Consider the following 57671-nt stretch of genomic DNA (forward strand, 5'->3'; position numbering starts at 1 on the left):
CGTTCCCCCCCCCCCCCCCCCCCCCCCCCCCCCCCCCCCCCCCCCCCCCCCCCCCCCCCCCCCCCCCCCCCCCCCCCCCCCCCCGGGACAGTTGTCCACAAGGGACGATGTGCTAACGCAGGGCCCACTGCTGGTTCGTTCCGCCGTGACACGACCAGAGTTGGATCACTGTGCCGTTCGCGGTCCCGTTTCCACTGGCGTCCAGGCACAGTCCGGATTGCCCGCCGGTGATGGTGCCGTCGGCGTTGACGTTCCACTGCTGGTTGACCCCGCCGTGACAGTCCCAGATGATCGCCGCGGTGCCGTTGACGGTTCCCTGTCCCGACGCGTCGAGACACTTGTTGCCGTATACCATCAACTGCTTCGCGGAGGTGTAGGTCCATCTCTGGTTGGCGGCACCGGTGCAATCCTGCAGCTGCGTCCTGGCACCGTTGGCCGTGCTTCCGCCACTGACCTCGACGCAGCGGCCCGACTGTCCACCCACGATCGTGCCTGCCTGCGGCTCGCCGCCGCCCCGTGGGCCGGCGTTCGCCATCACGGCCTGTGCGCCGGACGGCCAGTTTCCATTGGTCACGGTGACGTTGCCGGACACGACGTTGCCGCGGTCGCCGTTCGACACGTTGGTGCTGCCGTTGCTCGACCAGTTGTCGGTGACGGTCCAGTTGCCCATGTTCTCGCCGCCCCAGTAGTTGGCGGTGGCCCAGGTTCCCGTGGCGGAGAAGACGTTGTTCGTCGCGGTGTAGTACCGGGAGCCTTCGTCGAAGTAGATGCCGAAGTAGCCGTTGGTCCGCTGGCAGTGGTTGCCGCTGATCGTCGCGTTCGGGTTCCACCCCAGGGTGTAGATGCAGCCACCGTCGTTCATTTGCTGCATGACGTCGTGGATGTAGTTGCCGACGAGCCGGTTGCCGGACGCGGTGGTCGGCGTCGAGTAGCGCGGCTGGTAGTCGTACAGGCCGCGGTTGGCGTAATGGTTGCTGCCGCCCGCGTCGTTGCTGCCCCAGCCGTATCCGATCGACATACCGGAGTACGGCATGTTGTAGACCTCGTTGTGGGACACGTCGGTGGTCGTGGCGTAGGTGGTCAGTACCGAGACGTTGCCCCGGTACTCCAGGCCGAGGTCGTGGACGCGGTTGTCGCTGATGGTGATGTTCCGGTTGACCATCCGCTGATCGCCGGGATGGTGCGCGTCGGCCCGGACGCCACCGACCACGAAGCCGCCGGCGGAGTTTCGGGCGATCTCCGATCCGGTGACCTTGATGTCGCTCGCGCCGAGACCCACTCCGCTGGTGTGAGCGTTCGCGTCGTTGCCGATGCCGATGGCCGTCTGTCCCAGGTTGACGAACGCGGAGCCGTTGAAGGTGATGCCGCGGGCGGCGGACACCTGCACGGCGGCGGGCATCTGGTTCCAGTGCGGCCGGGCCGCCTCGAACTGACGGCAACCGTTCTGGCAGGACGTCAGCCGGTCGGCAGGCCAGTTCCAATTGCCCGCGAGGTAGGCGCCGGTCTGCTGGTCCGCGTATCCCTGGTTGCTGCTGGGACCGAGCCAGCTCGTCCCGGTGAACGTGATGCCGCTGAAGGTGATGTCGTGCGCGGGCGCGTCATAGGTGCCCCCGACGTTCACCAGCGACTGCAACACCGGCAGTTCCACGCTGACGTTGCTCATGTTCTGTCCGGGCAGCGGGGTGTAGTACAGCGTGCCGGTCCCTGGGTTGACGTACCACTCGCCGGGGGAGTCGAGGAATTCGTACGCGTTGGCCAGATAGAACGGCCCGGCCCGGTGCGGGGCCGCGATCGTGTCGTACCCGAAGGTGTTGTTGTTCCACGCGGGCTGCTGCATCGTGATGGCGTTGCCGCTGATGCTCTGCACCGGCGAGTACCGGTCGGTGAACGAGTTGACGCTCTCCACCTCGACCCGGTTCTGGCCGGCCAGTCCGTTCAGGTAGCCCAGCGCGGAGCTGGAGAAGGTCATGCCCGTGCTGGTGAAAGTGAACAAGGACCGGTTCACCTGGGTACGCGCGCGGGTGGCGATCGCGCCGTCGACATACAACTGCCGGGTATCGGTACCGGCACCGACGTTCGCACGCCAGATGTTCTTCCCCGCGTCGGCGATCGACCAGCCGGTGACCGCGCGGGCGCCGCTGAGCACGGGACGGGCGGACGAGGCCGCCCGCCACACGACCCGGTGACCGTTGTTGCCGGAGTCCGCCGCGGTCAGCCGCAGCGGCTCGGAAAGGCGGTACACCCCGCCTGCCAGCTCCACGACGATGTCACCGGACATCGCGCCGGTGAGCGACCGCACCGCGGCCTGGGCGGCGGGCAACGAGCATGGAGCGGTGGCGGAGCAACTGGCGCCCGTGCCGGACGGGGACGCGTGAAGAGTGGTCGTAGCGGCGAAAGCGGAAGGGACCGGGGCCACCACGAACATCGCGGCGGTCAAGGCCGCGGTCGCCACGGATACGGACACCGGTCTCCGTGACGGGGAGGAAGAGGACGCGAACACAGGATCTCCTTCAAAGCCGGATCGGCCCCCACACCCGGTGAGAGGTGAGGGCGCCGACCCGGCTGGGGTAGGACTGCGTCAGATGATCAGCGTTGCAGGGTCAGCACGCCCGGCCGGTAGGGCAGGAGGCCGTAGTCACCGCCGGAGTTGGGGTCACGTCCCTGGTAGAGGAACTGCAGGTTGCAGGCATCGATGGTCTTGGTCTGGTCGGCGGTGCTGCGGATCAGGTCGCCGTGGCTGATGTCGTTGGTCCAGGTGGCGCCGCTGTTGGCCTTGCCGGCGAACGGGTTGCTCTCCGTGGCGGCCTGCGGGGTCCAGGTACCGCCCAGGCTGCTGGACGTGAACGACCGGAAGAAGCGTCCGTTGCGTCCCATCGCCTCGACGATCATGAGATATTGGTTCTGGCCCTTGACCTTGTAGACCTCGACAGCTTCGAAGAGGTTGGCCTGGGTGTCGCTCATGATCGTCGTGTAGGACGAACCGAAGTTGCCAGGGAAGTTCCCGAGGGGCATGGAGGAACGGTAGATCTTGCCGTTGTCGCCGGCGAAGAACAGGTACATGTTCGTGTCGTCGGCGATGAGTGTCTGGTCGATGGGTCCGGTGCCGGAGCCGGAGATGCTCGCGGTGGAGAGCGTCTGCTGGGCCGACCACCCGTTCGGATTGGTGGGGTCGGTCGACGTCTTGTAGCTGAAAGCGGTCCCACCCCACTGGTAGGCGAGTACCCAGATGTTCTTCGGGGCGAAGTACAACAGCGTGGGTGCGACGGTGCCGGAGTTCATCGCGTTCTGGCCGGCCGAGGCCATGTCGGACCAGTTCGTGAAGGTCGTGAAGTTCATCGAGCCCCAGCTCGTCCCGGTGTCGTGCGTCGTCCCGTAGACCAGGTGCTTGCCGTTGTAGGGGACGCTGGTGAAGTCCTTGAGTGAGACCCACCCCGGCCTCGGGTTCGCCAGCGCTCCGGTCGACGACCAGCGGTACGTCGACGGAAGAGCGCACCCGCTGGGTGTGTCGCCCAGGCGGACGAGTTGCCACTGCTGGTTGGATCTGTTCTGGTCGCCGTACTGGACGGCGGCCGCTCCGTCCGCGGTCGACGAGCCGGTCACCTCCACGGCTTTGCCGCTGTTGCGGTTGATCAGCTTGACGTAACCGCCGTCGGAGTCGGCGAGGCGGAATTGCTGGTTGGTTCCGTTGAGGTCGCTCCACTGCTGGACTTTCCCGCCATCGGCGGTCGAGAAGTTGTCGACGTCGAGCACCTTGCCGGAGTTCTTCGACTTCACCCGGTAGTAGCCGCCGCCGGAATCCACGAACTGCCACTGCTGGTTGGCTCCGTCGTGGCGAGACCACTGTTGGACCGCCGCGCCGTCGGCGGTGGAAACGCCGGCCACGTCCAGCGCTTTGCCACTGTTTCGGTTGACCAGGACGTACCACGCGTTCGGGTCGACGGTCGCCGCCGACGCGGTGGTGGCGTTGAACGCGACCGCCGCGGAAGCCGCGAGGACGGTCGTGAGCAGGGTGATCAGCGTGCGCGCCCCACGGCCGCGCCGGACGCGATCCCTACGGCGGGGTGCCGCCCGGAGCGGCACGGTCGGTGGGGCTTGACCCATCGAATTCATGGTGATTCTCCTTCGGTGTCAAGGCATGGCGAGTTCGAAGCAGTGCACCGTCACCACTGGATCGGCGCGCCTCAGCGAAGTCCCGCCATGGCAAGGGGTTGGTGAAGTTCGCGGCGGCCACAAGTCCGCCGTGTGACGGCATGTCTTGGCTCGGCAAGGAGAAATGATCAGGGTGAGCAGGCCGGGTCGCCTGGACTGTCCTTAATGGACGGATCGGCGGTGTCCCCGAGCGTGGTCATCGGATTCGTTCGCATCGAAGCCCCTAGCGTCATCGTTGACGGCCGGTCGGGGCTGCGGCAGCTCGACCGGGTGGGATTGAAAACTGGGCGCGACTTGACTTCGGGCAAATGTAGCGCCGGTGACATGGCCAGTCAACGAGATAAGTGAGCGCTAACAGTCATCGCCGTCGGTTGTACGAACTTCAAGATCGTTGCTGTGCCTCGAAAATCGCGGCCGACGAGATCAACTGGGGCGGCAGTCGCTACGCTCGGTCCCGTACCTTTTGTGAACGTGAACAGTGTAATTTTCAATGGCGCGACCTCGTTGTCCGAGGCCTGTCGCACCTATCGTGCGGCAGTCCGGTGAACGTGGGGCGCGGTGCTGGACCGGACGATCAGTTCGGTCGGCACACTGATGGCGCCCGCCGTACCCGCGTCGGTGATCTCGGCGAGCAGTGCGGCCACCGCCCGCTTTCCGACCTCGTCGAACGACTGCCGGACAGTGGTGAGCGGTGGCCAGAAGTGCGCGGCCTCATCCATGTCGTCGAAGCCGACCACACTCACGTCGCGGGGGACCGAGCGGCCCATCTCGTGCAGCGCCCGCAGCAGGCCGAGCGCCATCTGGTCGTTGGCGGCGAAGACGGCCGTGACCTCCGGATCGCCCGCCAGCTGGACGCCGTGTTCATAGCCGGACCGCGACGACCAGTCACCGATGAGCGGCGGCGGCACCTCCCGGCCGTACTCGTCGAGCGTCTCCTGCCACGACTTCCGGCGTTGTTCGGCGGCGTAGGACTCGGGTGGCCCGCCGACGTGCCAGACGGTCTCGTGCCCGAGGTCGAGCAGATGCCGGGTCGCGGCGATGGCGCCGGAAGCCTGGTCGAAGTCGACGACCGGATGGTCGCGGCGCCCGCCCGCGTCGATGACGACGACGGGGAGCCCGTGGGGCAGCTCGATCTCGCTCTGGTCCAGTTCGTGCTGTTCGATGAGGATGATGACGCCGTCGACGGCCTGTTCGTTCAGCCTGCTGAAAGCGCCCGACACCTCGCCTTGGGACGGTCTGGTCACCGGCATGAGGACGATCGAGAAGCCCTCGTCGGCAGCGGCGGTCGCGACGGCGTCGAGGGTGCGGCTGTTGCCGAAGGTCGACAACGCCGAGATGATGACGCCGATGCTGCGGAACCGGCCGTTGCGCAGCGCGCGGGCGGCACTGTTGGGGCGGTAGCCCACGCGCCGCATCGCCGCGAGCACGCGTTCACGGGTCGCCTCGTCGACGTTCGACTTGCCGTTCGCGACCCGGGAGACGGTCTGGCCGGACACTCCGGCCTCTCTGGCGACGTCGGCCATCGACGGTCCGCGTCCGGCCACAGTGGTCTCCTCGGGAGGGGTTCTGGACATGTTTACGTCAACACGATAGCCTCCGCCGCACTGATGTTGACGTAAACATTCCGCCGAGTCGCGATATCGCTCGGTGAGTCCGGAGAGACGATGACGTCCACCGCGGTCGCGCCCACCCCGGCGCCACCCCGCCGCACGGCCACCACGCGCCGCCGACGCCGCAACTGGCGAGGCTGGCTTTTCGTCGCCCCGTTCATGCTGGTCTTCGCGCTGACCTTCCTGGCGCCGATCGGCTACGCGTTCGTCCTGAGTCTCTTCCGTGATCAGGCCTTCTTCGGCGGCACGACCTTCGTCGGCGCGGCCAACTACGCGCAGGTGCTCGCCGACCCGAAGTTCTGGGACTCCTTCCAGCGAGTGCTGGTGTTCCTCGCCGTACAGGTCCCGATCATGCTGGTGCTCGCGCTGATCGCGGCGCTGGCGATCGACAGCGCCCGGCTGCACGCGTCCGGCTTCTTCCGGGTCGTGATCTTCCTGCCCTACGCCGTGCCCGCCGTGGTCGCGGCGCTGATGTGGGGTTTCATCTACGGAGACCACTTCGGACTGGCGGCCGACCTCAATCACCTGCTCGGCCGCGACGTGGTGAAACCGCTGTCGGACAACTGGATGCTCGCCTCCATCGGCAACGTCGTCACCTGGGAGTTCGTGGGCTACAACATGCTCATCTTCTACTCCGCGCTCAAGGTGATCCCCAAGGAACAGTTCGAGGCCGCGGCGATCGACGGCGCCGGTGCGTTCCGCACCATCCTGAGCGTGAAGCTGCCCGCGCTGCGCGGGGCGATCGTCATCGCGACGATCTTCTCGATCATCGGCAGCTTCCAGCTGTTCAACGAGCCGAACATCATGCGCACCCTGGCACCCAACGTGATCGGCACCTTCTACACGCCGAACATGTACGCCTACAACCTTTCCTTCAACGGACAGCAGTACAACTACTCCGCCACCGTCGCGATCGTGATGGGCGTGATCACCGCGATCATCGCCTACGTCGTGCAGCTGCGCGGTTCCCGGAAAGAGATGTGATGGCCACGTTTTCGGTGACGCGGCCCCGTAAGTCGCGTGTTCTCACCGCCGTCATGGCGCTGTACCTGATCTACACGCTCGTGCCGCTCGTGTGGCTGGTGATCAACGCGACCAAAACACAGCCCGCGCTCTTCACCACCTCGGGCCTGGCGTTCGGCGGTCCGTTCGCGCTGTTCGAGAACATCGGTGAGACGTTCACCTACGACAACGGGATCTTCCTGCGCTGGCTGGGGAACACGCTGCTCTACGTCATCGTCGGGGCAGGGGGAGCGACCATCCTCGCCACCGCCGCGGGCTACGGGCTGGCCAAATACCGCTTTCCCGGCCGTCGCGCGGTGTTCGCGGTCGTACTCGGCGCGGTCGCCGTCCCCGCCACGGCGCTCGCGGTGCCGACCTTCCTGATGTTCAGCAAGCTCGGCCTCACCAACAACCCGCTGGCGATCATCATCCCGTCGCTGATCAGCCCGTTCGGCCTGTACCTGATCTGGGTGTACGCCGCCGACGCGATCCCGGACGAGCTGCTGGAGGCGGCGCGGATCGACGGCGCGGGGGAGGTCCGGATCTTCCTCACCGTGACCCTGCGCCAGCTGGCGCCCGGCATCGTCACGGTCGCGCTGTTCACCATGGTGTCCACTTGGAACAACTACTTCCTGCCGCTGATCATGCTCAGCGAACCGAAGTGGTATCCGCTCACCGTGGGACTCAACCAGTGGAGCGCGCAGGCTTCCGGCGCCGGGGCCCAGCCGGTGTACCACCTGGTGCTGACCGGTTCGCTGCTCACCATCATCCCGCTCGTCCTCGCCTTCCTGCTCATGCAGCGCTACTGGCAGTCCGGCCTCAGCGCGGGCAGCGTCAAGCAATGAACACCGTCCCGAAAGGACACTCGATGCCACGCATCCCAAGAAGCGTCAAAGCGGTCGTCGCCGTGACACTGGCCGCGGCGCTGGCCGTCGGCTGTTCCTCCGGTGCGGGCGGCCCGGCCACCGCCACCGGGACACAGGATTCGGTCGACGCCGCGCTGAAGGCCGGCGGAACGATCACCTACTGGAGCTGGACCCCGTCGGCCAAGGACCAGGTCGCGGCGTTCGAGAAGGAATTCCCGAACGTCAAGGTCAACTACGTCAACGCCGGCACCAACAAGGAGCAGTACACCAAGCTGCAGAACGCGATCAAGGCGGGCTCGGGCGGACCCGACGTCGCGCAGATCGAGTACTACGCCCTGCCGCAGTTCGCGCTGACCGAGTCGTTGGCCAACCTCGACCAGTACGGCTTCGGCGCGTTCGAGAAGGACTACTCGCCCTCGACCTGGTCCAGTGTCCGGGTGAATAACGGCCTATACGGCCTCCCGCAGGACTCCGGTCCGATGGCGCTCTTCTACAACAAGGAAGTCTTCGACGCCCACGGTATCGCCGTGCCGAAGACCTGGGACGAGTACATCGCCGCCGGCAAGAAGCTGCACGCCTCCGACCCCACCAAGTACATCACCTCCGACACCGGCGATCCCGGTTTCGCCAGCAGCATGATCTGGCAGGCCGGTGGGAAGCCGTTCACCGCCGACGGCCGGAACGTGAAGATCAACCTGGCCGACGCCGGTACCAAGAAATGGACCGCGACGTGGAACCAGCTGGTCGAAGGCAAGCTGCTCGCCCCGATCAAGGAGTGGTCCGACGACTGGTTCCGCGCACTCGGTGACGGGACCATCGCCTCGCTGCCCACCGGCGCCTGGATGCCGGGCAACTTCAAGTCCTCGGTCCCCGGCGGCGCCGGGAAATGGGCGGTGGCGCCGATGCCGACCTACGACGGTGGACAGCCGGTCACCTCGGAGAACGGCGGCAGCACGCAGTCGGTCCTGAAGCAGAGCGGCAACCCGGCGCTGGCCGCGGCCTTCGTCCGCTGGCTCAACCACGGCAACGGGGTCAAGCCGTTCATCGCCAGCGGCGGCTTCCCCGCCACCACGGCCGACCTGAACTCGCCCGCCTTCCTCGACGAGGCCAACCCCTACTTCGGCGGGCAGAAGATCAACCAGGTGCTCACCGAGGCGTCGAAGAACGTCGCCAAGGGCTGGACGTACCTGCCGTACCAGACCTACGCCAACAGCGTCTTCAGTGACACCGTCGGCAAGGCCTACCTCAGCGGCACCTCGCTCGACGCCGGACTGAACGCCTGGCAGCAGGCGCTCGTGGACTACGGCAACCAGCAGGGCTTCACCGTCAGCGCGGGGTGAGGCGTGGGCATCCAGATCGAAGCCGACGTCTCCGAGGTGGTCGGCCCGGTGCCACGACGGCTGTTCGGCTCGTTCGTCGAGCACATGGGCCGGTCCGTCTACACGGGACTCTTCGAACCAGGACACTCCACTTCGGACGGTAACGGGTTCCGGGGTGACGTCCTCGGCCTCGTCCGTGAACTCGGGCCGTCCGTCGTCCGTTATCCCGGTGGGAACTTCGTCTCCGGCTATCGCTGGGAGGACGGCGTCGGTCCGGTGGACGGCCGTCCCGTCCGGCTGGATCCCGCATGGCACAGCGTCGAGTCGAATCGCTTCGGCCTGCACGAATTCGCCGCGTGGGCCGAAGCCGCGGACGTCGAGGTGATGTACGCGGTCAACCTCGGCACCCGCGGTATCCAGGAGGCCGCCGACATCCTCGAGTACTGCAATCACCCTGGCGGCACGGAACTGAGCGAACGGCGGCGCGCGAACGGCGCCGACCGTCCGTTCGGCTTCCGGCTGTGGTGCCTCGGCAACGAGATGGACGGGCCGTGGCAGGTCGGGCACAAGACCGCCGACGAGTACGGCCGCCTCGCCGCCGAGAGCGCGCGGCTCATGCGGATGATCGACCCCGGCGTCGAACTCGTCGTCGCGGGAAGTTCGAGCAGCGAGATGCCGACGTTCGGGCACTGGGAACGCACCGTCCTGGAGCACACCGCGGCGCTCGTCGACCATCTCTCGCTGCACGCCTACTACCAGGAGCACGACGGTGACGTCGCGAGTTACCTGGCCAGTGCGGCCGGGCTCGACGAGTTCATCCGCACCACCGCCGGGATCATCGACGACGTCCTCGCGAAAGCCGGTCTGGACAAGAAGATCGGTATCAGCGTCGACGAGTGGAACGTCTGGGACCAGCGCCACTGGAACGAGGTCGAGCAGCACGAACTGATCGACGGCGGCTGGCGGGAACACCCCCGGATCATCGAGGACGACTACACCGTCACCGACGCGGTCGTGGTCGGCTCGCTGCTCGGCGCCCTGCTGCGCAACGTCGACCGCGTCACGATGGCCAACCAGGCGCAACTGGTGAACGTCATCGCGCCGATCCGCGCCGAACCCGGCGGCCCGGCGTGGCGGCAGACGACGTTCCACCCGTTCAGCCTGGTTTCGATGCTGGCCAAGGGGAACAGCCTGCGGCTCACCGTCAGGGGCGACACCGTCCACACCGGACTGCACGGCCGGGTGGACGTCGTCGACGCCGCGGCGACCTTCGACGAGAACGGTGACTGTGCGGTGTTCCTCACCAATCGGGCCACCGATTCGGCTACCGAAGTGCGGTTGCGCGTCCGCGGCGCGCGGCTGACGCCGGACGGGGCCTGGACCGTCACGGTCCCGGAAGGGCACGACCGCCACGTCACGAATTCCGCCCACGGAGAACCAGTCCGGCCCGTCCCGTCGTCCGACGTGACGGTCGAGCACGACCCGGAAGGAACCACCATCACCGCCACGCTCCCGCCCCTTTCCTGGACCGCGCTCCGGCTGGCCACGGTGGTGGTCCGGGGTGTCTGAGTTCAGCATCGGGGAAAACGACTTCCTGCTCGACGGCAAACCGTTCCAGATCATTTCCGGCGCACTGCACTACTTCCGGGTGCACCCGGACCTCTGGGCCGACCGCATCGACAAGGCCCGTCGCATGGGGCTCAACACCATCGAGACCTACGTCGCGTGGAACGCCCACTCGCCGGAACAAGGCGAGTTCGACGTCTCCGGTGGCCTCGATCTCGACCGGTTCCTCCGGCTGATCGCCGAGGCCGGGATGTACGCGATCGTCCGGCCGGGGCCGTACATCTGCGCGGAATGGGACAACGGCGGCCTGCCGACCTGGCTGCTGCGCGACACCGAACTCCGGGTCCGCGAGTTCGAACCGCGCTACCTCGCCGCCGTCCGCGGCTACCTGGACGACGTGTTCCGCGTGGTCGCGCCGCACCAGATCGACCGCGGCGGGCCGGTCCTGCTCGTCCAGGTCGAGAACGAGTACGGCGCTTTCGGTGCCGACAAGCGGTATCTCGCCGCGCTGACCCACTACACCCGCGCCGCCGGGATCACCGTCCCGCTGACCACGGTGGACCAGCCCACCCACGAAATGCTGGAGAACGGCGGCCTCGACGGGGTGCTCCACCGGACGGCGTCGTTCGGTTCGCAGAGCACCGCGCGAATGAAGACCCTGCGTGAACACCAGCCGACCGGGCCGCTGATGTGCAGCGAGTTCTGGGACGGCTGGTTCGACCACTGGGGCGCGCACCATCACACGACCACGGTCGCCGATTCCGCGGCCGACCTGGACGCACTGCTCGCGGCCGGCGCCTCGGTGAACCTCTACATGTTCCACGGCGGTACCAACTTCGGCCTGACCAACGGCGCCAACGACAAGGGTGTCTACCAGCCGCTGGTCACCTCGTACGACTACGACGCCCCGCTCGACGAAGCCGGCGACCCGACGCCGAAGTACCACGCGTTCCGTGACGTGATCGCGCGCTACCACAAGGTTCCCGACAGCGTTCCCCCCGAGGCCCGTCCGGCACCGACGCCGGTCGCGGCACTGCACGACCCCATCTGGCTGCTCGATTCGCCGCGGCACTGGGGGACCGCGCAGGTGCACGAACTCCTGCCCACTTTCGACGAACTGACCCCGACCCCGCGCCTGGCGTTCCTGCGGACAGGCGTCGACGCCGAAAAGCCGGGTGTCCTGACCTTCGGGGAGGTGCGTGACCGGGCGACGGTGTTCTTCGACGGTGACCGCCTCGGCACCCTTCTTCGCGAGCACCGCGACCGCGCGATCCGCTTGCCCCGTGCGCGCGGCGAACTGCTCGTGCTGGTCGAGGACCTGGGGCGGGTCAACTACGGGGAGCGGATCGGCGAGGCCAAGGGGATCGTCGGCGGCGCGCGCCTGCACGGCGAGCCGTTGACCGGCTGGGAGGTCGTCCCGATCGACGTGGCCGCGTTGCCGGATCTCCTCCCGGAGGTCTCCACGACCGAGAGCCAGGCGGGGCCGTTGTCCGGCCCGGTGGTGGTGCGGGGCGGATTCGACCTCGACGAACCCGCCGACCTCTTCCTCGACACCGCGCACTGGGGTAAGGGGCTGGTCTGGATCAACGGGTTCCTGCTCGGACGGTACTGGCGCCGCGGTCCACAAAGGACGTTGTACGTGCCGCGACCGGTTGTCCGGGCCGGCGCCAATGAACTAGTCGTACTGGAACTCGACACGATGCTCGAACCCGAGGCGCGGTTCGTTCCCCGTCCGCTCTTGGGGCACACCGAAGCCTGACCGGCAAACGGATCCGAACGAAGGGCAGTTCACCGATGAACTCGAGAACCGCGTTCCGCCGTCTGTTCACCGTCCTCTGTGTACCGCTGACCGCGGCCGGGCTGTTCGTCGCGACAGCCTCGGCCGCCGACGCGGTCACCGTCCGGCCCGACCCCACGTACCGCCATCAGACCTTCGAGGGTTGGGGCTCCAGCCTCGCGTGGATGGCCGAGGCCACCGGCCGTTACCCGGACCCGATTCGCACGAAGCTGGCCGACATGGTGTTCGGTGAAGAGGGGCTGAACTTCACCATCGCCCGGTTCAACATCGGCGGCGGCAACGCGCCGGACGTCCCGCCGTACCTGCGTCCTGGTGGCGCGATCCCCGGCTGGTGGAAGGCGCCTGCCGGAACGACCCGGGCGGACAAGGACTGGTGGACCCCCGGTGACCCCGCGGAGTTCGACCCCACCGCGGACCCGAATCAGCGCTGGTGGGTGGACCGGATCAAGAAGCGGATCACCCGCTGGGAGGCGTTCAGCAACTCACCGCCGTACTTCCACACGGTGTCGGGTTACGTCTCCGGCGGGTTCAACCCCACCGACGAGCAGCTGCGCGCCGAGAAGATGGCGGACTTCACCGCGTATCTGGCGAAGGCCGCCAAGACCCTCGAAAGTGCGCACGGTATCAAGTTCACGTCGGTCAACCCGCTGAACGAGCCCAACACGAACTACTGGAAGACCACCCTCGGCGCCGACGGCAACCCGACCGGCGGCAGGCAGGAAGGCGCGCACATCGGGCCGTCGGCCCAGTCCAGGCTGATCCCCGAAATGGCGAAGGCACTGGCGGCGACCGGTTCGCGAGCGATCGTGTCGGCCCCTGACGAAACCAATCCGGACATCTTCGCCGCGGACTGGAACGGCTGGTCGCCCGACGCCCGCGCGGCGGCCGGGCGGCTCAACGTGCACACCTACGGCACCGGGAATCGTCCCATCCCGCGTGACCTGGCCAAAGGCGCGGCGAAACCGCTGTGGATGAGCGAGGTCGGCGGTAGCTGGAAGGACGGGCAGGACTTCACGAGTATGGACCCCGGCCTCGGTCTCGCCCGGCAGATCACCGGCGACCTGCGCGAACTGGAGCCGAGCGCGTGGGTCGGCTGGCAGCCGATCGAGGACTACAACGCGATGAAGCCGGGCGGCGAGCGGCCGGAGGGGATGAACTGGGGCGAGATCCAGATCCCGTTCGACTGCCCGGCGAACGCCACCCTGGCGAACTGTCCGATCAGGACGAACACGAAGTACCACACCATGCGGAACTTCACCCACTACATCAAGCCGGGTGACCGCGTGATCGGCGTGAACGACACCTCCAGCACCGCCGCGATGCGCGGCGAGAACCTGGCGACGGTGGTCCATGTGAACGCGACTGATGCCGAGCGGGACGTCACGCTCGACCTGTCCGGCTTCGGCCGGATCCGGCCCGGCGCCAAGGTGACCCCGGTGGTGACCGACGTCGGTGGTGCGCTCAAGCCGGGTAAGGCAGTGAAGGTGGCGGGCCAGAAGGCGACGCTGCGTGTCCCTGCGCGCTCGGTGACCAGTTTCGTGGTCGACGGCGTCGGTTCGGTCGCCTCCGGGACCGGCCTCGGCTCCGGGAAGGCGTTCGGTTTCTCCGGCGTACAGAGCGGCAAAGCGCTCAGCGCCGAGAACGGCGCCCTCGTGCAGCGCACGACGGACGCCTCCGCCGCGGCTCAGCGGTGGACGTTGACCGACCGCACCGGCCGGTACGGCAACCGGGATCAGTTCACGATCTCGAACGCGGGGACCGGACAGGTGCTCAGTACGTCGGGCGGCGCGGTGACGCTGGTTCCGGCGGGTACGGACGGCCCGGCGTCACGCTGGACGTTGTCGACCACCGGCGACGGGACCTGGGCGTTCGTCAACGTCGCGACGGGACAGCTGCTCGACGTGACCGGCGAGTCCCGTGAGGACGGTGCGCGGATCGGGCTCTACCAGCCCACCAACGGGGCCAATCAGCGGTGGCAGGCCTTGGCACGCTGAAAACTCGTGAGTGGTAATGACGGTGGGAACCGTCATTACCACTCACGAGACCCATCCCTAGAGTGCCGGGTAAGCGTTCTTCATCAGTTCCTGGAACTGTGCGGAGAACCAATGCCCGGACAGCGGCGCGTCGGGAAGCGCCCCGGACATGTTGTACTGGTTCCGCGGGTTACCGGTGTACGTCGGGTCGCACATCCGGTCGAACCCCTTGCCTTCGGTGTTCGGGATCTCCTTGCTGGCACCGTCGGACTCGCCCGGCGGCTTGACCCAGACGTAGGCGTCGATCCCGGGTTCCGGAGCGGCCTTGGGGCGTTCGCCGATCCCCGCGCCCGCCTGGTTGCACCAGTTGCCGAGGTGGATGCGGCGATCCGTCCGGCTGCCGTTCACGTAGGCGTCGACCGTGGTGGACGGCCCGGGGCCGGTCGGCCGTGCGGTGCCACCCCAGCCGTTGCGGGAGGTGTCGATGAGCATGCCGACGTCCGCCGAGAACCCGGCGCGGACGGCTTCCTGCCGGAAGCCCTGGGCGTAGGACAGTTCGTCGACGTAGCGGTTCCAGTCGATCCACTTCGACGTCCGCACCGAAGTCCCGCCGACACTGTCGTTGACGGTGAAGTACGGCTCCTTGAGCGCACCGTAGTTCGCGGCGTTGGCGATGAAACCGTGCACATTGGCCGTCGTGCTGCCGGAGGACCGCGCGGCCTCGGCCATCAGCGCGGCGGACGGGCCGAGGTTGTCGTCCCAGCCGAGCCAGCCGTGGTGCCCGATGTCGATGTAGTTGTAGACGTTGGAAATCGGGCCGAACTTCGCCAGCGCGTGGCCGACGCCCTTGATGTAGTTCCCGTTGGCCTTCATGACGTCGCAATTGGGGGTCGCCGTCGGGCGGGGCGTCACGTTGGTGACCAGGTTCGGCAGCGAGTCGAGCTCGACCACGTTCACGATCCGCAACGCCGAGTATTTCGGGTCGGCGAGGATCGCGGCGATCGGGTCGATGTACTCCGTCTGGTATCGCCCGAGTTCGTCCGCCTTGAGTTCACCGTTCGAGGCGAGCGCGGAGCAGTCGCGGCCAGGCAGGTTGTAGATCACCAGCTGGATGACCAGCGGTTTCCCGGCGGCCTGCCGGACCGCCTCGTCGAGGTGGGCGCGCAACCCCCGGCCGCTGGTCGTGCCCGTGATGGCGGCGATGCGGTCCAGCCAGACGGCGGTGGGCTGGTTCGCGATCCGGGCGCCACCCGGTTCCGCGGCGGCCTTCGCCGACCAGTCCGGGTTCACGTACACCCCGGCGCCGACGTAGGGGTTGTCCACCTTGGGGCCGCCCGGGTTCGGGGTGGAGGTCGTCGTGGTCGGGGACGACGTCGTGGTGGTGGTCGTGGTCGGGGTGGTGGAACCGGTACAGGTGGTGCCGTTCAAGGTGAAGACCGCGGGTTTCGCGTTGGTGCCGGAGTAGCCGCCGTTGAAGCCGGGGGAGACGGTGCCGCCGGTGCCGAGCGAGCCGTTCCACCCCGCGTCCTTGACCGTCACGCGCGTACCTTGCTGGCTGAAGGTCCCGTTCCAGCCCTGCTGGACCCGCTGGTTTCCGGGGAAGTCCCACTCCAGCGTCCAGCCACCGCTGATCGGGTCGCCGAGGTTGGTGACGGTCACGGTCGCCCCGAAACCGGTGTCCCATTGGTTGGTGATCGTGTAGTCGACCTTGCACCCCGGCGCGGCTTCGGCGCTCGAGCCCAAGACCGCCGGTACCCCGACCATCGCGAGTACCGCGGTGACGGCCAGGGGTGCCGAAACACCCTTTCTGCGGAATCTCATACGTCGCCTCCTTGCGACCGGAATCCGATGTCTGGGAGCGCTCCCATGGGGACCGTAAGGGGGTGAGCCGGACATGACAAGGTCGCCTGGTCCGTAATGTGGGATCGCTCCCAGAAGGCTACGAAAGGACTAAGCCACCCGGTGGAATGCTCGTCCTGATGGGGGCGGTGCGTTCACCCGGACAGCGGCGAACAGGCCTGGAGCGGCCGTATGGGATCGTGACCGGATGAGGATCTTGCTCGTGGAGGACGAGCGGCGGCTGGCCGAATCGTTGCGCGCCGGGCTGAGCGCCGAGGGCTATGCCGTGGACGTCGCGCACAACGGCCGCGACGCGCTTTGGTACGCCGCCGAACACCCGTACGCCGCCATGATCCTCGACATCATGCTGCCGGGGTTGAACGGCTACCGCGTCTGCCGCAGGCTGCGTGAACGGGGCGACACCACCCCGATCCTCATGCTGACCGCCAAGGACGGGGAAGACGACGAGATCGAGGCGCTGGACACCGGTGCCGACGACTTCCTGCCGAAGCCGTTCTCCTACGGCGTGCTCCTCTCCCGGTTGCGGGCGCTGATCCGGCGCGGGGGAGCGACCCGCCCCGGCACGCTGCGCCTCGGTGACCTGGAACTCGACCAGGCGAGCCACGTCTGTCGCCGCGGTACCGCGGTGATCCCGTTGACCACCAAGGAATTCGCCCTCCTGGCATATCTGATGAAACGGCAGGGCGAGGTGGTGACCAAGGCCGAACTGCTCGAAAACCTCTGGGACTTCGCGGCGTCGGCGACGGCGAACCTGGTCGAGGTCCACATGAGCGCACTGCGGCGCAAGATCGACCTGCCGTTCGGGGCGGAGACGATCCGAACGGTCCGCGGCGCCGGCTACCACGTGGTGACCTCCGGTGCGTAAAGGGTTGCGGTCGACCCGCTTCCGGGTCGCGCTGACCGCGTTCCTGGCGTCGATCATCGCGCTCGGGGTCGTTTCGGCCTGGCTCGTGCTCGACGCCGAGAACCGCTTGGGTCAGGGCGCGGCACAGTTGGCCAGGGCACGGGCGGACGCGATCGTCCAATTGCTGAACAACGGCGCGTCTCCCGCCGACCTGCGGATGCTCGTGCGGGACTCGATCTACGAGGTGACCAGCCAAACCGGGGAGCGCCTCGCCTCGTGTCCCGGTCTCCGTTCCGGGGCGATCGCGCCGGGCGGGCAAATCGAGTACGGCGACAACGTCCGGATCCTCGATCCCGGCGACATCGATCTCGGCAGGCAGGTATCCGTCGGCTGCGCCCCCGTGCTCGGGGAAGACCCCGAAGCGAACGGACTCCGGTTACACGTCTCGGCGACCGCTAGCGGGGACAGCAAGTACAGGGTCTTCGGCGCCGCCGTCGTCGACGAGTCCGGGCAGGCGGCGCTGGACTCGGTACGCATGACCCTGCTGATCGGCGTCCCGGTGGTCGCTCTCCTGATCGGCGTGATCGCGTGGCTCGCGGTCCGCCGCTCACTGCGACCGGTCGAGGCCATCCGGTCGGAGGTCGCGGAAATCGGCGCGCACGATCTTTCCCGCCGCGTACCGGCCCCGGACAGTGGCGACGAGATCGCGAAGCTCGCGGAGACGATGAACACGATGCTCGCCCGCCTGGACACCGCCGTCGCCCGGCAGAGCCGGTTCACCTCGGACGCGTCGCACGAACTCCGCACGCCGCTGGCTTCGCTGCGGACGCAACTGGAGGTCCTGCTCGCGCACCCCGATCGGCTGGACTGGCATGATGCCTGCCGGAACGCGCTCCTCGACGTCACCCGGCTGCAGGATCTCGTCGCCGATCTCGTGCTCCTCGGCAAACTGGACAACTCCGGCCCGGAGCGGTTCACCCCGGTTCGACTGTCCGAAGTGGTCGAATCCTGTCTCTCCGGACGGCAGGGGGTGTGGGCGAGGATCGAAGGCGATCCGGTGGTGCTCGGCAACCGCGGCCGGCTGGAACGCCTGCTCCGCAACCTGGTCGACAACGCGCAACGGCACACCCGCACCGGCGTCGAGGTCGCCGTGTCCACAGTGGACGACTTCTGCGTGCTGACGATCACCGATGACGGCCCCGGCATTCCCGCCGAGGAGCGGGAGCGGGTGTTCGACCGATTCGTGCGGCTGGACGACGGCCGTGCGCGCGACGAAGGTGGCGCCGGACTCGGGCTGGCGATCGTCGCCGATATCGCCAACGCCCACGGTGGCACCGCCGAGGTCGACGATCACGACGGCGGTGCCCGTCTTGTCGTCCGGTTGCCCTCGGCGGGAACACGAAGCTGAAGACGTCTTCAGCTTCCTTAAGCTTCGGTTCAGCGTCCGGGCCCGAACCTACGGGCCATGTCCGATCTCTCGCGCCGCTCCTGGTGGCAGCCGCTCAGCCACGCCGGTTACCTGGAGTCGTCCTGGTTCCCCGGCCTCACCGGCGTGCGCGCGCTCGCCGCCGTGGCCGTCGTGTTCTTCCACTACGGCGGTCCGATCGTGGACCGCCTGCAGGGCTGGATCGCCGTGCAGTTGTTCTTCGTGCTGTCCGGATTCCTGATCACCACGTTGTCCCTGCGCGAGGAGGGCCGCACCGGCCGGATCTCGCTGCGCGAGTTCTACCTTCGCCGCGTCTTCCGGATCTTTCCGGTGTACTTCCTGCTCCTGGCGCTGACCACGATCGCGGTGATCATCGGCGGCACCTACCAGAGCAGCAGGCTCGCCGACGCCATGCCGTATTACCTCGTCTTCGGCAACGAGCTCGTCGACTTCAACACGCCCTACCCGACATCGTGGTCGCTGGGCGTGGAGGAGAAGTTCTACCTCGTCTGGCCCGCGCTGCTGGTGCTCACCTCGTTCGCGCGAAGCGGGAAGACAGCGCTTCGGCTCCTGCTCGGCGCGTCGGCCGTCCTCGGCGTGGTGCTGGTCGCGCTGCCGCTGACGCCGTCGCACACCTGGGCGAGCCTCTCGGTGCACTACTGCTCGCTGGTCATCGGGTGCCTGCTGGCGATGGCGCTGCACCATCCCCGCGGCTTCGCCCTGCTCCGGCCGCTGACCAGTCCCGCCGTCGCCACGGTGATCGCCTGCGGGTTCGTCGTGCTGCAGTTCTCCGTCGGACCGCTGGCGAAGGCACTCGGCGGGCACTGGCAGTTCGTCGTCCCGGTCTACGCGGCGGGCTCGGCGCTGCTGCTCGTGGCCGTCGTTTCACCCGGTCCGGTCCGGAAGCTGCTCTCGAGCGGGCCGATGACCTTCGTCGGCGATCGCTCGTACGCGCTCTACCTCGCCCAGACCGCGGCCGCCGGAGTGTCCGGCTGGCTGTTGCCCAGCGGGATCGCCAAGGCCGCGGTGACCACGGGGGTCGCCCTGCTGTTCGCCTGCGCGCTGCGCCGCTGGGTCGAACAACCCGCCATCGCCTACGGGCGGAAGGTGATCGGACGACGCGCGCCCGCCGAGCCTCCGGTGGAGGCCACGGCGGGCGCGAGGTGAGCTTGTCCGGTCGTCAGTGGTGCGCGGCCACCGCACCGGCGTTGGCGCTCTTCTTGACGAACAGCGAACCGACGAACGCGCCCAGACCGACGCAGCCGGCGACCATGAAGGTGGTGCGGATACCCGTCGCGTCGGGGCTGGCCGCCCCGGCCGTCACCGTGCTCGCCGTGGCGACCGCGATGAACAAGGCGGTGCCGAGCGCGCCCGCGAGCTGCTGAAGGGTGGCGAGGATCGCGCTGCCGTGTGAATAGAGGTGCTCGGGCAGCGAACCGAGGGACTCGGTCATCAGCGGCGTCATCATGAGGCCGAGTCCGCACATCAGGAGGACGTGGATGGCGATGACCGCGACCAGCGGTGATTCCGCGCCGAGCAGGGCGAACAGCCACAGCGAGACCGCCATCGCGGCCGCACCGGGAATGACCAGCGGCCGGGGGCCGAAGCGGTCGTACAGCGCACCGACCGGACGGCCGAGCAGTCCGAGGGCCAGGCCGCCGGGAAGCACCGCGAGCCCGCTGACGAACGTGCTGGTGTGCAGGACGGTCTGCAGGTACAGCGGCAGCAGGATCGCCGCGGCGCCGAGCAGGCACATGAACAGCAGCGCCGTCAGCACCAAGGCGACGACGAAGCTGCGGTGGGTGAACGGACGCAGGTCCAGCAGCGCGCGGTCTTCTTTTTGCAGGCGCAGCTGTCGCCAGGTGAACACCGCGAGCGCCACCACCCCGAGGGCGATCGGCGCCCACGGCGGCACCGGCTGATGCCCGCCCGCCGACTCGCCGGACACCGACAGGCCGTACAGCACGCCGCCGAAACCGAGGGCGGACAGGATCACCGACAGCACGTCCAGCGGGACCTTGCGGGTTTCGCTGTCCAGGCGCAGCCGCAGCATGCCGACCACCAGCGCGGCGAGCGCGAGCGGCAGCACGATCCAGAACATCCAGCGCCAGCCCAGCGACGAGAGGACCGCGCCACCGATGGTCGGGCCGATGGCGGGGGCGACCGCGATGACGATGGTGATCGTGCCCATCGTCGCGCCACGCTTCTCCACCGGGACCAGGCGCATCACCGTCGTCATCAGCAGCGGGAGCATGACCGCCGTACCGCAGGCCTGGATGACCCGGCCGACCAGCAGGAAGGCGAATCCCGGCGCGACCGCGCTGACCAGGGTGCCGAGGCTGAACAGGGTCAGCGAGGCGAGGAAGACCTGGCGCGGGGTGAACCGTTCGAGCAGGAACCCGGTGGTCGGGATGACGACCGCCATGGTGAGCAGGAAGCCACTGGTCAGCCACTGCACGGTGGTGGTCGGGACCTTGAGGTCGACGGTCAGGTCACGCAACGCGACGCTCAGGATCGTCTCGTTGAGGATCATCACGAACGCGGAAAGGACCAGCACCCCGATCAGGAGCCCGGCGCTGGCCGGTGCTCTTTCCTGGTCGTGAGTCGTTTCGGGCATGGTTTCGGTCATCTGTGTGGGGCTCCTGGAAGGCCGCTGTCCGCGTCGGGCGCCTCCGGCGCCGGCAACGGTGACAGCGAAGGCGAGGCTGATCGGGGTTCAGTCTGCCTGTGCCGGTCGGGGTGTGTCACGTCGGTTTCCGTAGTTAGTACGGTCACTTCGCTGTGGGCGGACGTCCGCTCCGCACGGGAGAGGAACGAATTTCCCGTCATACCAACCTAAAATCGTGCTGTGACCAGTGAGATCACCATGGCTCAGTGGCGGTCGGTGCGACGCGCCTATCGGGTGACGGGCGCGCGTTTCGCCGAACTCGTGACCGGCGTTCCGGATCCGGACTCGATGGTCACCGCGGAGTGGACGGTGGCCGACACCGTCGCCCACGTCGCGATGATCGCGAAGATGTACACGTCGCTGGTGCGGCCGGACGGCGCGGAGCTGCTGGACGCCCGCGGGCAGGGTCAGGTCGAGAAGACCACTGTGGACACGGTTTCCGTGCTGAACGATTTGGTGCTGGAGAAGTTTTCCGAACGCGACATCGGCGTGCTGGTGGCGGGGTTGCTCGCTGACATCGAGGAAGTGCTGCGAGTGACGGAGGACGCTGATCCGGCGACCCCGCTGAGCTGGCTCGGGGACTCGAAGGTGCCGCTTGCCGGTGTCCTCGCGCATTTGGTCAACGAATTGCAGATCCACGGCTGGGACATCGCCAAGGCGTTGAAGCTGCCCTGGACGATGCCACCGGCCGACGCGGCGTTGTTCTTCGACCTTTTCCTGGTGGGCGTGCTGACCCACGACATCGGGCACCTCCTCGACACCGACGAACCGCCGAGGGAAAGGCGGATCGCCGTCGCCTTCCGATCGGCGTACACGTCTCCGGTCGTCCTGGTGCTGCATCGGGGGCGGGTCACGGTCGAGCGGCCCGGCGGCCCGGTCGACGCGCGGATCTCGTTCGATCCGCCGTCGCTGAACCTGATGTTGTTCCACCGGGTCGGCAAGGCGCGTTCCGCGCTGACCCGCAAGATCGTCGTCAGTGGTCCCCGGCCGTGGCTGTTGCCCGCGTTCCTGCGGGTGGTTCGGCTGCCGTAGGAACGCGGGCCTTCTTGCGCCCTTAAAGCGTCAGCGCCCAGACATCGAGCACCCCGATGTCGCCGGGCCCGTAGTCGGTGACACGCAACTGCCACTTCCCGCCGGCCGGGGACGACGCGCCGGGCACCGAGAACGTCCGCGCGCCGTTCCAAGCCGTGCAGGTGGAACCGCCGCTGTATTTGAGGGGGTAGGCCTTGCCTGCCGGATCCAAGAGCGTGACGCCGAGGTCCTCGGCGCAGGTGTGCCGGATCGTCACCGAAACCGCGAGCGTGGTCGCGGCCTGTCCGGTGAGTGTCGAGGTCACCGGGCTGAACACCTGCTGATAGTCACGGATCGCGAAGTCGGTGCCGTTGCTCAGCGTCCGGCCGCCCGCGTCGCCGGGCTGCGTCTTGACCGACACCACACCGCTCGCGGGCGACACGTTCCCCGCCGCGTCACGGGCCTTCACCGTGAAGCTGTAGGAGGTGTCCGGGCTGAGACCGGTCACGGTGGTGCTGGTCCCCGTCGCGGAAGTAGCCGGCACCGAGCCGTTGTAGACGTCGTAACCGGCGACGCCGACGTTGTCCGTGGCCGCGTCCCAGGCCAGCGTGACGCTGTTCGACGTCGTGCCGGTGGACCGGGCGTTGCCGGGAGCGGTCGGTGCCGTCGTGTCGCCGCCGCCGTCGCCCGTCACCAAGGTGAGGTTCCATATGTTCAGCGCTTCGATCACCGGCTGGAAGAGGGACATGTCGCCGTCGCTGGGGTTCTCCACGCACTTCGACGGGCCGCCGTCGTGCAGGCCGACCGCCTTGGTACCGAGCAACCAGCCGCCGCCCGAGTCGCCGCCGAGCGAGCACGCCGTCGTCCAGGTCAGGTCTTCGATGATCAGCCCGCCGCCGTAGTCGACGGCCTTGTGCGTGTACTTCACTTCACCGCACTTCCAGTGCGAAGTGTTGCCGGAGTGGCAGACCCGGTCGCCGACCATCGCCTCGGCCGAACCGGTGACCGTGACGGCGGGCTCGCCCCAGGTGTTGACCGCCGCCGAGAGTTCCCAGCCGGACTGCGTCACCGCGACCACGCCCATGTCACCCTCGCGGGCGTTGACGCTGCGCGTCCCGCCGACGTTCGACGTGCCGATCCGGTTCTGCTGGCCGGACGCGCCGTAAGCGGCCTGGTCGCGGTCGTTCGTGCAGTGCCCGGCGGTCAGGAAGTGCTTGCCGCCCGAGGAATCCGTCGCGCCGAAACCGACCGAACAATAGGTCTCGCTACCCGGCCACCACGGATCGCCGGTGTGGATCGTGCCCGCCTGCTGCCGGGGCGACGATTCGGTTTCAGTGATCCGAACGCCGAGATTCTTCGCCTGTGAAAGGAAACGCTCGGTCTCGGCGGTCTTGCGTGAGCGGTCGACCGAGACGCCGACCTCGTTGCCGCGGACGTCGACACCCCAGCCGAACACGCCAGGAACACCGTCGCCGACAAGCGCGCGGACGGCGTCGTCGGTCCGGTCGAGTTCGGCCTTGGTGCGGGCGACCAGCCGCGTTTCGGCACCGGCCGCCTTGGCCGCACCGGCGTCGGCGGCGTTCGTGACCGCCAGGGTCAGCTTGCCCGTGGCGGCGTCGAACCATTGCCCGGCGGAGCGGTCGCGCAGACCGGCCGGAAGCGACGCGGCCAGCCGGTGCGCCTCGTCCTGGGCGGCGAGCTGGGACTTCGCTTCGGACACGGTCAGACCGAAGGCGGCGGCCACCCCGTTCACCTCGGCGTCGGGATGGGCCGGAGCCGGTGGTGAGGCCGCTTGGGCCGTCGGACCGAATCCCAGCGCGGCCAACGCCATGACGCTCAAAGAGGAAAGCACTCTGCTGTGCCGTCGCATGCGCACTCCTTGAATCGAAAAGTAGGTGCGCAGACGGTAAGTCCCTGCCTCGCTGAATTGTAGGTCCGCGAGTCGTTAACAATTAAAAGCTGGCCTCGTATGATTCGCTCGACCCGTTTTGGTTTGCCGGTCTCGCCATTCGTAATAGCCGGAACGAGGCACGTGCGACACCCGGCAGCCCGCCGCGGACATCGATACTGTCCGCAGCGAGTTCATGGACCAGCGGGAACGTTGCTTTGGGAGGCAGGTTCCCTTTTCTCCGCGCTGGTCGGCTTCAGGCAGGTGTGGTGCAGGCACCAGAGCATCCTCCCTGGTGACCGGCGGTCACCTCGTCCGCTCGGTCTATGTTCTGAGGTGCATGGTGTTGCGCCTTGGAGTTCCGGTGGGGTCGAGATAAGCAGGCGGGGTGAACTCTGGCAGTCCGTCTTGGGCGATGGCGACTTTCCATTCGCTGTGGTGGATCAAGCGGTGGTGCTTCGTGCACAGCAGCACGAGATTGTCGATTTTGGTTTCGCCGTGGTGTCGCCAGAAGACGATGTGGTGCGCGGTGCAGCGCGGCACCGGCATGTCGCAGCCGGGAAACGCGCACCCGCCGTCGCGGATGGTCAACGCGTACTTCTGAGCGAGGGAGACGGTGCGTTTGGAGCGACCGATGTCCAATGGTTCGCCTGCGGTGCCGAGGACTCCGGGCCGGACCCGGGCATCACAGGCGAGGATGCGGGCGTCGGTGGCGCTGATGGGCCCGACGAGATCCAGATGTGCTTCGCCGAGGTCGTTGATCAGGTCCTCATACGACATGGTGACGAGGATGTGGGTGGCTTCCCCGGCTTGGCCGGGGAGGTTCCGGCTGGTGGTCTTGAGTCGCGCGTAGTCGGTGAACGCATCCCCATAGCGCTCGTCTTGAGTGCGGGAGTCCCGGACCCCGTCGATGGCCTTGTGGGGTTTGGCCATCGGGTCGAGGTCGGACTTCAACCGCGCGTAGGTTTCCAGGTCGAGTCTGGCTTTGAGTCCGAGGGTGCCGTCACGGTGTTTGACGAACCGCAACTCCGGCCGGGTGTCCTTCGGATCCTCACTCCGTGGCTCTTTCCCGTCCGGGTCGAGCTTGTCGAGCAGGCGTCGTCCGGCGCGGGCGATCTGCCGTGGTCCGGCGCGGCGGGCGAGGTCGACGAGGATCTTCTCCCCGCCTCGCACGTCCTCCTTCGGAACGGTGGACGGGATCCGGGCGAGAGTACGGATGATCGCATCGATCTGCGCACCCCCGATCGCACCCTCCGCCGCAGCCTCGGCGGTCAAGGGTGCCAGCGGCGGCTCGGGGTCTCCGCCGATAGCCGGTCCGGGATGCAACGCCAGCACCCGGTCAGCACGGACTCCGGCTTCCTTGTCCGTCACCTGAAAGTCCTCAAAAATCAACGCAGCCAGCGTCGAATGACCCGAGCATCCACGGACACCGCGAGAATTGATTTCCGCCAGGATCGCGTACTGCTCCGCCTCCAACTGCCGCTTCAAGACTTCGATTTCCTGCTTGCGGGCGTGCAGCGTCGCAGTGTCGGCACGCCACCACTCGGAGCGCACCGTCTGGGGACTGTTTTCGCTGGCCACGACTCCAACGATACCCGCGTTCGAACAGGTGTGCTAGCCCGATTTGCGTAGCGTTCACGCCTGGCTCATTTCACCCGATAGGGAACAGCGGACCGCCAAACAACTGCGCTGAGCAACAAACTTAGAGACGCGTAGGCGCCTTCGCGGGCAGGGAAGGTGTGAAGCCCCACAAAAGCACCACATGAGACACGCTCTAAGAGTCCCAATCCCAGGCGAATCCGAAGCGGCCGGGCCCGAAATTCAGGGCTACCCCGTGCACGGAATCATCGCCCGGAAGAACTTCGGTCCATTCCGCCTGCTGCCCGTCCTGTTCGGAATAGCGACGGCATCGCGCCGGAAGGAGCCCGGGGGAGAACCGGATCTCGAGTACGTACTCCCGTACCGGAAGGCGGAATTTGCGTTCGTAGTTCGTCGCGTGCGGGAACGGTGCGCTGTTGGACAGGGTGTGCTCGGTGATGACCGTTTCGCCTTTCGCGAGCGGTCGTTCGAAGAGTAGTTCCATCACGAGAAGACCGTCTTCGGGGCGGTGGACGCTCCGGCCGGGACGGCAGCCTCGCAGCGAGGTCACCCGCGGCAGTGGCCGGTCGTGCTCGTCGATGTGGACGATCATCACCCACCGGTCCGGGCCGTCGGCTTCGGCGCGCAGCACCTGCCGGGACTGGAACGCGAGTTCCTCCTGGCCGGGCCCGACGAAGACGACGTCGTGCTGGCTGATTCTCGTCAGCCGTTCGTCCCATCGGGTGTCGACCTCGCTGACGGCCGCGTCGATCCGCGTCCGGTCCGGCCAGAACCGGCCGATCTCCGGCAGGCCGTCGGCGCGGGCGGGCCATCGGCCGCGGGCGCGGGGTGGTCCGAGCAACGTGGTCAAGCAGCCGGACGGGATTTCCAGCACCTGCTCGAGGTGGCGGAGGGCGAGCACGGAATCCCGGCGTTCGGGGCGGCTGCGTCCGGACTGCCAATAGCTGAGTGTCGCGGCGGTGATCGAAACGCCGCGGGCACGCAGGTGGTCGCGAAGGCGTTCCAGGCTGAGGCCACGCGCCCGGATGGCCTCACGCAGCGCGTCGGCGAAGGGCCCGTCGCGCAGCAACCGTTCGAACTCGGGCCGGGGTTCCGCTCGGCCGGACATCACGCGACGAGCATAGGCCCGCGCTGCGGGAAAGTGAACCGGACAGTGCCCTGGCCAGGGCGTTAACCGTTAACAGGCCTATCGAACCGTCGGCGAGACTTTTCGATGTGGCCGAGGAACCGGTGGGTCCAGTCGCACATGCCGTCGACCGTCGCGCGCAGGCCGTGGCCCGCCTCGGTGAGGGTGTAGTCGACCCGCGGCGGCACGGTCGGATGCACGGTCCGCTCGACCAGGCCGTTGCGCTCCAGCATGCGCAGGTTCTGGGTGAGCATCTTGTGGCTGATGCCCTCGATGTCGTTCCGCAGTTCGGTGAACCGCCGTGTGCGGTCGCCGATCATCTCGATGATCAGCAGTGCCCACTTGTTGGCGACGTCGGAGAAGATCTCGCGTGCCAGTGAGTCCGCCCGTGTCAGATCCGCGTCGTCCGCCGTGCCGCTGAGCTGCTTGGTCACCATCGGGTTCCCCAGTCACGAGAAAGTGCGTTCTTCCAGGTCGCTTCACACTCTCCTACGGTTTCTGGGTAACCACAAGTGACTAAGGCAAGGAGTACGACAGCATGGCCATCACCCTCGTGAACCCCGCGGGACTGCCGGAGATCCCCGCCTACCGGCAGGTTTCGATCGCGAGCGGGTCGAAGCTGGTGTTCGTCGCGGGGCAGGTCGCCTGGGATACCGAAGGCGCCATCGTCGGCGAAGGCGATCTCGCCGCTCAGGTCGAACAGTGCTACCTGAACATCGGTACCGCGCTCACGGCGGCCGGCGCCACCTTTGACGACGTCGCGAAACTGACCGTCTATGTCGTCGACTGGACTCCGGACAAGCTCGCCCTGTTCCTCGAAGGCGTCGATCGGGCAGCCGCCAAACTGGGCGGCACCCCGGTCCCGCCGGGGACCCTGATCGGCGTCGCCGCACTCGACGTGCCCGAGCATCTGGTCGAGGTCGAAGCGACCGCCGTCATCGACTGACGCTCACCGACCGCGTGCCGCGCGCCAGATCGGGCTGTCGACGTAGTGGTTGTCGTACTGCTTCGAAGACGCGGCGATCTCGGCAGGAGCGGCTTCCCCGCGGGCGACCCGATCCAGGAGTCGGTAGTAGTCGAAGCGGGCCATGCCCGGCGTGAAGGTCACCAGGACGTCGGCGTCCGAGTCTGCGGCGGGCCCGAAGGCGTGCGGCACCCGGGGCGGTACGGCGAGGAAATCGCCCTTTTCTAAAGTGTGCAAGGTTTCCTCAACGAGGACTTGAAGCTTTCCTTCGAGCACGAAGAAGAATTCAGTCGCGCGAGTGTGGAAGTGGGCCGGGGTGCCGAAGACGCCTTGCTTCAGGGTCGCGCGGTTCGCGGTGAAGCCGCCGTCGGTGGTGTCGGAGTCCGCCAGCAGGGCGATGTCGCTGCCCGGCGCGTCGCTGACGATCTCGGCGTCGGCGGCCCGGAGGAGGATGGGGTCGAACATGGTGGCGATCTCCTTGGTCTTCGGTGGTCAGCGGCTCGCTGACAAGGAGAAGCCTCTCCCGGCGCCTAGGCTTGATCAACGCGGGAATCCGCACCGATCGATAACCCTGGGATTATCGATCGGTGCGGACGCTCGCCAGGCCGGCACGCATCAAGCGGCGAAGACCTGAGAGTCGTCGGCGAACGCCTTGAACTCCAGCGCGTTGCCCGCCGGATCCAGCAGGAACATCGTCCACTGTTCGCCCGTCTGCCCCTCGAACCGGACGTAAGGCTCGATGACGAACTGCGTCTTCGCGGCCCGCAGTCGATCGGCCAGCTTCTGGAACTCCGGCACGGTGAGGATCAGGCCGAAGTGAGGGACGGGGACGTCGTGTCCGTCGACCGGGTTGTGGATCCGCTGTGGCCGCTCCGGGGCGAGGTGCGTGACGAACTGATGGCCGTGCAGGTTCCAGTCGATCCAGGTGGCGGAACTACGGCCCTGTTCGAGGCCGAGGACGTCGCCGTAGAAGGTGCGCGCGGCGGCCAGATCGTCGACGGGCATGGCGAGGTGGAAGCGCGGGATCGGGGAGTCGAGGACGGTCATGGCGAGGAGATCCTTTCCGGCGGGCGAGCACTTGTCGCAATGTTAACATTAGGACAAAGTGAAGCCGGTGATGCCGTCGCTACGATCAGGCGTTCCAGAGGAAGGATGAGCGATGAGCGAACCCGCGCGGGTGGTGCCGGCGCGTCGTCGTGGGCTGGCGGACGAGGTCGCCGACAGGGTCCGGGACGCCATCTTCGGCGGCGCCTATCCGCCTGGCGCGCAGTTGCGCGAAGTGGAGCTCTCGGCCGCGCTCGGCGTCAGCCGCGGCCCGGTGCGCGAGGCGCTGCTCAGGTTGGAGCGCGAGGGACTCGTTCGCAGTGAATGGCATCGGGGTGCCCTTGTCACGACACTGTCCGATGTGGACGTGGCGGAACTCGACAGTCTCCGCTCCGCGCTGGAACAGCTCGCCGTCCGGTTGGTGGTCGCTTCCGCATCGGACGCGGACCTGGCCGCGATCGACGACGTCGTCGAGCGGATGGAACGGGCGCGCGACGAGCACGAGATGGTGCGCTGCGACATCGACTTCCACGACGCGGTCTACGCGGCTTCCGGACATCGTCGGCTCAACGAGGCCTGGCAGGCCATCCGGTCGCAGGTCCACCTGTTCCTGCTGACCCGGATCGGGGTGAACTCCGAGGGGTACCTCGCGAGCATTCCGGAGGAACACCGGAGGCTGGCGTCGGCACTGCGTGCCCGTGACGGCGAGAAAGCTCTCGATCTCTTCGCCGCGCATCGCGGCCAAGCGCTCGACGTGCTCACTGGAAAGTAGCGAGGCACGAAGTGGCTTCAGGGCTTGACGGCAAGCTTGGCCACGGCTTAACTCAAGCCCTGAAATAAGGCGTGTCCCGTGTCACACACGGGTATGCGGCTTGGCCACTCACCCCGAGGACCATCGATGCGAATCGGAAAGATCGCGCCCGCGCTCGTCCTGGCGCTGGCGGCTGCCGCCACGACGGCGTGCGGCGGCGGCGACACGTCGTCCAGCGCTCCCAAGGAGCTCGTGTACTGGGCGTCCAACCAGGGCACCAGTCTCGACAACGACAAGGCCGTCCTGCAGCCCGAACTCGACAAGTTCGAGAAGGCCTCCGGGATCAAGGTCAAGCTCGAGGTCGTCCCGTGGACGGATCTGCTCAACCGGATCCTCGCGGCCACCACCTCCGGCAAGGGTCCGGACGTCCTCAACATCGGCAACACCTGGTCGGCCTCGCTCCAGGCGACCGGGGCCTTCCTGCCGTTCGACGACGCCGCGCTGGAGAAGGTCGGGGGCAAGTCGCGGTTCCTCGGCCCGTCGCTGGCGGCCACCGGGGCGAGCGGTCAGCCGCCGGTCGGCGTACCGCTCTACGGCCAGGCGTACGGCCTGTACTACAACAAGAAGCTCTTCTCCGAGGCCGGGATCACCAAGCCGCCCGCCACCTGGGAGGAACTGGTCGAGGACGGCAAGAAGCTCACCAAGCCGGACAAGGGCCAGTGGGGTCTTTCGCTCCAGGCTGGTCAGGTCACGGAGAACAGCCACCACGCGGCGATCCTCGGAGCCCAGCAGGGTGCGCAATTCTTCACCCCCGACGGCAAGCCGCAGCTGGCTTCGGATCCGTCGGTCGCGGCCGTGCGGCAGTTCGTCGACCTGATGCAGAAGGACAAGATCGTCAACCCGTCGAACGCCGAGTACGCCGACACCGCCAAGTCGCTCAAGGACCTGTCGGACGGCAAGGCCGCGATGTTCATGAACCAGGCCTCCGCCGGCTCGTTCAAGAACATCGGGATGAACATGGCCGACCTCGGCGTCGCGCCGATCCCGCTGCCCGCCGCCGCGCCGTCGAACGGCCGGAAGGTGACCAGCTTCGTCGCCGGCATCAACATGTCGGTGTTCAAGAACACCAGGAACCCCGACGCCGCACTGGATTTCGTGAAGTTCATGGTTTCGGCACCGGAGCAGGCACTGCTCAACAAGACCTACGGTTCACTGCCGACCGTCCAGGACGCCTACAGCGACGCGGCGTTCCAGACCGAGGACGTCAAGGTCTTCCAGAGCGTGCTCGCGAACACGGCCGAGCCGATGCCGCAGGTGCCGCAGGAGTCGCAGTTCGAGACGCTGATCGGCACAGCCATGAAGACGATGTTCGCGGACGTCGCGGCCGGTAAACCGGTCGACGACGCGAAGATCCGGGACCAGCTGAACCAGGCGGACCAGCAGATCGCGGCCGGTGGTTGATGCCGACCACGCTCGATGACGCCCCGGCCGTGAAAGCGGCCGGGGCGTCCGGACCCCGGCGCGTCCGGCGCGAACGGCGCCGGGTCGCGCTGCCGTACCTGTTGCTGCTTCCCGCGATCCTGCTCGAACTGCTCGTGCACCTGATCCCGATGGTGGCCGGGCTCGTGATGAGCTTCTTCAAACTGACGCAGTTCTCCATCCGGGACTTCTCGTCCGCCCCGGCGGCGGGACTGGACAACTACAAGTTCGTCCTGGACTTCGACTCCGCGGCGGGCAAGGCGTTGCTCGGCTCGTTCTGGATCAGCGTCGTCTACACCGTCCTCTCGGTCGGGTTCTGCTGGCTCTTCGGGACGTCGGCCGCCGTGCTGATGCAGAAGAACTTCCGGGGCCGTGGTGTGCTCAGGACCCTGTTCCTGGTGCCGTACGCGCTGCCGATGTACGCCGCGGTGATCACCTGGTCCTTCATGTTCCAGCGCGACACCGGCCTGGTGAACAGTCTGCTGGGCACCGACTCTTTCTGGCTGATCGGGGACAACAGCTTCTGGTCGCTGGTGGTCGTCTCGGTGTGGCGCAACTGGCCGTTCGCTTTCCTGATCGTGATGGCCGGCTTGCAGAACATCCCCGGCGAGCTCTACGAGGCGGCGGCGATCGACGGCGCGGGCTGGTGGCGGCAGTTCCAGGCGATCACCCAGCCGATGCTGCGGCCGGTCAACCAGGTTCTCCTGCTGGTGCTGTTCCTGTGGACGTTCAACGACTTCAACACGCCGTATGTCCTTTTCGGAGCGTCCGCCCCGAAGGAGGCGTCACTGATCTCGATCCACATCTACCAGAGTTCCTTCGTGACCTGGAACTTCGGCCTCGGCTCGGCGATGTCGGTGCTGTTGCTGCTGTTCCTCTTGATCGTCAGCACCGTCTACTTGGGACTGACCTCGCGGAGGAGGAAGGCCGTTGTCTGAGCCTCGCTGGGTCCCGTGGGCCCGCCGCTTCGTCCTCGGCTTCCTCGCCCTGTTCACCTTGGTGCCGCTCTACGTGATGGTCTCGTCGTCGCTGAAGCCGCTCGGGGACGTGCAGGGCGAATGGGAATGGATCCCGACGACGCTGACCATCCAGCCGTTCTTCGACATCTGGGAGACCATCCCGCTCGCCGAGTACTTCGTGAACAGCCTGATCATCTCCGGTTCGGCGGCGATCTTCTCGGTCCTGATCGCGATCTTCGCGGCGTACGCGCTCAGCCGGTTCCGGTTCCGGGGCAAGAACTTCTTCAAGATGACCGTCCTGTCCACGCAGATGTTCCCCGGCATCCTGTTCCTGCTGCCGCTGTTCCTCATCTTCGTCAACATCGGCAACACCACCGGCATCGTGCTGTACGGCTCCCGGCTCGGGTTGATCGTCACCTACCTGACCTTCTCGCTGCCGTTCGCCATCTGGATGCTCGCCGGCTACATCGACTCGATCCCCAAGGAACTCGACGAGGCGGCGATGGTCGACGGCACCGGACCGCTCGGCGCGCTGATCCGGGTGGTGATCCCGGCCGCCATGCCGGGGATCGTCGCGGTGGGGATCTACTCGTTCATGACGGCCTGGGGCGAGGTCCTGTTCGCGTCGGTGATGACCGACTCGGGTACGCGGACCCTCGCCGTCGGCCTGCAGGAGTACTCCACCCAGGTCCAGGTCTACTGGAACCAGGTGATGGCCGCCTCGCTCATCGTCTCCGTCCCGGTCGTCGCCGGATTCCTTCTGCTCCAGCGTTATCTCGTCGCCGGGCTCACCGCGGGCGCCGTGAAATGACGCGCCGTCCCGATACCGAGAGGTCTGCCTTGAACCTGCACCTTCCCGCCGATTTCCTGTGGGGTGCGGCCACCGCCGCGTACCAGGTCGAAGGCGCCGTCGACGTCGACGGCCGCCTCCCGTCCATCTGGGACGACTTCGTCCGGGTCCCGGGTGCCGTCCTGAACGGTGACACGGCCGACGTCGCGTGCGATCACTACCGGCGCTGGCCGGAGGACCTCGAGATCATGAAGCGGCTGGGGCTGGACGCCTACCGGTTCTCGGTCGCGTGGCCGCGGGTGATCCCCACCGGCCGCGGCGAGGTCAACGCGCTCGGCCTCGACCACTACGACCGGCTGGTCGACGCGCTGCTCGAAGCGGGGATCCGGCCGTTCGCCACGCTGTTCCACTGGGACCTGCCCTCGGCGCTGCAGGCGAACGGCGGCTGGCCCGAACGCGACACGGCCTACGCCTACGCCGAGTACGCGGCCGTCGTCGCGGCTCGGCTCGGTGACCGGGTCAAGGACTGGAACACCGTCAACGAACCGCTGTGCTCGGCCTGGCTCGGCTACCTCGAAGGCCGCTTCGCTCCCGGAATCAAGGATCTCAAGCAGGCGATCCACGCGTCGCACCATCTCCTGCTCGCACACGGCCTCGGCGTACAGGCGATCACCGCGAACGCCGCCGAACCCGCCAACGTCGGCCTGGTGCTCAACCTCAGCGGGATCGAGCCCGCGTCCGAGTCCACCGAAGACGTCGAAGCGGCGGCCCGGATGGACGGCCACGTCAACCGCTGGTGGCTCGACCCGGCGAACGGGCGCGGCTATCCGGCGGACATGATCGAGGTGTACGGCGTCGAACCACCCGTGGTCGGCGACGACCTCGAGGTGATCTCGACCCCGGTCGGCTACCACGGGCTGAACTACTACTTCCGGCAGATCGTCGAGGACGACCCGGCCGGTCCCGCGCCACGTGCCCGGCAGGTGCCGGTCGAGGGGGCCGCCACCACCGCGATGGGCTGGGAGATCCACGGGCAGGGCCTCGCGGACCTGATCCACCGCCTCGCCAACGAGTACGGCGCGCGGGCCATCTACGTCACCGAAAGCGGAGCCGCCTTCGACGACAAGGTCGCCGAGGACGGTTCGATCGACGACGCCGACCGCATCGCCTACCTGGAAGAACACCTGGGCGCGGTGGCGGGAGCGGCGGAGGCGGGAGCGCCGGTGAAGGGCTATTTCGCCTGGTCGCTGCTCGACAACTTCGAATGGGACAGCGGGCTGAGCAAACGGTTCGGGCTCGTGCGGGTCGATTACGACACGCAGGTCCGCACGGTGAAGGCGAGTGGTCACCGCTACGCGGAGATCATCGCCGAACACCGGAACCGCTGAACGCCTCGTGAGTGGTAGTGACGGTTAGAGAGAGGTAACTCAAACGTGGCGTATGAGTCATCGCGCCGTGAAGGCCTCCTTGCCTACCCTCAGGGTAGTGAAGGGGCCCTTCACTACCCGCCGGGACGATCGCCCGTGACGCTGGGACAATCGTGACGCCAAGCCCCGGACGCGTGGACCGACTGCTCGCGTTTAGCCCGCTAAACGCGCTCCGGGCGCACTTGCGTTTCGCCCCCTGATCGCGATCCGGCGCGGCGACGTGTGGGGCGTTTCTCGCGTCCGTGAAGGACTCCTTGAGGGACCCAGAGTCCCTCAAGGAGTCCTTCACGGACCAGGCCGCTTCGAGGCGTTGCCGGGAGTTCGTGCGGGCGGATGGATCCCGGCCCCCCGATTCGTCGCTCGCTACGAACGGACGCTTCTCGAAACCTCCTAGGGTCGCCATGAACGAGGCGATCCTAGGAGGCGAAGCATGCGGACACTCTTGCGTGGCGGTCGTGTCATCGACCCGGCGACGGGCTTCGACGGCACGGCCGACGTGCTGGTGACGGACGGGGTGGTCACCGCCGTGGGGGTGGGTCTGCCGTCGGAAGCGGGAGACACGGAGATCGACGTCTCCGGGCTCGTCGTCGGCCCCGGTTTCATCGACCTGCACAGTCACGTGCACACCATCGCGGGCCAGCGGCTGCAGGCGATGGACGGGGTCACGACCGCGCTCGACCTCGAAGCCGGGCTGATGCCGATCGAGCGGGCCTACGCCGAGGCTGCCGCGGCGGGACGTCCGCTGCATTACGGTTTCTCCGCGTCGTGGGGGTCCGCCAGGGCACAGGTGCTCGCCGGGATCGAGCCCGACGCGAACATCGACAGCGGGCTCGCCGTGCTCGGGAACCCTTCCTGGCAAAGGTCTTCCTCGCCGAAGGAGCTGGCGGCCTGGCTGTCCCTTGTGGAGGGTGAGCTGGCCGCGGGTGCGCTCGGCGTCGGCGTCCTGCTCGGCTACGCGCCCCTGACGGATCCGGGTGAGTTCGTGGCGCTCGCCCGGCTCGCCAAGGAGGCCGGGGCGCCGACCTACACCCACGTCCGTGAACTGGTCGAAGTGGACCCGGCGACCCCTGTCGACGGCTCGGAGGAGATCGCGATCGTCGCGGCCGAGACCGGCGCGGCCATGCACCACTGCCACGTCAACAGCACTTCCGGCCACCAGATCGACCGCGTGCTCGCCGCGCTGGAAGCGAGCCGGACGGCCGGGTCGCGGGTGACCGTCGAGGCCTATCCGTACGGCGCGGGCAGCACGGGGATCGGCGCGGCCTTCCTTTCACCGGAGCGGCTGAAGATGAAGGGGCTCTCGCCGTCCAGCGTGATCATGCTGGAGTCGGGGGAGCGGATCGCCGACGAGGGCCGTCTGCTTCAGGTCCGCGAGGAGGAGCCGGGAGCGCCGTGCATCCTGGAGTTCCTCGACGAAAGCAACCCTCGCGACCTCGACCTGCTGCGCCAGGCGCTCGTTTTCCCGGACGCCATCGTCGCCAGCGACGCGCTGCCCGTGTACTGGAAGAACGGCACCAGCGAAAGTACCGAATGGCCGTTGCCGCCCGGCGGCGCGACGCATCCGCGGACGGCGGGGACGTACGCCAAGACGTTGCGCCTGATGGTGCGCGAGAGCAAGGCATGGACCTGGCTGGAGGCGTTCCGGCGCTGCTCCTACCTGCCGGCGCGCGTCCTCGACGAGGTCGCCCCCGCCGCGCGGGCCAAGGGCAGGCTCGACGTCGGAGCGGACGCCGACATCGTCGTCCTCGACCCGAACACCATCACCGACGCGGCCACCTATTTCGATTCGACGAGGCCTTCGGTCGGTGTCCGGCATCTGTTCGTTTCGGGCGTTCCCGTCATTACCGACGGAAATCTGCGCACCGACGCCTTCCCCGGCAAGCCGCTGCGCGGTGAGCCGCGATGAGCGAACTGCTCGCCGACATCGAGACGCTTGTCCGCTGCGAGTCCCCGTCGTCGGATCACGACGCCGTGGCCCGTAGCGCCGAGGTCGTGGCGGGACTCGGCCGGAGGCTGCTGGGAGTCGACCCCGAGCGGATCGTCGTCGACGGAGTCACCCATCTGCGTTGGCGATTCGGCGACGGGCCGAGGCGCGTGCTGCTCCTCGGTCATCACGACACGGTGTGGCCGCACGGTTCGCTGGAGACCCATCCGTTTTCCGTGCAGGACGGCGTGTTGCGCGGCCCCGGCTGTTTCGACATGAAGGCCGGGGTGGTGATGGCGTTGCACGCCGCAGCGGTCGTCCCGGATCGTGCCGGATTGTCCATTTTGGTCACCGGCGACGAGGAGATCGGCTCGCCGTCGTCGCGCGCCCTGATCGAGGAAACGGCGGCGGGCTGTGACGCGGCGTTCGTGCTGGAGGCCTCGGCCGACGGCGGTGCGCTGAAATGCCGTCGCAAAGGCGTTTCCCACTACCAGGTCGAGGTGACCGGTCGCGCGGCGCATGCCGGGCTCGAACCGGAGAAGGGGGTCAACGCGGGGATCGAGATCGCGCATCAGATCCTCGCGGTGGCCGCGCTCGCCGACCCGGAAGCCGGGACCAGCGTGACACCCACCGTCGTCTCGGCGGGAACGACGGTCAACACCGTCCCCGCGGCCGCGAAGGCGGAGGTCGACGTCCGCGTGTGGGACGAGGCCGAGCAACTCCGCGTCGATCGGGCCATCCGAAGCCTCCGATCGGTTCTTCAGGACGCCGTCGTCCGGGTCACCGGCGGTATCAACCGGCCGCCGTTGGAGGAAGGCTCGTCCTCGGGATTGTTCGCGCTGGCCCGGGAATTGTCGGACGAACTCGGTCTCGGTGAACTGACCGCCGCGTCCGTCGGCGGCGCCTCGGACGGCAATTACACCGCGGGGATGGGCGTTCCCACCCTCGACGGTCTCGGCGCCGTCGGCGGCGGGGCACACGCGGATCACGAACACGTCGTCGTCGCGGAATTGCCGCGGCGCACCGCTTTGCTGGCCGCGCTCGTGGAGAACGTCCTCGCGAAGCGGGGCCCGTCCGGCGCGACGAATCCCGCGGGCGAATCTGGTACGGCACGACGGTGACTCGGCCACCGAGCCGGGAAAGGATTGTCCCGTGACGAATCTTGCGACGAATACGGAAAGCCTGGCTTCGGCGGAGGTGCGCGACGAAGCCGTCGCCGCCGCGCGGGCCGCTGCCGTGGCTTCGGGCGTCGAAATCCGCGAACTCACCGAAATCGCCGAGCTGGCCGCCGTCGTGGACCTGTTCGAGTCGATCTGGAAATCCGCGCCCGGCGCCCGTCCGGTGAGCACGGAGCTGCTCCGGGCGATGTCCGCGGCCGGGAACTACGTCGCGGGCGCGTTCGAACACGGTGAACTTCTGGGGGCCTGCTTCGGTTTCTTCGGGAATCCGGGAAAGGCGAGCCTGCACAGTCACATCGCCGGGGTCGCCAAAGCGGGCGTGGGCCGGGGGATCGGTCACGCGCTCAAACTGCACCAGCGCGGCTGGGCGCTGCTTCAGGACGTCTCGGTGATCACCTGGACCTTCGATCCGCTGGTGCGGCGCAACGCCTATTTCAACCTGGGGAAGCTCGGCGCGCGCCCCATCGGTTACCTGCCCGACTTCTACGGTCCGATGGAGGACAGCATCAACGGTTCGGGCGACACCGACCGGCTGATGGTCGGCTGGGACCTGACGAGTCCGGACGTCCGCGCCGCCGCCCTCGGTGAACCCGTCCTGATCGACTCTGGAGCACTGGGCGCGGCGAAGGCGCTTTCGATCGACGCGGACGGTGGTCCGCTCGTCGGTCCCGCCGACACCCAGACCGTGCTCGTCGCGGTCCCGTCCGACGTCGAACGGTTACGCCGCACCGATCCCGGTCGCGGTAACGCGTGGCGTGTCGCCCTGCGCGAAGTCCTCGGCGGACTGATGGCGGACAACGCCCACGTCGCCGGTTTCGATCGTGCCGGCTGGTACGTGATCTCGAAGGAGCAGTCGTGAAACTCAGCGGTGTGGAACTGCGCCGGGTCCGGATGCCGCTCGTGGCCCCGTTCCGGACGTCGTTCGGGACGCAGGCCGAACGGGAACTGCTGCTCGTCCGCGCGGTGACCCCGGCGGGCGAGGGCTGGGGCGAATGCGTGGCGATGGAGGCGCCGCTCTACTCGTCGGAGTACAACGACGCCGCCGAGCACGTGCTGCGGAACCATCTGATCCCGGCGTTGTTGCGGGCCGGCGACCTCACCGCGCACAAGGTGACGCCGCTGCTGGCGAAGTTCAAGGGTCACCGGATGGCGAAGGCGGCGCTGGAGATGGCGGTGCTCGACGCCGAACTCCGGGCGCATGACCGGTCCTTCGCCGCCGAGCTGGGGTCCACTCGCGACTTCGTGGCCTGCGGGGTGTCGGTCGGCATCATGGACTCCATCCCGCAGTTGCTCGACGTCGTCGGCGGATACCTCGACGAGGGCTACGTGCGCATCAAGCTGAAGATCGAGCCCGGCTGGGACGTCGAGCCCGTCCGGCAGGTCCGGGAGCGCTTCGGTGACGACGTGGTGCTGCAGGTGGACGCGAACACCGCGTACACCCTCGGCGACGCGCCGCTGCTGGCCAGGCTGGACCCGTTCGACCTCTTGTTGATCGAGCAGCCACTCGAAGAGGAGGACGTCCTCGGGCACGCCGAACTGGCGCGCCGCATCCGGACGCCGATCTGCCTCGACGAGTCGATCGTTTCGGCAAGGGCGGCCGCGGACGCGATCAAGCTGGGCGCGTGCCAGATCGTCAACATCAAACCGGGCCGGGTCGGCGGCTACCTCGAAGCCCGCCGGGTGCACGACGTCTGCGCCGCGCACGGGGTCCCGGTGTGGTGTGGCGGGATGATCGAGACCGGTCTCGGCCGGGCGGCCAACGTCGCACTCGCCTCGTTGCCCGGGTTCACGCTCCCCGGCGACACCTCGGCGTCCGGCCGGTTCTACCGCACGGACATCACCGAGCCGTTCGTGCTCGAGTCCGGCCACCTGCCGGTGCCGACCGGTCCGGGCCTCGGGGTGACTCCGATTCCGGACCTGCTGGACGAGGTCACGAAAACGAAAGCGTGGATCAGTTCGTAGCCAACTACGAATTCCGGGGTTAGATTTGGTCGGATCGGACCACTCGGTTCGGTGAGGCCGGGTTTAACTTCGGGGGGTGCTGACACCGGTGCCCAGTAAGCCGCACACGAGTTTGGGACGCGTCCTCGAAGACCTCGGGGACGTGCTCCTGGAGCCGGTCGCGGTCGGCGGGACCACCCGCAAGCACCTTGGCGGGGTGGTCATCCACGATCCGCACGACGAGTCGGAATTTCCCGCCTCCGCCGTCGTGCTCGGCGTCGGGGTGCGGGAGCACGACGAGGTCGTCGGTCTTCTGCACGACGTGGGTGCGAGGGGAGCGGCGGCACTCGTCGTCCGTTCTCCCGTCACCCCGACGCCGGAACTCCGCCGGGTCGCGGACTCGACCGGGGTCGCCCTGCTCGGCCTCGCCAGCGGCGCTTCCTGGGCCCAGCTCGCCGCCATGCTCAGGACCTTGCTCGCGGAGGGCGACGTCGGCGAGGTCTCGCCGCAGACGCTCGGCGGAATGCCCTCGGGTGATCTTTTCGCCCTCGCCAACGCGATCGCCGCGCTGCTCGACGCGCCGGTGACCATCGAGGACCGCAACTCACGGGTCCTCGCGTTCTCCGGGCGTCAGGACGAAGCCGACCCATCGCGGGTCGAGACCATCCTCGGCAGGCAGGTACCGGAGCGGTTCACCCGAAACCTGGAACGGGACGGCATCTTCGAGAAGCTGTACCGCGAGCACACGCCCGTGTACGTCGACCCGCAACGGTACGACGCCCACGAGATCGTGATCCCGCGGGTGGCGCTCGCCGTCCGCGCCGGCGACGAGGTGCTCGGCTCGATCTGGGCGGCGGTCCGGAACCCGCTCAGCGAGGAACGGACCCAGGCATTGATCGACGCGGCCAAACTCGTCGCGTTGCACATGCTCCGGCTGCGCGCGGGCGCCGACGTCGAACGGCGGCTGCGCGCGGACCTGGTGAGTACCGCGCTCGAAGGCGGTGCCGCCGCGCCGGAGGCCATCGCCCGGCTCGGTCTGCTCGGCCAGCCGTCGATCGTGCTCGCCATGGGCCTGCTCGGGGCGCCGACCCCGGACGACGACCTCCGGCTTGTCGCGGACCGGCAGCGGGTCGCCGACGCGCTGGCCATGCACCTCAGCGCCGTCCAGCCACGGTCCGCCGTCGCCCTCGTGGGCGACGTCGCCTACGGCATCGTGCCGATGCCGGGTAGCCACGCAGATTGCCAGGAGCGCTCGATCCGCGTCGCGTCGACGTTCCTGGAGCGCACCGGACGCCGGGCGGCGGCCGCGATCGGCATCGGACCGCTCGCGCTCGACGGCTCCGGTCTGCGTGCCTCGCGCGACGGCGCCGACCGCGCGTTGCGGGTGCTGCTCACCAACGGCGGCGCCAAACGCGTCGCGACCGTCGAGGACGTCCACGTCGACGCGCTCATGTTGGAGCTGGCTGATCTCGCCGCGGCGAGGGGAGACGTCGCGACCGGTCCCGTCGCGCGGCTGCTCGCTTACGACGCCCAGCATCAGTCGCAGTTGGTGCACACCCTCAGGTGCTGGCTGGACGCCTTCGGGGACATCGGTGCCGCGTCCGCCGCGGCCTACGTCCACCCCAACACCTTCCGCTACCGGTTGCGGCGGCTGGCCGAAGTCGGCGAGATCGACCTCGACGACGCGGGGGAGCGGTTCGCCGCCATGCTGCAACTCCGGCTGCTACCCGGCGAAGCGCGGACCGGGCCTCCCGCCGCCGAAGAGACCTGACTCTCGGCCAAGGTTGGTGACCCCGGCCCGAAAGACCGCCGGATGTTCGTGGGATCGAACCAACTCTCCTGTTCACCCGCTGTTCAAAATAGGTGATCGGCGCGACACCGGAACGGCTACCGGTCCCGACAGCGTGCGTCGTTCTCCTTCTCTCCCAACGGTTTCGGCGGAGGCGTGATGGCGACAGTGGTCAAAGAGGACACCTGGACGGCGCGGCGGATCAACCGGACGGCGGTCATCACCATGGTGGTGATGGTGTTCGCCTGGTCGGTCGACTACATCGATCGGTTCTCCATCGGGATGGCGCTGCCGATGATCGGCGCCGAGTTCGACCTCAGCAAGACCCAGCAGGGCTGGCTCGTGACCGTGTTCGCCCTGGTCTACATGGTCTGCCAGATCCCGGCCGGATTCCTCGCCGACCGCTACGGCTCCCGGGGGCCGATGCTGGTCACGTTGCTGCTCTGGTCGGTGTTCACCGCGATGACCGGGATGGCGGGCACCTTCGGGATGCTGCTCGTGGTCCGCGGGCTTTTCGGGGTGTGCCAAGGGCTTTTCCCGGCGGCGTCGTTCAAGGCGATCGCGGAGCGGACGACGCCGGTCAACCGGGCGACGGTCACCGGGGTGATGCTGTCGGCGGGCGGCATCGGCGCGGGACTGGCACCGCTGATCGTCGGGCCACTGCTGATGGCCGTCGGCTGGCGTCACACGTTCTTCTGGATGGCGGGGATCGGCGCGTTCATCGGCGTCGTGGTCTGGGCGATCCTGCCCAAGGCGCTGCCGAAATCGCTCAGCAGCCTTCCCCGTGACGAGGCGAAGACGCCGGAGGTCTCCCGCAAGCAGGTGCTGAAGTCCCCGGTGATCTGGAAGTTCACCCTGCTGTTCTGCGTCACCAACATGCTCAACTACGGGATGATCACCTGGGTACCCAGCTACCTGCTGGAGTCGCGGGGGCTGTCGTTGAGCCAGACCGGGGTACTGGCCGCGATCCCGATGCTGGTCAGCATCGGCACGACCATCCTCGGTGGCTGGCTGTTCGACCGCTACTTCCACGACCACGGCCGCTGGTACCTCGGCTCGATCGCCCTGGTGACCGTGGTGCTGCTGACGCTGATGGTGAACGCGGACAGCACGGCGGAATTCACCCTCTACGAGACGCTCGCCCTCGCGGTCTTCGGTATGGCGACGATGGCCGTCTTCGGTCTTCCGCTGCGGGTTCTTCCCACGGCGGTCACCGGGATCGGCATGGGGGTGATGAACTTCGGTGGCCAGGTGGCCGGCGCGGTCGCCCCGGTCGCGATGGGCTGGCTCGCCGACACCTTCTCCTACACCGCCGCGTTCGGTTTCCTCATCGGCACCACCTTGATCACCGCGGTCATGGCGTTCTGGGTACCGCAGACACCCGCGCAGTTCACCTTCTCCGAGGCGAGTCCTAAGTAGACAGACCGGATGTGGTCGTCACCGGGACTGTCGTGCGGCACTGTGTGGATTTTGTGTCCCGCCCGGACACGACATCTTGCCTCACCCTGACCTGCGCCCTCCCCCCCCCACCCTCAGACAGGAGCGCCATGCCCACCGCGTCCGAAGTCATCGAAACGATCAACGACCGCGCCAAGGAGGTGGGTGTCCGCGTCCGGTTGCACGCCGCCGAAATCGACGGCACGCGGCGGATCGGCATCGACGAAGGCACCCCCGTCGTCACGGCGTCGGTGTTCAAAGTGCCGGTCGCGCTGGAGCTGGCCAGGCAGGCCACCGAGGGAAGGCTCGATCTCGGTGAGCGGATCACCGTCGCCCCCGGGCATCCCACCCCGAGCCCGTACGGACTGGCGACGTTCCGGCACGAGGTGACGATGTCCTGGCACGATCTCGCGATCCTGATGATCGGGATCAGCGACAACGTCGCCACGGACCTGATTCTCGAGCGAGTCGGGAAGGAAGCGACGGAGAATTCGTTGCGACGACTCGGCTTCGAACACACCACCGTCACGCAGGACTGCGGTGAGACCCTCGGCAGCATCGGGGAAGACCTCGGAATCACTTACGAGGACGACGAAAAGCTGCTGACGGAGCTTCCGATGGAGAAGCTCACCGCGTTGCGCGCGCTGCGACCGGCGCACACCTGCGCCACGACCGCCGAGGAGATCACCCGGCTGCTCGGGCTGATCTGGCGTGACGAGGCGGCGTCGCCCAGCGCGTGCGCGGACGTCCGGCGCTGGCTGGAACTCCAGGTGTGGCCGCACCGGCTGCGGTCCGGGTTCCCGGACGACGGGATCCGGGTGAGTGGCAAGACCGGGACGCTGCCGTCGGTGCGCAACGAGGTCGGCGTGGTCGAGTACCCGGATGGGGGCCGTTACGCGGTAGGGATTTTCACCGACGCCGTCGACGCGCGGTCGCGAGTGCCGGAACGCGACGCGTTCATCGGTTTCGCCGCGGCGCGGGCGGTCGAATGGCTCAGGATCCAGGGGGCCGGGAGCGAATGATTCGTCGGCGCGGATGAATTTTCCCGCCGCTCTCGTCGTTCCGCACGAACCGGTGACGCCCGTCACCGTCCTAGCATTCCGGGAACCGCCGGACCACTCTTTCCACGGACAAGGACGTTCATGTCGAAACTTTCCGAAATCGATGCCTGGCTCGTACAGAACCTCCCGGCCCTGCTGGCCGAACACCGCGTACCCGGCGCGGCGATCGCGGTCTTCGCCAACGGTGAGGTCATCGACCACGCGGCCGGTGTGCTGAACAAGAGTACCGACGTCGAGTCCACTGTGGACTCCGTATTCCAGATCGGTTCGATCACCAAGGTGTGGACGACCACCCTCGCGATGCAGCTCGTCGACGAGGGGCGGCTGGACCTCGACAAGCCGGTCCGGTCCTACCTTCCCGAATTCGCCCTCTCCGACGAAGACGCCGCGTCACGGATCACCGTGCGGCAGCTGACCTGTCACACCTCCGGCTTCGAAGGCGACATCTTCACCGACACCGGTCAGGGTGACGACTGTGTCGCGAAGCTCGTGGCGACGTTGTCCGACGTCCCCCAGCTGTTCGGCCCTGGCGAGATGTTCTCCTACAACAACGCCGGATACTGCGTGCTCGGCAGGATCATCGAAGTCCTGCGCGGCAAGTCCTACGACGACTGCCTGCGCGACCACCTGTTCACCCCGCTGGGCCTGACCCACGCGGCGACCGGGCCCTATGACGCGATCCGCTACCGCGCCGCGATCGGCCACGTCCAGCCGACGCCGGACGATGAACCGGTCGCGGCGCCCGTCTGGGCGTTGACCCGCTCGAACATCCCCGCCGGCTCGCACCTCGCTATGCGCCCACGTGACCTGCTCACCTTCGTGCGCATGCACCTGAACGAGGGCCGGGCCGACGACGGGACCCAGGTGCTCAAGCCCGAAACAGCCCGCGCCATGTGGGAGCGGCAGGTCGAACTGCCCTACCTCGGCTTGATGGGTGGGGCGTGGGGACTCGGCTGGATGATCTTCGACTGGGACGGCGGCCCGGTGATCGGCCACGACGGCGGCACCATCGGCCAGTCGGCGTTCCTCCGCGTGGTGCCTGGCAGCAACGTCGCGGTCGCGCTGTTGACCAACGGCGGCAAGCCGCTGCACCTCTACCTCGACATCTTCCGGAAGGTCCTCGGCGATCTGGCCGGGGTCGCAGTCCCGCCGCTGCCCGAACCCAACGCCGCTGAGGCGCCCGCCGACCCTTCCCGGTACGTGGGCGAGTACTCCTCGCAGGTGGCGGACATCGTGGTCAGCCAGGACGAGGACGGTGGCCTGTGGCTGGAACGCACGCCGAAGGGGGCGTTCGCCGATCTCGGCAAGCCGGAGAAGAACAAGCTGCTCGGGTACCAGGGTGACACTCTCGTCGCCGAAAGCGGACAGCTGGGCCTGCACATGCCGCACGCCTTCGTCGGCGACGACGGCAGCGGGCGGGCGTTGTTCGTCCACACGGGACGCGCCGACCGGCGGGTGAGCCGATGACCGGAATCGGCGGCGAGATCGAGGCCGTCTTCGCGAACGCGGGTGCCCGCGGTTTCGTGCACGCGCGTGAGGTCGGCGTCGCGGATGGCCCCGAAGTCGGTGTCGGTGCGGACGATCCGGTGGTGCTGGCCTCGGTGTTCAAGATCCCGGTGGCGGTCGCCTTCGCCCGCGAGGTGGCCGCGGGCAGGCTCGACGAGACCGAGCGGATCCGCGTCACCGCGCGGTACCGGATCGGCGGGGTCGGCACCGCCGGGTGCGCCGACGACGTCGAGATGAGCTGGCGCGACCTGGCGCATTTCATGCTGACGATGAGCGACAACGCCGCGACCGACCTGATCTACCACCGGATCGGCCAGGACAAGATCGACCAGGTGCTCACCGACCTCGGACTGGTCAGGACCCGCCTGATCGGCTGCTGCGAGGACCTGTTCGCCTCGGTGATCGCCGACCTCGGCGCGCGACCGGACGACGATCTGGAAGCTGTTTTCGCCGCGGCCACCGAGGAACAGCAGTGGAAGCTCGCGGTGGTCGACCCCGAACGCACGACGTCGTCGACCCCGCGCGAGATCACCACGCTGCTCGACGCCATCTGGACCGACCGAGCGGGCGACCCGGCCGCCTGCGAACGGGTACGGACGATCATGGCCCAGCAGATCTGGCCGCACCGGATCTCGTCCGGCTTCCCCGCGGAAGTGGCGATCGCGGCGAAGACCGGCACGCTGCCCTCGGTCCGTAACGAAGCGGGGGTGGTGATCCATGTGGACGGTCGCCGCTACGCCGTCGCGGTGTTCACCCGCGCCGATTCCCTCGAAGACCGCTTGCCCGCGGTCGATTCCGCCATCGGCGAGGCCGCCCGCCTCGCCGTCGAACACCTTCGCGCGCAGTCCGTGACCCAGTAGGAGAACCCCATGAAGAATGCCCGGCTCACCGCCGCGATCGCGAGCGTGGTGGCCTTGACCGTGAGCGCGTGCGGGGGGACGTCGCAATCCGGACAGGACCGGACCGCGAACCAGAAACTGACCGACGGCAAGACCTTCACCATGGCGATCGGCACCGATCCGGGAGCGCTGGATCCGGCGATGACCGTGCTCTCGGTCGCCCTCGAGATGGGCCGTTTCCTGTACGACAGCCTGATCAATCTCGACGAGACGGGCAAGCCGATCGCCGGCCTCGCCGAGAAATGGGAGGCCACCACGACCACGGCCTCCTTCACCCTGCGGAACGGGATCACCTGCGACGACGGCAGCCCGCTGACCGCGAGCGACGTGGCGGCGAACATCGACTTCGCCGGTGACCCCGCCAACAAGTCCCCGATGTCCGGGCTCGCGGTCGCGCCGGGAACCAAGGCGACCGCGAACGACGCGGCGCGGACGATCACTCTCGCGAGCGGCGCGCCGGACGCGTTCCTGCTCCGCAACATCGGCGGTTTGCCGATCGTCTGCGGCAAGGGCGTGGTCGACCGTTCGGGACTGGCCAAGGGAAAGCACGGCAACGGCATGTTCACCATGACCGAAGCCGTGCCGAACGACCACTACACCCTCACCCGGCGGAAGGACTACGCGTGGGGGCCGGGGGACTGGCGGGGTGACCAGCCGGGCTTGCCGGACAAGGTCGTCTTCCGGGTGGTCCAGAACACCACGACCGCCGCGAATCTGTTGCTGTCCCGCGAACTTAACGCCGCCAGGATCACCGGTCAGGACCAGCAGCGCCTCCGCGCCCAGAACCTGTACCACGGCGACCAGGTCGTCCCGATGGGCGAGCTGTTCTTCAACCAGGCGCCCGGCCGGGCGGGCGGGGATCAAGCGGTCCGTCGCGCCCTGGTGCAGGCGCTCGACCTCGCTCAGATCGGCAAGGTGCTGACCAGCGGGAGCGGGGCGCCCGCCCAAGGCATGGTCACCACCGAGCCGAGGCCGTGTGCCGGGGATTCGGTGAGCGGCAAGCTGCCGGGGTTCGACGTCGCCGCGGCCAAATCGGCCCTCGACAAGGCAGGCTGGACGCCGGGGGCGGACGGCGTGCGTGTCAAGGACGGCAAGCGGCTCGCGCTCACCGCCATCTACGGCACCCAGCTGGGGCCGACGATGGCACCCACCGCGGAACTGATGCAGCAGTCCTGGAAGGCCATCGGTGCGGAAGTCACGCTCAAAGGCGTCGACAGCCCTGGGACCAACCAGGTGCTCTTCAACACCGGTGATTGGGACATCTCGATGGCGCCGGTGACCCTGTTGCTGCCGAGCCAGGCCGTCACCTTCGTCTCCGGGCCGAAACCGCCCGCCGGCACGAACTTCGCGCATATCGAGAACGAGCGGTACCAGGCGCAGGCCGCCCAGGCGGCCAAGATGGCGGGCGACTCCGGCTGCGCGACCTGGCTCGCGGCGGAATCGGCGCTCATCGAGCGACTGGACGTGGTGCCGTACGTCAACTCGGTCATCCCGACCTTCGGCAGCGACGCCCGGTTCGCGATCAACTTCGGTTCGATCGAGCCGTCGTCGATCCGGATGTACAGCTGATGACGGCCGTGCTCGCCCCAACGGGGTTGCGCGGCGGTCCCTGGCTCTCGTTCGCGGTGCGGCGGCTCGGCAGGTTCGCGGTTTCGCTGTGGGTCTTGGTCACCACGGCGTTCCTGATGATTCAGCTGATCCCCGGCGACCCGGTGCGAGCGGCGCTCGGCCTGACCGCTCCGGTGGAGCTGGTGAACGCGCGGCGGGAGGCCCTCGGCCTCGACGATCCGCTGTGGCTGCAGTACTTCCACTACCTCGGCGGTTTGTTCTCCGGTGATTTCGGGACGTCGATGACGAGCGGGCAGCCGGTCTCCGAGGTGATCGGGGACCGGCTGCCCGCCACCCTGCAGCTGGCGCTGCCCGCGTTCGCGGTGGTCGTCGCCGTGGCGATCCCGCTGGGGGTGCTGTTCGCCGTGCTGACCCGCGGTGGCCGCCGTCGTGGTGGTGAACTGGCCTTCACCACCACGACCGTGCTGTTCGCGGCGATTCCGGAGTTCCTGATCGCGGTCGCGCTGGTCGCGTTCTTCGCGGTCCGGCTCGGCTGGTTCCCCGTGGCGGGCAGCGAGGGCTCGGGTTCGCTCGTGCTCCCGGTGATCGCGCTGGCGCTCGGCCCGGCGTCGGTGCTCTCCCGCATCGTGCGAGTGGAGACACTTTCGGTGCTGGGCAACGACTTCATCCGCACCGCGCGGGCGAAACGATTGCCTGCCCGGCTGGTCTACCTCCGCCACGCGCTGCCGAACGCGCTGACCGCGACGCTCACCATGGGCGGGCTGATGCTGACCGGCATGGTCGCCGGGACGGTGCTGGTGGAGAACGTGTTCGCCTGGCCCGGTCTCGGTTCGACCATCGCGCAGTCGATCCTGCAGAAGGACTACCCCCTGGTGCAGGGAATCGTGCTCGTCTACGGCATCGGTGTCCTGCTGGTGAATCTGACGGTGGACGTGCTGCTGGCCGTCCTCGACCCGCGTTCGACGATCCGGGAGAGCTGAAATGGTGAATCGGCGCGCGAAATGGGTCGCGGCCCTGCGCACCCCGGTCGGCGCGTTCGCGGCGGCCTTGCTGGTACTGGTGGTCGCGCTCGCGGTGCTGGCCCCGATCCTGTGGCACGACAACGCCTTCGAGGTCGACATCGCGGCGATCGGCCAAGGACCGTCGGCGGAGCACTGGCTGGGGACCGACGACCTCGGGCGCGACATCCTGTTCCGGGTACTGGTGGCGACCCGGCTGTCGGTGCTGCTGGCGGTACTCGCGACGGTGATCGGGGTGGCGTCGGGGCTCGTCCTCGGCACGCTGCCTTCGCTGCTGCCGCGTCCGGCCGCGCGGCTGGTCACCTCCGCGGTGAACATCGCGGTTGCCTTCCCCGGGCTGCTGCTGGTGTTGTTCTTCTCCGTCATCTTCGGTGTCGGAACCCACGGCGCGGTGCTGGCTGTCGGCTTCGCGCTGGCGCCCGCGTTCGCGCGGCTGGCCCAGACCCTGTCGGCTTCCGTGGCGGGGCAGGACTTCGTGTCCGCCGCGCGGATCTCCGGAGTCGGGAGGATCCGCCTGCTGGTCCGGCACATCCTGCCCAATATCGGCGAACCGCTGGTGGTGAACGCGACCATCGGCGCCGGTTCCTCGCTGCTCGCGTTTTCGGGGCTGTCGTTCCTCGGGATCGGGGTGCAGGCACCGGAATACGACTGGGGACGGCTGCTCGGTGAAGGGCTCAACGGGATCTACGTCAACCCGGCGGCCGCGCTGGCGCCTGGGGTCGCGGTGGTACTGGCCGGACTCGCCTTCAACTTGGTGGGGGAGACCGTCGCCGGGGTGATCGGCGTCCGCACCGGATCGCGGAAGCTCGCGCCGCGGCCGGTGCCCCCGGCCCGGGAGGAGCGCGGGCGGGAACGCGACGACGATGCCGTGCTGGTGGTGGAGAACCTCCAGGTCGCCTTCCCCCGCCCGGCGGGCTGGACCGTTCCGGTGCGCGGGGTGAGCTTCACCGTCCGGGCCGGCGAGGCGATCGGCGTCGTCGGCGAGTCGGGCTCGGGGAAGAGCCTGACCGGCCTCGCGGTGTCACGGCTGGTCGAAGCACCGGCCGTGGTCACCGCGGACCGGCTCGACTTCGCCGGGAAACCATTGCTGACCACACCGGAACGGGAGCTGCGCGGTCTGCTCGGCACGTCGCTGGCGATGGTGTTCCAGGACCCGATGACGTCGTTCAACCCGACCAGGCGAATCGGCCGTCAACTGGCCGAAGTGGCCGAACAGCACCAGGGGCTGCCCCGTGCCAAGGCGTTCGCGCGGGCCGTGGACCGGCTGCGCGCGGTGCGGATCCCCGCCGCCGAACGGCGCGCCCGGCAGTACCCGCACGAATTCTCCGGCGGGATGCGGCAGCGCGCGATGATCGGCATGGGCTTGATGGGCGACCCGCGGCTGATCATCGCCGACGAACCGACCACGGCGCTGGACGTCACCGTCCAGCGGCAGCTGCTGCGGCTGCTGGCGCGGACCAGGGCCGAACGGAATACGGCGATCATCCTGATCAGCCACGACATCGCGGTCGTTTCGCAGACCTGTGAGCGGATGCTGGTCATGTACGCGGGCCGGGTGGTGGAGGACCTGCCGTCGGCCGGAACGCCACGGCATCCGTACACGAGGGCACTGCTGGCCGCGACACTCGACCTCGAGACCGATCGCGACGCGCCGCTCGCGGTGATCCCCGGCCGCCCGCCGGAACCGGATCGCGTGCCCACCGGCTGCGCCTTCGCCGACCGGTGCCCCGCGGCGACCGATCGGTGCCGCCTCGAAGACCCGGTACTGGAGCGGCTGACGTCCGAGCACCGCGTCGCCTGCTGGCATCCGCACGAAACGTCGCCTGCCCGGCCCGCCAAGGAAACCGTGACCGCCGGAGGTGCGGAATGAGCGACCTCATCTTCGACTCGGTGAGCGTGCGGTACGGCGGGCGACGCGGTCTCACCGCGGTCGACCAGGTCGGGCTGACCGTCCCTTCCGGACAGGTCGTCGGGCTCGTCGGTGAATCGGGGTCGGGGAAATCGACGCTGGCCCGCGCCGCCGTCGGGCTCTCGCCGGTCACCTCCGGACGGGTCCTGCTCGGCGGAGTCGACGTCCGCAAGCTACCCCGCCGTCGTCCGCTGCAGATGGTGTTCCAGGACCCGTATTCCTCTTTGGACCCTCGGATGAGCATCGGGGAGTCGATCACCGAAGCGATGCCGCCCGGCGTTCTTGCCGGCCGCGCCGCCCGCCGGGACGAGGTCGCCCGGCTGCTGGAACTGGTCAACCTTGATCCGGATCGCGCCGGCCACCTGCCGGGGCAGCTTTCCGGCGGGCAACGGCAGCGGGTGGCGCTCGCCCGCGCGCTGGCCGGACGGCCGGAGGTGCTGATCGCGGACGAGATCACCTCCGCGCTCGACGTCTCGGTGCAGGGCGCGGTGCTCAACCTCGTCCGGGACGTGCAACGACGGCTCGGCCTGTCGATGCTGTTCATCTCCCACAACCTCGCCGTCGTGCGCTATCTCAGCGACATCGTCGCCGTGATGCACCTCGGCCGGATCGTCGAAGCAGGCCCGGCGGAGCAGGTGCTCGGCGATCCGCAGCATCCCTACACGCGTGACCTGCTCGCCGCGGCGCCGTCCGCGCACACCTCCCTGTTCGACATCGGTACGGACGAGGCGACCGCCGACGTCGAACCCGCCGACCCGCACCACCCGCCGAGCGGCTGCCGCTACCACACGCGATGCCCGATCGGGCCGCTCGTGCGCGCCGACCGCGAGGTCTGCCTTCAGCGGGACCCCGCCGACGACGCGGCACACCGACGTCATTCGGCGGCCTGCCACTTCAGCGAAACCGAAAGCCACCAGCCCGCCATCTCCCGAGGAGCCAGCGCATCATGACCCGACGTCTCGAACTCGACGACCTGTACGCGATCGCCGTCCCGAGTCAACCTTCGCTGTCCCCGGACGGCGACCGGATCGTGTACGTCGTGCGCACCGCGGACCGCGACGAGGACCGGAACGTGGACACGCTCTGGGAGGTCGGCGCCACCACGGGAGAGGCCCGGCAGCTCACCCGCGGAACCGCCGACGTCGCACCGGCGTGGGCGCCGGACGGCTCGCGGATCGCGTTCCTGCGGGCACAGGAGGGTCCGCCGCAGGTGTGGTTCCTGCCGTCGTCGGGCGGGGAGGCCGAGCGGATCACCGAACTCCCGCTCGGCGCGGGCGCTCCGGTGTGGAGCCCGGACGGCGGCAAGATCGCGTTCTCGGCGGCGGTCGATCTCGCGGGCGGTGAACCCGCGTCGAACGCCCCGGTGGTGGCGGAGCGGCTCGACTTCAAGGCCGACGGCGCCGGGCTGATCAAGACCATCCGCAAGCATCTGCACGTCCTCGACGTCGCCACGAAGGAAGTCCGGCAGGTCACCTTCGGCGATTGGCACGCCGGTGACCCGACCTGGTCGCCCGATGGCACTCAGCTGGCGTTCTCCGCCGGACGCGACGCCGACGCGGACCTGACCTTCCGATCCGGGGCCTACGTTCTCGACGTCACCCTGAAGACTTCCGAGCCGCGGCTGATCGGTTCCGGTGACGGCATGGCGGGTCCGGTCACCTGGACCGCCGATGGCCGCGCGCTCCTGGTGGTCGGCAGGAGTGACACCGAAGTCGGCCACCTCGGCCTGCTGCGGGTTCCGCTCGACGGCGGGGACCCGGTCGACCTGACGGCCTCCCTCGACCGCAACGTGATGGCCGGTGGCGCCGGCTATCCGGGCGCGTTCCCGAAACTGACCGAAGACGGCGGTTCGGTGCTGTTCGGTCTCCGCGATCGCGGCTGTACCCATCTGTACGAAGTGGACACCGATGGCGGAACCCCGCACGCCGTCCTCGCGGGTGCGGACCGCGTCGTGTCCGGAATGGACAGTGCGGGCGGCCGGGTGGTGGTCGTCCTCGCCACGAACACCTCCTTCGGCGAGATCGCGGTCGTCGACCCGGCCACCGGCACCGTCGACGTACGTACCCGGCACGGCGCCTCGGTCGACGACGTCGAATTCTTCCGTCACGAGGAACGGGAATTCACCATCGGTGACGGCACCGTCGTCCACGGCTGGCTGCTGCGCGACCCGGCGAGGACCGGAGCCGCGCCGCTGCTGCTCGACATCCACGGTGGCCCGCACAACGCCTGGAACGGCGCGGCCGACTCGATCCACCTCTACCACCAGGCACTCGCCGCGCGGGGCTGGGCGGTGCTGCTGCTCAACCCGCGTGGCAGCGACGGCTACGGCGAAGACTTCTTCACGGGCGCCGTCGGCGAGTGGGGTCTCGCCGACTCCCGTGACTTCCTCGAACCGCTGGATCAGCTGGTCGCCGAGGGGATCGCCGACGCGGATCGGCTGGCCGTCGCGGGTTACAGCTACGGCGGGTTCATGACCTGCTACCTGACCAGCCGCGACCACCGTTTCGTCGCCGCCGTCGCCGGTGGGGTGGTCAGCGATCTGACCAGCATGGAGGGAACTTCCGACGCCGGGCACTACCTGGCCGTCCGTGAACTCGGGGGCAAGAACTACGAACAGCTCTCCCCTTTCGCCCAGGTCACGGCGGTCCGGACGCCGACGCTGCTGATACAGGGCGCGGAGGACGAGCGGTGTCCGGTCGGTCAGGCCGAGCAGTGGTTCGGCGCCCTGCGTGCGCGCGGTGTCCCGTCCCGGCTGGTGCTGTACCCGGGTGGCTCGCACCTGTTCATTCTCGACGGCCCGCCTTCGCACCGCCTCGACTTCAACCGCCGGGTCTTCGAATGGGTCGAGCAGTACGCGGCGCCGGCGGACGGGGTGTCGCGGGTACCGATCGACGCGGCGCACTGGCGGCGGCGCCTCGCCGAACTGGCGCGCAAGTACCGCGTCCCCGGTGCGGCCCTGGGCATCACGCGGGTCGGCGATGACGCGGAGGCTCACGTCACCTACGGCGTGCTGAACACGGCGACCGGGGTCGAGGTCACCGAGGACTCGGTGTTCCAGATCGGGTCGGTGTCGAAGGTGTGGACCGCGACCGTGGTGATGCAACTGGTCGACGACGGGCTCCTCGATCTGGACGCCCCGATCTCCGACGTCGTCCCCGAACTGCGGCTGACCGACCCGGACGTCGCGAAGCAGGTGACCATGCGGCATCTGCTGACGCACACCAGCGGGATCGACGGCGACGTCTTCACCGACACCGGCCGCGGGGACGACTGCCTCGAACGCTACGTCGAAATCCTCGACCAGGCCGGGCAGAACCATCCGCTCGGAGTGACCTTCTCCTACTGCAACTCGGGTTTCGTGCTCATGGGCAGGGTGATCGAGAAACTCACCGGGCTGACCTGGGACGCCGCGATGCGGGAGAAGCTGTTCGCTCCGCTCGGCCTCACCCACACCGTGACCCTGCCCGAGGAAGCACTGATGTTCCGCGCGGCCGTCGGTCACGTCGCCGAGGGAGACGAAGCCCCGAAGCCCGCGCCCATCTGGGGCCTGCCCCGGGACATGGGACCCGCCGGTCTGATCACCGCCACGACCAAGGACGTGCTCAAGTTCGCCCGGCTGCACCTGACCGGCGGTCTCACCTCGTCGGGCGAGCGGATCCTGACGACGGCGTCCGCCACCGCCATGGCCGAGAAGCAGACCGACATCCCCGACAAGCACTCGCTCGGTGACTCATGGGGGCTCGGCTGGATCCGTGACGAGTGGAGCGGGCGGCGGGTCATCGGCCACGACGGCAACACGATTGGGCAGTCGGCGTTCCTGCGGTTGCTGCCAGATCAAGGACTCGCCGTCACCCTGCTCACCAACGGCGGCAACACCCGCGACCTGTACATGGAGCTGTACCGGGAGATCTTCGCCGAACTGGCGGACGTGGCCATGCCGCGACCGCTCGAACCACCCGCGACGCCGGTCACCGTCGACGCTTCGAGGCACGTCGGCGTCTACGAACGGGCCGGCGTGCTGATGGAGGTTCTGTCCGAGGGAGACGGAATCCGGCTTCGGCAGACCGCCACGGGACCGCTGGCCGAACTCACGCCGGAGAAGACGATGGAGTTCGACCTGGTCCCGGTGACGGATTCGCTTTTCGTCTGCCGTGAGCCGGGGGCGCGGACATGGATGCCGGTCACCTTCTACACGTTGCCGACCGGTGAGCCGTACATGCACTACGGCGTACGCGCGACGCCGAAGGTGTCCAACGGCTGAGCGGCTGGCTGACGTTCTCGGCGCAGATGGGTCGTGAGTGGTGATGAGGGCTCTGACGGACTCGTATCCGCCTACCCATTGGGGCGGCTGATGTCGTGTGTGGAGGATTTGGGACGGTGAACGTCCTTAATCCTCCACGCTCGGTCTCGTTGGCGAGGAATTCGGGCACGACGGGCACGATCCGCGCGACGATGTGGGAATCCGGACACTCAACGGTCCGCCCTAACCCTCTTTATCGCTCACGGGAATCTCGTGACTGACGCCAGTCCGTGAAGGCCTCCTTCACTACCTTGAAGGTAGGTAAGGGGGCCTTCACGGCAGCGAGCCAGGAGGGGTGTGTGGAAATAGGGACAGTGAACGTCCCTATTTCCACCCACCCCTCACCCTGAGTGACAACTCGCGCTCTCGTCGACCCGACACCTTTGAGATCGGAGACGCCGCGAAGCCCTGACAGAACCGTCGGTTCAGGCTTTGCGCCGCGCCACGGCGCGGAGGATCAAGAGCACGATGCAGATGATCGCGACGGCGCCCGCGATCATCCGGAGGGTGTAGTCCATCCCCGCGAACTGGCCGATCCCGTTCGCGGCCGCACTGACGAGGAGGACGAGCCAGAGTGAGGTGGTGACCAGTACGCCGCTTGCCTTTTTGGTGTCGTTCATGGGAAAGACGTTAGAGATCGGCGGGGTGGCCTGACAGGGGAGTGACCCCCGTCCACGAGGTGGTGCTGGCGCTACCCCCGCGGCCCACCGAATCCAGAGGACTGAACGCGATCAGTTCTTCCCGCTCAAGTAAGCCAGCACGGCCAGCACCCGCCGGTGCCCGCTGTCCTCCGGCAACCCGAGTTTCGCGAAGATGTTCCGGATGTGCTTGTGCACCGCCCCGTCGCTCACCACCAGAAGTTCGGCGATGGTCGTGTTGTTGTACCCCTCGGCCATCAGCCCGAGCACCTCGCGCTCCCGCGCGGTCAGCGCTTCGAGCGGGTCGGTCGCCCGGCGATGCGCCATCAGCTGGGTGATCACCTCGGGGTCCATGGCCGTGCCGCCCTTGACGACCCGGTCCAGCGCGTCGAGGAACTTCTCGACCTTGCCGACCCGCTCCTTGAGCAGGTACCCGACGGCGCCCTTGCCGTCGGCGAGGAGTTCGGCCGCGTAGCCGGTTTCGACGTGGGCGGACAGCACCAGCACGGGCAGTCCGGGATGCATCTTCCGGGCCTTGACGGCGGCACGGAGGCCTTCGTCGGTATGCGTCGGCGGTAGCCGGACATCGGTGATCACCGCGTCGGGCCGGTCCTTGGCGACCAGTTCGAGGAACTCGTCCACATCGTCCATCGCCGCGATGACGTCGATGCCCGAGGTGTTCAGCAGCAGGACCAGGCCTTCGCGCAGCAGCGCGTCGTCCTCGACGATCACGACCCGCATGGCAACTCCACTTTCACTACGGTCGGCCCGCCGGCCGGGCTGGACAACTTCACGGTCCCGTCGAAGGCTTCGGCGCGTTTGCGGATCCCGGACAGGCCGCTGCCGCCGGATTCGTCGGCACCGCCGTGGCCGTCGTCGCGGATCTCGATGAGCAGGGTGTCGGCCGTGCCGTCGAGGGTGATCCAGGCGTGCTCGGCGCCGGAATGCTTGGTGATGTTGGTCAGCATTTCGGCGACGACGAAGTACGCGGCGGCCTCGACGGCGGCGGGACGGCGGCCGGCGCTGCGAACGTCCACAGTGCACGGAACGGGGCAGCGGTCGGCGAGCGCGGTGACGGCGCCGTCGAGACCCCGGTCGGTCAGCAGGGGCGGATAGATGCTCCGTACGACGGTCCGCAGTTCGGCCAGCGCGCCGGTCGCCGTGTCCTGCGCCTTGCCCAGCAGCTCCCGGGCCTTTTCCGGGTTCTTCTCGAAGAGCGAGTCGGCGATCCCCAGCTGCAGCACCACGGCGGCGATCCTCGCCTGCGTCCCGTCGTGGAGATCGCGTTCGAGACGGCGGAGTTCGGCACCGTGCGCCTCCAGCGCGGCGGCGCGGGACGCGGCCAGTTCGACGACGCGGTCGGTCAGCACGACCCCGGGCGCGGGCGCGAGCAGCTTCCGGGCGATGACGGCCTGCCACCGCGCCAGCCTGGGGTACAGGAACATCAGCGCGATCATGCCTACGCCGGTGACCGCGCCGAGTGCCGCGAGCGGCCAGGACGTCACCACGAAGCCGAGCGAACTTTCGATCCCACCGGGCACGGTCGGCCAGACGAACGCCGCGATGACCTGCTTGAGCCCAGCGAGCGGGAAAGCGATGGCGAAGATGCCGATGATGAAACCGGTGGCGGCGTGGAAGACGAGCCACGTCAGATCCCGCCGCGACGCCGGATCGGTCACCGGGTTCCCGGAGCGGTACGGCTCCGGTATCGGCTCGTCCAGGAGGCGGGCCGCGCGACGGCGTTCGAAGTTGACCGGATACCTGATCAGCTTGAGCGCGTGCGGCACCGCCGGGATCCCGACCCCGAACGGGCACATCAGCAGCACGAACAGCATGCCGACGAGGACGAACCAGGAGAGCATCGAAGTGGCCGCGCCGATGGCCAGGAACCGGATCGCGGACCAACAGGACCGCAGCCGGGTGATCACCCCATGAGTGTCCCATCCGGACTCCGGCGGCCCTCCTCGGCGTCTGCTCAGTCCCTGGCGCGCCTGGTGAAACCCCAGATCCCGATGGCGCCGAACACGAGAATCGACAGCAGCAGGCACAGTACGTCGATTCCCACCGGGATCGACGGGATCCGGGAGACCGACAGATGCGCCCGCATGCCCTCGCTGAGATAGGTCAACGGGTTGAGCGCGCACACCACCTGGTACCAGCGCATCCCGCCCAGCCCGTGCCAAGGGAACTGGGTGGAACCGGTGAACATCACCGGCGTGAGGACCACCGCGAAGGCGAGTTGGATCCGGCCCGGCGAAACCAGCGTCCCCATCACGAGGCCGAGGGAGGCCCCGCTCAGGCAGCCGAGGGCGAGCAACCCGATCGTGAGCGGCCAGGCCGCGAGGTTCCAGCGCACCTCGTCGAGCATGAGCAGGCCGATGG

Annotated in this window: 45 protein-coding genes (1 of these 45 cut by a window edge); 30 read left to right on the forward strand and 15 right to left on the reverse strand. The window is 68.1% G+C overall.

Translation table 11 applies throughout. The features are described 5' to 3' along the window. Positions 1 to 112 precede the first annotated feature (112 nt). From ACZ7KI_RS27750 to ACZ7KI_RS27760, 3 genes are all read right to left on the reverse strand, one after another. Entirely contained in the window at positions 113 to 2464 is a 2352-nt protein-coding gene (locus tag ACZ7KI_RS27750; RefSeq protein WP_470275998.1) for a ricin-type beta-trefoil lectin domain protein, read from the reverse strand. A gap of 122 nt (positions 2465 to 2586) precedes the next feature. Further along, entirely contained in the window at positions 2587 to 4110 is a 1524-nt protein-coding gene (locus tag ACZ7KI_RS27755) for a non-reducing end alpha-L-arabinofuranosidase family hydrolase (protein WP_470275999.1), read from the reverse strand. Positions 4111 to 4673: 563 nt separating this feature from the next. Beyond that, positions 4674 to 5723: a LacI family DNA-binding transcriptional regulator gene (locus tag ACZ7KI_RS27760; RefSeq protein WP_470276000.1), complete on the reverse strand. Its 1050-nt coding sequence runs from the start codon at positions 5721 to 5723 to the stop codon at positions 4674 to 4676. Positions 5724 to 5813: 90 nt separating this feature from the next. Here ACZ7KI_RS27760 and ACZ7KI_RS27765 point away from each other — a divergent pair, with 90 nt between their 5' ends. Genes ACZ7KI_RS27765 through ACZ7KI_RS27790 form a run of 6 tightly spaced genes read left to right on the forward strand, consistent with a single transcriptional unit; the run spans position 5814 to position 14304 of the window. Further along, entirely contained in the window at positions 5814 to 6743 is a 930-nt protein-coding gene (locus ACZ7KI_RS27765) for a carbohydrate ABC transporter permease (protein ID WP_470276001.1), read from the forward strand. Next, complete coding sequence (locus ACZ7KI_RS27770; RefSeq protein WP_470276002.1) at positions 6743 to 7606, forward strand: carbohydrate ABC transporter permease; 864 nt, start codon at positions 6743 to 6745, stop codon at positions 7604 to 7606. Before ACZ7KI_RS27765 ends, ACZ7KI_RS27770 begins: the two co-directional genes overlap by 1 nt. Positions 7607 to 7629: 23 nt before the next feature. Next, on the forward strand, positions 7630 to 8967 hold the full coding sequence (locus ACZ7KI_RS27775) for an ABC transporter substrate-binding protein (protein WP_470276003.1): 1338 nt from the start codon (positions 7630 to 7632) through the stop codon (positions 8965 to 8967). Positions 8968 to 8970: 3 nt separating this feature from the next. Beyond that, positions 8971 to 10515, forward strand: a complete 1545-nt coding sequence (gene arfA, locus ACZ7KI_RS27780; RefSeq protein WP_470276004.1) for an arabinosylfuranosidase ArfA — start codon at positions 8971 to 8973, stop codon at positions 10513 to 10515. Then, positions 10508 to 12271 (forward strand): glycoside hydrolase family 35 protein, encoded by a 1764-nt coding sequence (locus ACZ7KI_RS27785; protein WP_470276005.1) that lies wholly within the window; start codon positions 10508 to 10510, stop codon positions 12269 to 12271. Before arfA ends, ACZ7KI_RS27785 begins: the two co-directional genes overlap by 8 nt. A 35-nt stretch (positions 12272 to 12306) precedes the next feature. Further along, positions 12307 to 14304, forward strand: coding sequence for an RICIN domain-containing protein (locus ACZ7KI_RS27790; protein WP_470276006.1), 1998 nt, complete (start codon positions 12307 to 12309; stop codon positions 14302 to 14304). Positions 14305 to 14361: 57 nt separating this feature from the next. Here the strand turns inward: ACZ7KI_RS27790 and ACZ7KI_RS27795 are convergent, their stop codons facing one another. Further along, entirely contained in the window at positions 14362 to 16104 is a 1743-nt protein-coding gene (locus ACZ7KI_RS27795; RefSeq protein ID WP_470276007.1) for a glycoside hydrolase family 6 protein, read from the reverse strand. 226 nt (positions 16105 to 16330) lie between these two features. Here ACZ7KI_RS27795 and ACZ7KI_RS27800 point away from each other — a divergent pair, with 226 nt between their 5' ends. Genes ACZ7KI_RS27800 through ACZ7KI_RS27810 form a run of 3 tightly spaced genes read left to right on the forward strand, consistent with a single transcriptional unit; the run spans position 16331 to position 19580 of the window. Further along, complete coding sequence (locus ACZ7KI_RS27800; RefSeq protein WP_470276008.1) at positions 16331 to 17008, forward strand: response regulator transcription factor; 678 nt, start codon at positions 16331 to 16333, stop codon at positions 17006 to 17008. Beyond that, positions 17001 to 18395 (forward strand): ATP-binding protein, encoded by a 1395-nt coding sequence (locus ACZ7KI_RS27805; protein ID WP_470276009.1) that lies wholly within the window; start codon positions 17001 to 17003, stop codon positions 18393 to 18395. The genes ACZ7KI_RS27800 and ACZ7KI_RS27805 overlap by 8 nt, the downstream gene beginning before the upstream one ends. 57 nt (positions 18396 to 18452) lie before the next feature. Continuing rightward, positions 18453 to 19580 (forward strand): acyltransferase family protein, encoded by a 1128-nt coding sequence (locus ACZ7KI_RS27810; RefSeq protein ID WP_470276010.1) that lies wholly within the window; start codon positions 18453 to 18455, stop codon positions 19578 to 19580. A 13-nt stretch (positions 19581 to 19593) separates the two neighbouring features. On the opposite strand, the gene ACZ7KI_RS27815 is transcribed toward ACZ7KI_RS27810, so the two are convergent. Continuing rightward, a complete protein-coding gene (locus ACZ7KI_RS27815) occupies positions 19594 to 21042 on the reverse strand; it encodes a DHA2 family efflux MFS transporter permease subunit (RefSeq protein ID WP_470276011.1) in 1449 nt (482 codons plus the stop codon). Positions 21043 to 21279: 237 nt separating this feature from the next. Here ACZ7KI_RS27815 and ACZ7KI_RS27820 point away from each other — a divergent pair, with 237 nt between their 5' ends. After that, a complete protein-coding gene (locus ACZ7KI_RS27820) occupies positions 21280 to 22113 on the forward strand; it encodes a maleylpyruvate isomerase N-terminal domain-containing protein (RefSeq protein WP_470276113.1) in 834 nt (277 codons plus the stop codon). Between the two features lie 22 nt (positions 22114 to 22135). On the opposite strand, the gene ACZ7KI_RS27825 is transcribed toward ACZ7KI_RS27820, so the two are convergent. The 4 genes from ACZ7KI_RS27825 to ACZ7KI_RS27840 all read right to left on the reverse strand — a co-directional run bounded on the left by ACZ7KI_RS27825 (position 22136) and on the right by ACZ7KI_RS27840 (position 27142). Further along, positions 22136 to 23962 carry a fibronectin type III domain-containing protein gene (locus tag ACZ7KI_RS27825; RefSeq protein WP_470276012.1) on the reverse strand — a complete coding sequence of 609 codons (1827 nt, stop codon included), beginning with the start codon at positions 23960 to 23962 and terminating at the stop codon, positions 22136 to 22138. 342 nt (positions 23963 to 24304) lie between these two features. Then, a complete protein-coding gene (locus ACZ7KI_RS27830) occupies positions 24305 to 25561 on the reverse strand; it encodes an HNH endonuclease signature motif containing protein (protein WP_470276013.1) in 1257 nt (418 codons plus the stop codon). A 193-nt stretch (positions 25562 to 25754) separates the two neighbouring features. Then, positions 25755 to 26687 carry a helix-turn-helix domain-containing protein gene (locus ACZ7KI_RS27835; RefSeq protein WP_470276114.1) on the reverse strand — a complete coding sequence of 311 codons (933 nt, stop codon included), beginning with the start codon at positions 26685 to 26687 and terminating at the stop codon, positions 25755 to 25757. Between the two features lie 62 nt (positions 26688 to 26749). Next, entirely contained in the window at positions 26750 to 27142 is a 393-nt protein-coding gene (locus tag ACZ7KI_RS27840) for a winged helix-turn-helix transcriptional regulator (protein WP_470276014.1), read from the reverse strand. Between the two features lie 101 nt (positions 27143 to 27243). Here ACZ7KI_RS27840 and ACZ7KI_RS27845 point away from each other — a divergent pair, with 101 nt between their 5' ends. Further along, the gene (locus tag ACZ7KI_RS27845; RefSeq protein WP_470276015.1) at positions 27244 to 27651 is read left to right on the forward strand and encodes a RidA family protein; all 408 of its coding nucleotides are present in this window, start codon (positions 27244 to 27246) and stop codon (positions 27649 to 27651) included. Between the two features lie 3 nt (positions 27652 to 27654). Here ACZ7KI_RS27845 and ACZ7KI_RS27850 read toward each other — a convergent pair whose 3' ends face one another. Continuing rightward, positions 27655 to 28134, reverse strand: coding sequence for a cupin domain-containing protein (locus ACZ7KI_RS27850; protein WP_470276016.1), 480 nt, complete (start codon positions 28132 to 28134; stop codon positions 27655 to 27657). Positions 28135 to 28284: 150 nt separating this feature from the next. Beyond that, positions 28285 to 28716 carry a VOC family protein gene (locus ACZ7KI_RS27855; RefSeq protein WP_470276017.1) on the reverse strand — a complete coding sequence of 144 codons (432 nt, stop codon included), beginning with the start codon at positions 28714 to 28716 and terminating at the stop codon, positions 28285 to 28287. A gap of 112 nt (positions 28717 to 28828) precedes the next feature. Between ACZ7KI_RS27855 and ACZ7KI_RS27860 the strand changes: the two genes are divergently transcribed. The 19 genes from ACZ7KI_RS27860 (at position 28829) to ACZ7KI_RS27950 (ending at position 54612) form a co-directional block, all read left to right on the forward strand. Then, complete coding sequence (locus tag ACZ7KI_RS27860) at positions 28829 to 29485, forward strand: GntR family transcriptional regulator (protein ID WP_470276018.1); 657 nt, start codon at positions 28829 to 28831, stop codon at positions 29483 to 29485. Between the two features lie 126 nt (positions 29486 to 29611). Next, a complete protein-coding gene (locus ACZ7KI_RS27865) occupies positions 29612 to 30925 on the forward strand; it encodes an ABC transporter substrate-binding protein (protein ID WP_470276019.1) in 1314 nt (437 codons plus the stop codon). Then, entirely contained in the window at positions 30925 to 31881 is a 957-nt protein-coding gene (locus ACZ7KI_RS27870) for a carbohydrate ABC transporter permease (protein WP_470276020.1), read from the forward strand. The genes ACZ7KI_RS27865 and ACZ7KI_RS27870 overlap by 1 nt, the downstream gene beginning before the upstream one ends. After that, positions 31874 to 32713: a carbohydrate ABC transporter permease gene (locus ACZ7KI_RS27875; RefSeq protein WP_470276021.1), complete on the forward strand. Its 840-nt coding sequence runs from the start codon at positions 31874 to 31876 to the stop codon at positions 32711 to 32713. The genes ACZ7KI_RS27870 and ACZ7KI_RS27875 overlap by 8 nt, the downstream gene beginning before the upstream one ends. A gap of 29 nt (positions 32714 to 32742) precedes the next feature. Beyond that, entirely contained in the window at positions 32743 to 34080 is a 1338-nt protein-coding gene (locus ACZ7KI_RS27880; protein ID WP_470276022.1) for a GH1 family beta-glucosidase, read from the forward strand. Between the two features lie 469 nt (positions 34081 to 34549). Continuing rightward, entirely contained in the window at positions 34550 to 36025 is a 1476-nt protein-coding gene (locus ACZ7KI_RS27885) for an amidohydrolase family protein (RefSeq protein ID WP_470276023.1), read from the forward strand. Continuing rightward, positions 36022 to 37164 carry a M20 family metallopeptidase gene (locus tag ACZ7KI_RS27890; protein WP_470276024.1) on the forward strand — a complete coding sequence of 381 codons (1143 nt, stop codon included), beginning with the start codon at positions 36022 to 36024 and terminating at the stop codon, positions 37162 to 37164. Before ACZ7KI_RS27885 ends, ACZ7KI_RS27890 begins: the two co-directional genes overlap by 4 nt. 31 nt (positions 37165 to 37195) lie before the next feature. Then, complete coding sequence (locus ACZ7KI_RS27895; RefSeq protein WP_470276025.1) at positions 37196 to 38080, forward strand: GNAT family N-acetyltransferase; 885 nt, start codon at positions 37196 to 37198, stop codon at positions 38078 to 38080. Continuing rightward, positions 38077 to 39183 (forward strand): o-succinylbenzoate synthase, encoded by a 1107-nt coding sequence (gene menC / locus ACZ7KI_RS27900; RefSeq protein ID WP_470276026.1) that lies wholly within the window; start codon positions 38077 to 38079, stop codon positions 39181 to 39183. Before ACZ7KI_RS27895 ends, menC begins: the two co-directional genes overlap by 4 nt. Positions 39184 to 39259: 76 nt before the next feature. Further along, on the forward strand, positions 39260 to 40933 hold the full coding sequence (locus tag ACZ7KI_RS27905) for a PucR family transcriptional regulator (RefSeq protein WP_470276027.1): 1674 nt from the start codon (positions 39260 to 39262) through the stop codon (positions 40931 to 40933). A gap of 177 nt (positions 40934 to 41110) precedes the next feature. Continuing rightward, positions 41111 to 42370 carry an MFS transporter gene (locus ACZ7KI_RS27910; protein ID WP_470276028.1) on the forward strand — a complete coding sequence of 420 codons (1260 nt, stop codon included), beginning with the start codon at positions 41111 to 41113 and terminating at the stop codon, positions 42368 to 42370. Between the two features lie 128 nt (positions 42371 to 42498). Beyond that, positions 42499 to 43410 carry a serine hydrolase gene (locus ACZ7KI_RS27915; RefSeq protein ID WP_470276029.1) on the forward strand — a complete coding sequence of 304 codons (912 nt, stop codon included), beginning with the start codon at positions 42499 to 42501 and terminating at the stop codon, positions 43408 to 43410. A gap of 120 nt (positions 43411 to 43530) precedes the next feature. After that, a complete protein-coding gene (locus ACZ7KI_RS27920) occupies positions 43531 to 44916 on the forward strand; it encodes a serine hydrolase domain-containing protein (protein ID WP_470276030.1) in 1386 nt (461 codons plus the stop codon). After that, a complete protein-coding gene (locus ACZ7KI_RS27925; RefSeq protein ID WP_470276031.1) occupies positions 44913 to 45815 on the forward strand; it encodes a serine hydrolase in 903 nt (300 codons plus the stop codon). Before ACZ7KI_RS27920 ends, ACZ7KI_RS27925 begins: the two co-directional genes overlap by 4 nt. A 9-nt stretch (positions 45816 to 45824) precedes the next feature. Beyond that, positions 45825 to 47423, forward strand: coding sequence for an ABC transporter substrate-binding protein (locus ACZ7KI_RS27930; protein ID WP_470276032.1), 1599 nt, complete (start codon positions 45825 to 45827; stop codon positions 47421 to 47423). Further along, positions 47423 to 48403, forward strand: a complete 981-nt coding sequence (locus ACZ7KI_RS27935; protein WP_470276033.1) for an ABC transporter permease — start codon at positions 47423 to 47425, stop codon at positions 48401 to 48403. The genes ACZ7KI_RS27930 and ACZ7KI_RS27935 overlap by 1 nt, the downstream gene beginning before the upstream one ends. A gap of 1 nt (position 48404) precedes the next feature. Next, positions 48405 to 50312 carry a dipeptide/oligopeptide/nickel ABC transporter permease/ATP-binding protein gene (locus tag ACZ7KI_RS27940; protein WP_470276034.1) on the forward strand — a complete coding sequence of 636 codons (1908 nt, stop codon included), beginning with the start codon at positions 48405 to 48407 and terminating at the stop codon, positions 50310 to 50312. Next, on the forward strand, positions 50309 to 51301 hold the full coding sequence (locus tag ACZ7KI_RS27945) for an ABC transporter ATP-binding protein (protein WP_470276035.1): 993 nt from the start codon (positions 50309 to 50311) through the stop codon (positions 51299 to 51301). The genes ACZ7KI_RS27940 and ACZ7KI_RS27945 overlap by 4 nt, the downstream gene beginning before the upstream one ends. Beyond that, on the forward strand, positions 51298 to 54612 hold the full coding sequence (locus tag ACZ7KI_RS27950; RefSeq protein ID WP_470276036.1) for a serine hydrolase: 3315 nt from the start codon (positions 51298 to 51300) through the stop codon (positions 54610 to 54612). Before ACZ7KI_RS27945 ends, ACZ7KI_RS27950 begins: the two co-directional genes overlap by 4 nt. Positions 54613 to 55076: 464 nt before the next feature. Here ACZ7KI_RS27950 and ACZ7KI_RS27955 read toward each other — a convergent pair whose 3' ends face one another. The 4 genes from ACZ7KI_RS27955 to ACZ7KI_RS27970 form a co-directional block, all read right to left on the reverse strand. Continuing rightward, complete coding sequence (locus tag ACZ7KI_RS27955; protein WP_470276037.1) at positions 55077 to 55271, reverse strand: hypothetical protein; 195 nt, start codon at positions 55269 to 55271, stop codon at positions 55077 to 55079. A gap of 111 nt (positions 55272 to 55382) precedes the next feature. Beyond that, entirely contained in the window at positions 55383 to 56030 is a 648-nt protein-coding gene (locus ACZ7KI_RS27960; RefSeq protein WP_044856432.1) for a response regulator, read from the reverse strand. Further along, a complete protein-coding gene (locus tag ACZ7KI_RS27965) occupies positions 56018 to 57217 on the reverse strand; it encodes a sensor histidine kinase (RefSeq protein WP_470276038.1) in 1200 nt (399 codons plus the stop codon). Before ACZ7KI_RS27965 ends, ACZ7KI_RS27960 begins: the two co-directional genes overlap by 13 nt. 47 nt (positions 57218 to 57264) lie before the next feature. After that, on the reverse strand, positions 57265 to 57671 hold the 3' end of the coding sequence (locus tag ACZ7KI_RS27970; protein WP_470276039.1) for an ABC transporter permease. Its footprint extends 442 nt past the window's final position; only the last 407 of its 849 coding nucleotides appear in the window; its start codon lies off the right edge, out of view — the gene reads right to left on this strand; the stop codon is at positions 57265 to 57267.

It is taken from the genome of Amycolatopsis sp. NPDC039088, from assembly GCF_055598845.1.

Coding starts and splice junctions, on each gene's coding strand:
- ACZ7KI_RS27820 (WP_470276113.1), top strand. CDS start 21,280: ATGGCTCAGTGGCGGTCGGTGCGACGCGCCTATCGGGTGACGGGCGCG.
- ACZ7KI_RS27945 (WP_470276035.1), top strand. CDS start 50,309: ATGAGCGACCTCATCTTCGACTCGGTGAGCGTGCGGTACGGCGGGCGA.
- ACZ7KI_RS27790 (WP_470276006.1), top strand. CDS start 12,307: ATGAACTCGAGAACCGCGTTCCGCCGTCTGTTCACCGTCCTCTGTGTA.
- ACZ7KI_RS27840 (WP_470276014.1), bottom strand. CDS start 27,142: ATGGTGACCAAGCAGCTCAGCGGCACGGCGGACGACGCGGATCTGACA.
- ACZ7KI_RS27825 (WP_470276012.1), bottom strand. CDS start 23,962: ATGCGACGGCACAGCAGAGTGCTTTCCTCTTTGAGCGTCATGGCGTTG.
- ACZ7KI_RS27885 (WP_470276023.1), top strand. CDS start 34,550: ATGCGGACACTCTTGCGTGGCGGTCGTGTCATCGACCCGGCGACGGGC.
- ACZ7KI_RS27940 (WP_470276034.1), top strand. CDS start 48,405: ATGGTGAATCGGCGCGCGAAATGGGTCGCGGCCCTGCGCACCCCGGTC.
- ACZ7KI_RS27915 (WP_470276029.1), top strand. CDS start 42,499: ATGCCCACCGCGTCCGAAGTCATCGAAACGATCAACGACCGCGCCAAG.
- ACZ7KI_RS27765 (WP_470276001.1), top strand. CDS start 5,814: ATGACGTCCACCGCGGTCGCGCCCACCCCGGCGCCACCCCGCCGCACG.
- ACZ7KI_RS27760 (WP_470276000.1), bottom strand. CDS start 5,723: ATGTCCAGAACCCCTCCCGAGGAGACCACTGTGGCCGGACGCGGACCG.
- ACZ7KI_RS27815 (WP_470276011.1), bottom strand. CDS start 21,042: ATGACCGAAACCATGCCCGAAACGACTCACGACCAGGAAAGAGCACCG.
- ACZ7KI_RS27810 (WP_470276010.1), top strand. CDS start 18,453: ATGTCCGATCTCTCGCGCCGCTCCTGGTGGCAGCCGCTCAGCCACGCC.
- ACZ7KI_RS27890 (WP_470276024.1), top strand. CDS start 36,022: ATGAGCGAACTGCTCGCCGACATCGAGACGCTTGTCCGCTGCGAGTCC.
- ACZ7KI_RS27930 (WP_470276032.1), top strand. CDS start 45,825: ATGAAGAATGCCCGGCTCACCGCCGCGATCGCGAGCGTGGTGGCCTTG.
- ACZ7KI_RS27955 (WP_470276037.1), bottom strand. CDS start 55,271: ATGAACGACACCAAAAAGGCAAGCGGCGTACTGGTCACCACCTCACTC.
- ACZ7KI_RS27855 (WP_470276017.1), bottom strand. CDS start 28,716: ATGACCGTCCTCGACTCCCCGATCCCGCGCTTCCACCTCGCCATGCCC.
- ACZ7KI_RS27960 (WP_044856432.1), bottom strand. CDS start 56,030: ATGCGGGTCGTGATCGTCGAGGACGACGCGCTGCTGCGCGAAGGCCTG.
- ACZ7KI_RS27925 (WP_470276031.1), top strand. CDS start 44,913: ATGACCGGAATCGGCGGCGAGATCGAGGCCGTCTTCGCGAACGCGGGT.
- ACZ7KI_RS27920 (WP_470276030.1), top strand. CDS start 43,531: ATGTCGAAACTTTCCGAAATCGATGCCTGGCTCGTACAGAACCTCCCG.
- ACZ7KI_RS27770 (WP_470276002.1), top strand. CDS start 6,743: ATGGCCACGTTTTCGGTGACGCGGCCCCGTAAGTCGCGTGTTCTCACC.
- ACZ7KI_RS27755 (WP_470275999.1), bottom strand. CDS start 4,110: ATGAATTCGATGGGTCAAGCCCCACCGACCGTGCCGCTCCGGGCGGCA.
- ACZ7KI_RS27835 (WP_470276114.1), bottom strand. CDS start 26,687: ATGTCCGGCCGAGCGGAACCCCGGCCCGAGTTCGAACGGTTGCTGCGC.
- ACZ7KI_RS27850 (WP_470276016.1), bottom strand. CDS start 28,134: ATGTTCGACCCCATCCTCCTCCGGGCCGCCGACGCCGAGATCGTCAGC.
- ACZ7KI_RS27910 (WP_470276028.1), top strand. CDS start 41,111: ATGGCGACAGTGGTCAAAGAGGACACCTGGACGGCGCGGCGGATCAAC.
- ACZ7KI_RS27860 (WP_470276018.1), top strand. CDS start 28,829: ATGAGCGAACCCGCGCGGGTGGTGCCGGCGCGTCGTCGTGGGCTGGCG.
- ACZ7KI_RS27865 (WP_470276019.1), top strand. CDS start 29,612: ATGCGAATCGGAAAGATCGCGCCCGCGCTCGTCCTGGCGCTGGCGGCT.
- ACZ7KI_RS27775 (WP_470276003.1), top strand. CDS start 7,630: ATGCCACGCATCCCAAGAAGCGTCAAAGCGGTCGTCGCCGTGACACTG.
- ACZ7KI_RS27870 (WP_470276020.1), top strand. CDS start 30,925: ATGCCGACCACGCTCGATGACGCCCCGGCCGTGAAAGCGGCCGGGGCG.
- ACZ7KI_RS27845 (WP_470276015.1), top strand. CDS start 27,244: ATGGCCATCACCCTCGTGAACCCCGCGGGACTGCCGGAGATCCCCGCC.
- ACZ7KI_RS27950 (WP_470276036.1), top strand. CDS start 51,298: ATGACCCGACGTCTCGAACTCGACGACCTGTACGCGATCGCCGTCCCG.
- ACZ7KI_RS27795 (WP_470276007.1), bottom strand. CDS start 16,104: ATGAGATTCCGCAGAAAGGGTGTTTCGGCACCCCTGGCCGTCACCGCG.
- ACZ7KI_RS27935 (WP_470276033.1), top strand. CDS start 47,423: ATGACGGCCGTGCTCGCCCCAACGGGGTTGCGCGGCGGTCCCTGGCTC.
- ACZ7KI_RS27800 (WP_470276008.1), top strand. CDS start 16,331: ATGAGGATCTTGCTCGTGGAGGACGAGCGGCGGCTGGCCGAATCGTTG.